The organism is Superficieibacter electus (assembly GCF_002915575.1).
Classification (GTDB): domain Bacteria; phylum Pseudomonadota; class Gammaproteobacteria; order Enterobacterales; family Enterobacteriaceae; genus Superficieibacter; species Superficieibacter electus.
Window position 1 is genome coordinate 173,015 of record NZ_PQGD01000011.1, and the last position, 46,185, is coordinate 219,199.

The window sequence follows — 46,185 nt, forward strand, 5'->3', positions numbered from 1 at the left end:
GCGTGATCGGAGACTTTACAGCCGTGGGCGGCGAAGTGATCCAGACGTTTGGTCAGCGCAGTTTGCAGATCGGTAAAGCGACGGATGTCGGTGTCGGAGACTTCACCCAGCTTCGCCATGTAGTCGTTAAAGGTCGCCTGTTCAATGTTAAAGGCTTTATCAGGACGCCAGCTCGGCAGCACTTTAATGGTAAAGCTGGTGTCTTTGGCAACACTGGCATGGTGCTCAAGCGAGTCAATCGGATCGTCCGTGGTGCCAACCATCTTCACATTCATCTGCTGCATGATGCCACGCGCGGTGAATTTATCCTGCGCCAGCAGTTCATTGCCGCGCTCCCAGATTTCATCGGCGGTAGACGGCGACAACAGCTTACCTGTAATACCAAACGGGCGACGAAGCTCCAGATGGGTCCAGTGGTATAACGGGTTGCCAATGGTTTGCGGCACTGTAGCAGCCCACGCGTCAAACTTCTCGCGGTCGCTGGCATCGCCGGTACACAGGCGTTCAGCCACACCGTTGGTGCGCATGGCGCGCCATTTGTAGTGATCGCCTTTCAGCCAGATATCATACAGGTTTTTAAAGCGGTAGTTATCGGCAATCTGCTGCGGCGGCAGGTGGCAGTGAAAATCAAAAATCGGCTGGTCTTTAGCGTAGTCGTGGTAGAGACGGCGGGCAAATTCGGTATCCAGCAGGAAATCTTCAGTCATAAACGGGGTCATTTCATCTTCCTCTCAGAGAGTGCGTCTGATGTCTATGTTCAATGCTGACAAAGTTATCACACCAATTTCTACAGTCCGAGCATATTTTCGTGAGTTAGATCAATAAAAGAGGATAAAAAAACTACCTCCTGATGAGTAAATCAATGTCAACTCATTGTTATTAAACACCTTTATCGCGCATATCTATATCCTTACAAAGATTCACACATTTGTGACGGCACTCACCTTTTAAAGTTGTATGACAAGTTATCTTTCTGCCGTCGCAATACATAGATTTACACAATACATCGATGACCAATTATTCATCAGATTTACCGGTATGGACGCCGATGACTTACGAAGTCTTTGCATAGCAAGGGGCTGGTCGCAGCGGTAGATGACGCCGTTACGATCCTCCGTTACTAGCGCATCCCATGACAATGACTGAGAGGTGACCGCGTCAAACGCGGACATACCATAACGAAGAGGTTTTAAATGCGTAAAATTAAAGGTTTACGTTGGTATATGATCGCCCTGGTAACGCTGGGTACCGTCCTGGGCTACCTGACGCGTAATACCGTGGCGGCGGCCGCACCGACCCTGATGGAAGAGCTGCATATTTCCACCCAGCAATACTCTTACATTATCGCGGCGTATTCAGCAGCGTATACCGTCATGCAACCGGTAGCAGGTTATGTACTGGATATCCTGGGCACCAAAATTGGTTACGCTTTCTTTGCTATTGCCTGGGCGATATTCTGCGGCGCAACCGCGCTGGCAGGTAGCTGGGGTGGGCTGGCGCTGGCGCGTGGCGCAGTAGGCGCGGCCGAAGCGGCGATGATCCCGGCCGGTCTGAAAGCCAGCTCCGAATGGTTCCCGGCAAAAGAACGTTCCATCGCCGTGGGCTACTTTAACGTTGGCTCCTCTATCGGCGCGATGATTGCTCCGCCGCTGGTGGTGTGGGCTATCGTGATGCATAGCTGGCAGATGGCGTTTATTATTTCTGGCGTCCTGAGCTTTGTCTGGGCAATGGCCTGGCTCATTTTCTACAAACATCCGCGCGATCAGAAAAAATTAACCGAAGAAGAACGTGACTACATCATTGGCGGTCAGGAAGCGCAGCACCAGACTAACAACGGTAAAAAAATGTCCGTCTGGCAGATCCTCGGCACCCGTCAGTTCTGGGGGATTGCCCTGCCACGTTTTCTGGCTGAACCGGCATGGGGTACGTTTAACGCGTGGATTCCGCTGTTCATGTTTAAAGTTTATGGCTTTAACCTGAAAGAAATCGCCATGTTTGCCTGGATGCCGATGCTGTTTGCTGACCTCGGGTGTATCGTCGGCGGCTACCTGCCACCGCTGTTCCAGCGCTGGTTTGGCGTGAACCTGATTGTGTCACGTAAAATGGTCGTCACTATGGGGGCACTGTTAATGATTGGCCCTGGCATGATCGGCCTGTTTACCAGCCCGTATGTGGCGATTGGTCTGCTGTGTATCGGTGGTTTTGCTCACCAGTCACTGTCCGGCGCGCTGATTACGCTTTCTTCCGATGTCTTTGGCCGTAATGAAGTGGCAACGGCCAACGGGCTGACCGGAATGGCAGCATGGATGGCAAGTACCATGTTTGCTCTGGTGGTTGGTGCACTGGCGGATACTATCGGCTTCAGCCCGCTGTTCGCAGTACTGGCGGTATTTGACCTGCTGGGCGCGCTGGTTATCTGGACGGTACTGAAAAATAAACCGGCCGCAGAGATTGTGCAGTCACCGCCGAGGAACGATCCGGCGACGCAGAACTGATTCTTTTTACTTCTGCTGTAAACCAAAAAAGCCGCCTGATGAGGGCGGCTTTTTTGTCGCGCAGTGGTGCCAGACTCGTAAAAGTGGTATAACAAATAAAGGTGCCTTATTCCGTCCGGAGCACAAATGGAAATTACCGAAACCCGTCGTTTATACCAGCAGCTTGCCGCCGACCTTAAGCAGCGCATCGAGCAAGGTGTCTATCTGGTGGGCGATAAACTGCCCGCTGAGCGTTTTATTGCCGATGAAAAAAATGTCAGCCGCACGGTGGTGCGTGAAGCCATCATTATGCTGGAGGTAGAGGGCTACGTTGAGGTCCGTAAAGGTTCCGGTATTCATGTTATATCCAATCAGGCCAGACATTATCATATTCCGGATGAAACCCAGGAGTTTGCCAACTACGGTCCTTTCGAATTGTTGCAGGCGCGCCAGCTGATTGAAAGCAATATTGCTGAATTTGCCGCCACGCAGGTGACGAAGCAGGACATCATGAAGTTGATGGAAATTCAGGAAATGGCGCGTAAAGAGAAATGCTTCCGCGATTCAGAATGGGATCTCCAGTTTCACGTTCAGGTAGCGCTTGCCACACAGAACTCAGCGCTCGCGGCCATTGTTGAAAAAATGTGGACTCAGCGCGTGCATAATCCGTACTGGAAAAAACTGCACGATCATATTGATCTGCGCACCGTCGATAACTGGTGTGACGATCACGACCAGATCCTCAAAGCGCTGATCCGTAAAGATCCGCACGCCGCCAAACTGGCAATGTGGCAGCACCTTGAGAACACCAAGCAGATGTTGTTCAACGAAACCAGCGATGACTTTGAATTTAACGCCGACCGCTATCTCTTTGCCGAAAATCCGGTGGTTCATCTCGATACTGCCGTCGCCAGCGCCAAATAACACCTGTTTTCTGTGGCAGCTCGCTACGAACTGCCATCCTCTTTCCGGTAAGCAAAATACATATTGTGTCAGCGAGTGTAAAACTCCTCGCCTGATTCCCTTTCAGGCAGCAAAATCACACTTCAATGTGCCGTAATTACTGTGACGAATTTCCATACCTTTGTTACAATTAGATGCATTTTGCACTTTAGTGAGTGAGTCATAGCTCACCTCGCTCTACGACAAGGAGTTGTCTGAACGGGTTTATCGCGGCCACGCTTACGATAAATAAAAGGTCGCCCTGTCGTTAAACCGCGTTCCGTCGCGACGTTAACCGATGTACCAGGAATATTGAATGGAACTTTTTACTCAGTTGATGCATGCCCTCTGGAGCCAGGATTATGACACGCTGGCAAATCCTTCTATGATTGGTATGCTCTATTTCGTCTTATTTATGATCCTTTTTCTTGAGAATGGGTTACTGCCAGCGGCGTTTCTGCCGGGCGATAGTTTGCTGGTGCTGGTTGGCGTTTTGATCGCCAAAGGGGCCATGGGTTATCCCCATACCATTATATTGCTTACCATGGCGGCCAGCCTTGGATGCTGGTTGAGTTACATTCAGGGACGGTGGCTGGGCAATACCCGGCTGGTACAAAAATGGCTGTCGCATCTGCCTGCGCATTATCACCAGCGGGCGCACCACCTCTTTCATAAACACGGGCTGTCTGCATTGCTGATTGGTCGGTTTATCGCTTTTGTCCGTACGTTGTTGCCGACTATCGCCGGTATTTCCGGTCTGAGCAGTGCACGCTTTCAGTTCTTTAATTGGATCAGCGGCCTGCTGTGGGTGCTGATTCTGACAACGCTGGGTTATCTGCTGGGTAAGACACCGGTCTTTCTTAAGTATGAAGATCAGCTCATGTCCTGCCTGATGCTGCTGCCGGTAGTATTGCTGGTGTTCGGCCTGATTGGCTCACTGGTAGTACTGTGGAAGAAGAAGCGTCAGGAAGTCGGGGATAAATGATGGCAACCAGGTACAGATTACTGCGCCGTATTAGCTGGGGGTTCGCTGCGTTAATGCTGTTTACCGGTCTGTTTTATGCCGGTGTGACACTACAACGCCATGAATCGACGCTCGCTATTCGCCCGTTAAGCCAGGGCGTTAGCGTCCCTGACGGGTTTTCTGTCTGGCATCAGCTTGATGCCAATGGAATTCGCTTCAAAAGTATTACACCGCATGATGACACCCTACTTATTAAATTCGACTCCAGCGCACAAAGCGCGGCAGCGAAAGAGGTGCTCGATCGCTCGCTTCCTCACGGTTACATCATCGCGCAGCAGGATGAAGACGATCCGGCTACCTTGTGGCTGACTCGTCTGCGCGATACGCCCCGCCGATTAGGCTGATTTCTTCCAGCATTCTGAATCTTTTAACTTATTTTTGTGATTTCCGGTTTACTTACTATTCTTAAGTATGCGCAAGGCAATCACATCATTTATTAGCCTGGACGCGCAGGCACAGTCCCTATGCGCCGCAACATAATGGAATCTATAACCTATGAAATATCGCATCGCTACCGCTTTAGCTCTTTTCTCTCTCAGTGCGGGTGCCTGGGCACAGTCTCCCTGTCAGGAAAAAGAGCAGGACATACAGCGTGAAATTAGCTACGCCGAAAAGCATAACAATCAGAGCCGCATTAACGGCCTGAAGAAAGCCCTGAGCGAAGTTAAAGAAAACTGTAGCGATAGCAAACTGCGTGCCGATCATCAGAAAAAAATTGCCGAGCAGAAAGAAGAAGTGGCTGAACGGCAGGACGATCTGAAAGAAGCGAAGCAGAAAGGCGATGTGGAAAAAGTGACAAAACGCGAGCATAAACTCAAGGAAGCGCAGGACGAGCTGAAGGCGCTGGAATCGCGGGATTATTGAGTTTACGGAACGATAACTTACTCACCTGGAGAGAATATTTATGGCTAAAGACACGAATACAGACCATCTGCGCGCTGAGTTAAAATCCCTCACGGATACGCTGGAAGAAGTGCTGAGTTCTTCAGGCGATAAATCAAAAGAAGAAATTAGCAAACTGCGCAGCAAAGCAGAGCGAGCGCTGAAAGACAGCCGTAAGAGTCTGGGCGAAACGGGCGACGCGCTGGCAAAACAGACGCGTGTAGCGGCTGAGCGTACTGATGAATACGTCCGCGAAAATCCGTGGGCCAGTGTAGGTATCGGTGCCGCTATTGGTGTGGTACTGGGTGTACTACTGGCGCGTCGATAATTATGGCTGATTATCGTCAAGCACAGGGGCCCGGAAAAAGCGTGCTGGGAATCGGGCAGCGGATCATCTCCATTATCATTGAGATGGCAGAAACGCGGCTGAGGCTGGCGGTAGTAGAGCTGGAAGAAGAGAAAGCTAACCTCTTCCAGATGCTGCTAATGCTGGGACTGACTATGCTTTTCGCCGCCTTTGGCCTGATGAGCCTGATGGTACTAATCATCTGGGCGGTCGATCCGCAATATCGGTTGAATGTGATGATAGGTACAACGGCAGTCCTGCTGCTGCTGGCCATCGCAGGCGGTATCTGGACGTTAGTGAAGGCTCGCCGAACCACATTCTTACGCCATACTCGACAGGAACTGGCTAACGACCGTTCTTTGCTGGAGGAGGATAAGTCTTGAGTAGTAAGCAGGAACGCCAACAGCGTAAAGCCTGGCTGCTCAGTCAGATCCAACAGCAGCGGCTGGATTTATCTGCCAGCCGCCGCGACTGGCTGGACGTCACCGGGGGATACGATCGTGGCTGGAATACGCTATTGAACCTTCGCGCCTGGGCGCTGGTAGGCAGTAGCGTAATGGCCATCTGGAGCGTGCGCAATCCCAGCTTCTTAGTTCGCTGGGGCAAACGCGGCTTCGGTATCTGGAGCGCATGGCGTCTGGTGCAGACCACCATACGCAATCAGCGCCTGCGGTAGTCCATACTTCCCGCTAGTAAGCCCGTGCGCAGCAATGCTAACGGGCTTTTTTATTGCCCTGGTTTTTATCATATTTTTTGAAGAAGATTGACAGTTTTCCTTGCTAACAATTGTTATCACTCCCGCTTATGATTCTCTCCATCGACAGCATAACAGCGTTAACCGCCTGTAATGCTGGCCAATAACACTGTTGAGAAATTAAGGTTTCCGGGAGAGCACAATGAAAAAATTAGAAGATGTTGGCATGTTGGTAGCAAGGATTCTGATGCCTGTCCTGTTTATCACCGCGGGATGGGGAAAAATTACCGGTTATGCCGGTACGCAACAATACATGGAAGCGATGGGCGTACCGGGGTTCCTGTTGCCGTTGACCATCCTGCTGGAATTCGGTGGCGGTCTGGCGATTCTGTTTGGTTTCCTGACCCGTACTACAGCGCTGTTTACTGCTGGTTTTACCCTGCTGACGGCGTTTATTTTCCACAGCAACTTTGCTGAAGGCGTGAACTCGCTAATGTTTATGAAAAATCTGACCATCGCGGGCGGCTATTTGCTGCTGGGCATCACGGGTCCGGGCGCATTCAGCATTGACCGTCTGCTGAATAAAAAGTGGTAAGCGCTCTATACTGAAATAAATATCGCAGGGCTGAGAATACGTTAAGCCTGGCGCGTAATTATGCCGGGTGGCGGCTTCGCCTGACCCGGCCTACGTTTTTTACGCGTTGTGCGTCAGAGTAGCAGGTTGCGTGTAGGCCCGTGCAAGCGAAGCGCCGCCGGGAATGATGACGCATCCAGCGCCAGGTTGATGGCCGTATGAACGTTTATCAGCCTGCGCAAACCGGCTTTATAACGGAGGAGAAGATGGGACAACTTGTAGACGGTGTCTGGCACGATACCTGGTACGATACCAAATCCACAGGCGGTAAATTCAAACGCTCCGCGTCCGCTTACCGAAACTGGCTCACCGCCGACGGCGCGGCTGGCCCTTCCGGAGAAGGCGGTTTCGCCGCTGAAAAAGACCGCTACCATCTGTATGTTTCTCTCGCCTGCCCGTGGGCGCACCGTACGTTGATTGTTCGCAAGCTGAAAGGACTGGAGCCTTTTCTTCCCGTCTCCGTCGTACATCCGTTGATGCTGGAAAACGGCTGGACCTTTGGCGATGATTTCCCAAATGCCACTGGCGACACTCTCTATCACCACGATTTTCTTTACCAGCTCTATTTACATGCCGATCCGCAGTATTCCGGGCGGGTCACTGTTCCGGTGTTGTGGGATAAGAAAAACCAGACCATTGTCAGCAATGAGTCTTCAGAAATTATTCGCATGTTCAATACCGCGTTCGATGCGCTGGGGGCTAAAGCGGGCGATTACTACCCTGCCGACCTTCGCGAGCGAATCGACGAACTGAACGGCTGGATCTATGACGATCTGAACAATGGCGTTTATAAGGCGGGTTTTGCCACCAGCCAGCAGGCTTATGATGAGGCGGTGGAAAAGGTATTCTCCGCCCTGAGACGCGTGGAGCAGATCCTCGGACAGCACCGTTATCTGACCGGAGATCGGCTTACCGAAGCAGACATCCGTTTGTGGACCACGCTGATCCGCTTTGATCCGGTGTATGTCACTCATTTTAAATGCGACAAGCATCGGATTAGCGATTATCTGAACCTTTATGGCTTCCTGCGCGATATTTACCAGATGCCAGGTATTGCAGAGACGGTAAACATTGCCCATATCCGCAACCATTATTACCGCAGCCATAAAACGGTTAACCCGACGGGCATTATCTCCATCGGGCCATGGCAGGATCTGGATGAACCACACGGGCGCGACACCCGCTTTGCATAGTCCATCCCGTCGCGCGGCGAATAACGCTCGCCGCGCTTAACGTTGCGCCAGCGCCTGAACTTCAGCCCACACGCCATCATCAGCCGGTATACCTTCTGCACGGTGGCGGGCACGACGGCTCACTTCCCTTTCACCCGGATAAAAGACCTCACCGTTCCCTTCCGCCGGTTCGGAGGATTTAACGTAGTCAGCGATGCTGGCCGCCATGTTTTCACTGAACGCTTTACCACCGAAGTGCTCAGGATCAAAGACCATAAACACCTGGCTGGCCCCGGTGCAGCTTCCCTGCTGAATGTTATCAATTTCATTGGTGGGCGCGCCTGCGGTCAAAAACGCCGCCATCGCATCCAGTAAGATGGACATGCCGGAGCCTTTCCAGTAGCCGGTCGGCAGGATGCGCATGGATTCCTCAATCGGGCCGGGTTCATCGGTCAGGTTTCCGTCTTTATCGAACCCGCCCGGATACGGCAATTTTTCGCCCTTCAGGCGCGTGACCTGAAGCTTGCCGTAAGCGTATTGCGACATCGCCATATCAAGAATAAGCGCCCCCTCTTTCATCGGCACGGCCATGACATAAGGGTTATTTCCCAGCCGGGTATTTTTAGCGCCCCATGCGGGCATGCAGGATTCGGTATTGGTCCAGCACAGCGCGGCAAAGCCTTTGTTTGCTGCGCGCCAGCCGTAAGTGCCGCCGCGCATCCAGTGGGTGGTATTGCGCAATCCTACCAGCCCAATACCATATTCTTTCGCCAGTGCCATCGCCCGATCCACGGCAAATAGCGCGTTGGTAATGCCAATACCGCGCTGACCATCATAGATTTCAAAGCTTGCCGTCGATTTCACCAGCGCGGGCCCGGCGTGAATATTGATCCAGCCTTTTTGCACGTAATCCACAAACCGGGCGACCCGATTTAGCCCGTGGGAAAAAATTCCGTCGCAGCTGGTTTCAGTGTGAATTTGCGCACAGGTGTCAGCCTGTGCTTCACTCAAACCCGCGTTCAAAAAGGCCTGTTTAACCGTCTGTTTCATCTCGTCGAAAGGAACTAATGGCATGGCGAATCCTTGTATAACGTAGTGAAATTTTCGTTTCAGTAAAAAACGATTTATAACAACCGTGTTTGTCTGATGGCATAAAACTACCTTTACGAGATCTACCATACAAGTATGTATAGATAAAAATACGTTTCACTTCACAAAATTAACGCTGCATAAACCATCAATATGCCGAAAAGTTGAACCCTTCAATTGTTACTGAAGCAGGCGAGTAGCGAGGCCAGGCCTTATGGCGTCAACGCTGAACCCTTTATTCTTCAGGCTGAGTAGCGTACTCTGCGACAACATTTGCGAAAAGGATGTCATGATGAAATGGTTTTGGTACTGCCTTAAAAACTATGCCACCTGGGACTGCCGCGGACATCGCCGGGAATATGCCTGTTTTAATGTGACCCTGCTCGCTATTCCCCTTCTCGTGGAGCTGTTTTTGCCTCTGGAATACGCTGTTAGACTGATACCTGTATGGCTGATTCTGGGCGTTTTATTCCTTGTTCCTGTTGTCTGTTCTCATATTCGCAGGCTGCACGATCTTAACTGGTCCGGCTGGTGGGTTATTCTGATTTTATTGCTGGCGCAGGTTCCGCTCGGCAACCTTCTTTTCACGCTGACGCTGTCGCTTCTGCCGGGGACATCAGGGCTAAACCGCTTTGGCGCACCACCTCGTTAACGCCTTCCACTGATACATCAATCGGCTAAATATTTCACCATTTTCATAAAAGCGATTAATATTATATTAATGCTTATAAAACAAATGATTGATAGCTGATTGAGGACTGAAATGGACTGGTATCTGAAGGCTCTGAAGAACTACATTGGTTTTGGCGGCCGGGCGCGACGTAAAGAGTACTGGATGTTCGTACTGGTCAATATCATTCTTACCTTTGTACTGGGCGTGGTGGATAAATTATTGGGCTGGCAACACTCCAGCGGAGAAGGCGTTCTGACCACCATTTACGGCGTGCTGATATTTATCCCCGGATGGGCACTCCAGTTTCGCCGTCTGCACGATACCGATCGCTCTGCATGGTGGCTGCTGTTACTGCTGATCCCGATCGTCGGCTGGATCGTGATGCTGATTTTCAACTGTCAGGACGGCACCAAAGGCGATAACCGCTTCGGCCCCGATCCTAAACTCAATTCCTGGTAATTATGTGGCTCCTCCTCAAGGAGGAGCCACACTGCTGACAAACGCCACGCCGTGGAGCGCTGCCTGGCGGCGCTTCGCTTGCGCAGGCCTACGGTTACGCATAACCTATTGATGTTGATGTTTTTCGTAGGCCGGGTAAGGCGAAGCCGCCACCCGGCAAAATGGCGAACACAGTAGCAAAACAGGTCTGTCATCAACCTCACATCTGACAACCATAATGCAGCAGAATGCTGCCTGACGGCGCTTCGCCTGCACACGCCTGGGTTGCCAATAATCTGTGATGTTGTGCATTTCAGGCCGGGTGATTTAACACCTTTTCAATAGCGTGCGTTAATTAATTGCATATCTAATATTTATTAAATTTATCAAATTCTTTATATTGTCCTAAAAATATTTTTTAGCGCTGCCAATCACAGAAAAAAAGCATATACTCCGAACCACTTTCATTAAACAGGGTAGTTGATATGAACTGGTATATTAGCGTTTTAAAGAACTATGTCGGTTTTTCTGGCCGGGCACGACGCCAGGAATTTTGGATGTTCGCATTGATTAGCGGTATTATAAGTACAATTCTCAATGTCATTCAAATTATGATGGGAATGGAAATTATGTGGCTTAGTTTCATCTATTCCCTGGCTATACTTCTGCCCAATATTGCCGTAACAGTACGCCGACTGCACGACACCGACCGCTCTGGTTTTTGGGCGTTACTTATGCTTCTCCCTGTTATTGGCTGGATAATACTCTTTGTATTTACATGCCAGAATGGCACCTCCGGCACTAACCGCTTCGGTAACGATCCAAAATACAGCGTAAATAAATAACAGTAAAAAGGCATCGTTTAACGATGCCTTTTTATTTCGCTTTAAATTATATTGTTATTAACGCAACGCTAACGCCCCATAAATAATTTCGGGATTTCACGCAGGCACCAGGCTTTGGCTTCACCCATGCTGTCACGTCGCCAGGCCATAATAATGTCAATCTCGCTGGTATATTCCGGGCTAACTACCCGCAGACGCCCTTCGGCAATATCCTGTTCCACCAGCGCATATGGCATAGTGGCCACGCCGAGACCAGCCAGCAGCGCCTGGCGCTTGTCTTCAATGGAGCTGACGGTCAGGCGTGGCTGTTTATCAAGCAACTGGACGGTGAGTACCGGACGCTCGCGGGCGGTATCCGCCACGGCGACACCACGGTACTTCACGCGGGTAACTTCGGAAAGCGGCTCGGGTTCGCGGTGGATAGGATGATCCGGCGCGGCAACGTAAACATTCAGCACTTTATACAGTTTGCGGGAATTAATTTCAGATGATGAGCGAAAATGCATGTCCGGCGCGATAACAATATCTGCCCGCCCCTGCTCCAGCCGTTCCCAGGCCCCGGCGAGCACCTCAGTAATAATCGAAAGCTGAGTACTGGATTTGGTTGCCAGTTTCTCCACCAGCGGAAACAGTTCCTGAGTCGGTACCAGCGCCTCGGTCACTAGTGTCAGATGCGTTTCCCAGCCGCGGGCCAACGCTTCAGCATCGGTGGTCAGCTTGTCGGCGGCTTCCAGCAGGACGCGTCCCCGTTCAAGGAGCATTCGCCCGACGTTGGTAAATTTGGTACGGTGGCCGGAGCGATCGAAGAGGATCACATCCAGTTCTTCTTCCAGCTTTTGCATGGTGTAGCTCAGGGCAGAAGGCACGCGTCCCAGCTCATCGGCAGCGGCGGCGAAGCTACCGCGACGGTCGATGGCGTCCATAACGCGCAGGGCTTCCAGCGTGAGTGCTCTATCTTTAGCCATTTCGCTCTCGTTCAGGAAATTTGAACATACCAGGCAGAATATCTGGCTTACATTGCAGCGTCCATCGCTTTAACATGAGTTTAGTGTAAAGAGAGGTCAAGAATTATGATTACTACCCGAACCGCTAAACAGTGTGGGCAAGCAGATTTCGGATGGCTACAGGCCCGCTACACCTTTTCCTTTGGACACTACTTCGACCCGAAACTGCTGGGCTACGCCTCCCTGCGTGTGCTGAATCAGGAGGTGCTCGCCCCCGGCGCGTCTTTCCAGCCACGTACCTATCCCAAAGTGGATATTCTTAATCTGATCCTCGAAGGCACTGCAGAATACCGCGACAGCGAAGGCAATCATATCCAGGCGAAAGCCGGTGAAGCGCTGCTGATTGCCACCCAGCCCGGTGTCAGTTACAGCGAGCATAACCTCAGTAAAGAGAAATCCCTGACCCGCATGCAGCTATGGCTGGACGCCTGCCCGGAGCGGGAAAACCCACCGCTACAAAAAATCACCCTCACCGACACTGCGCAACAACTGCTGGCGTCGCCGGAAGGCAGCGATGAAAGCCTGCAACTGCGCCAGCAGGTGTGGGTGCATCACATCGAACTGGAAAAAGGTGAACAGCTCAGTTTTCAGATCCACGGACCGCGTGCCTACCTGCAATCCATTCATGGATCGTTCCATGCACGAACCCAGCAGGAGGAGAACCAGACGCTGACCTGCGGCGACGGCGCATTTATTCGTGATGAAGCTAACATAACGCTGGTTGCCGGTACGCCGCTGCGCGCTTTACTGATAGATTTACCGGTGTAGTTCCTGTTAAGTAAGTGAGTAATCCTATGAGCAAAAAAACGACAAAAAAACGGCCTGCGGTGAGTCCTGCTCCCGCCACGCCAGTGGCAGTGGTGCCCCCGGCCTTTGGCTATGAAGATATGCTGAGCGAACTGGAGGCCATCGTTGTCGATGCCGAAGTCAGGCTTGCAGACGAAGAAGTGATAGCAGACGGTGTGGCGCTAAGCCGAACGGGACTATAACCCAGGGCTGCGCCTTGCCGTAAAATATCACGCGCAAACCACCTTGATAGCCAGCCCACCACGCGAGGTTTCCCGGTATTTTGCATTCATATCTTTACCGGTTTCGTACATGGTCTCTATCACCTTATCAAGCGAGACGCGCGGTTCGCTGGTGCGTCGCAGGGCCATGCGCGCGGCGTTGACGGCTTTTACCGCATTAATTGCGTTACGTTCAATGCAGGGAATTTGCACCTGTCCGGCCACCGGATCGCAGGTCAGCCCCAGGTTATGTTCCATGGCAATTTCCGCTGCCACGCACACCTGAGCCGGGCTACCTCCCAGCAGTTCAGCCAGTCCTGCTGCTGCCATTGAGCAGGCGACGCCGACTTCGCCCTGACAGCCCACTTCAGCGCCTGAAATCGAGGCATTCATTTTATACAATGCGCCGACGGCTCCGGCTGCCAGCAGGTAACGGGCAATTGATCCCGCATTGACCGGGCGTCTGAATTTATCGTAGTAAGCCAGCACCGCAGGGATAATGCCACAGGCACCGTTGGTTGGCGCGGTGACAACCCGCCCACCCGCGGCGTTCTCTTCGCTAACGGCAAGCGCAAACATATTGATCCAGTCAATAACGTTCATTGGATCGCTGGACAAGCTATCGGATGAAACCAGCATCCGGCGTAGCGCCACCGCACGGCGCGGAACTTTCAGCGGGCCGGGAAGCACGCCTTCGGTATTCATACCGCGCTGGATGCCGGCAGACATAATCTCCCACAGACTGGTGCACTGCGCGTCAATCTCTTGCTTACTGCGCAATGCTAATTCGTTTTGCATCATCAGACCCGAAATGGACAGACCGTGCGCTTCACACTGAGTAAGCAATTCGCTGGCAGAACGGAAGGCAAAAGGAACCGGAACCGTAACGTCATGATCCTGACCAAAATCCGCCTCTTCGACAATAAAACCGCCGCCGATAGAATAATAGGTTTTACTCAGCAGGCATTCAGCGCCATGCCAGGCACTGATACGCATACCGTTTTCATGTCGGGGCAGCGTTTCAGGATGAAAGAGCATGTCCATGGCGGGAGAAAAAGCCACGCTGGCTTTACCTTGCGCGATCGGTAAATGTCCGCTGCGCATTACCTGCTGAATAAACCCGTCAATGGCATCAATATCGACGCTTTGCGGGCGATTACCTGCCAGCCCCATAATAATCGCCGTATCCGTGGCATGCCCTTTACCGGTCAGGGACAGGGAACCGTACAAATCCACCGTTAACCGCGTCGTTTGCGTAAGCAAATCGTGTGCTTCAAGCAGGTCAATAAAACAGTGACCGGCATTCATCGGGCCTACCGTATGAGAACTGGACGGGCCAATACCCACTTTAAAAATATCGAATACGCTAATCATTTCCGCACCTCAGAGAGATACCCGGGAAAGCAATATCGGTTTTAAAGGGCGGGCTGACGGAATGCGCAGACCGCCACAGGTTTCGCGTTACAGTGCGTCACCGCGCAGGGCGATAGCTTCAATTTCCAGCTTCACGTCCTTTGGCAAACAGGCGACCTGCACACAACTGCGCGCCGGGTACGTCGCCTGGTGCTCATCAAAAAACTGCTGGTAAACCAGGTTGATGGCCGCAAAGTCATTCATATCGCTGATGAAAACGGTGGTTTTGATGATATCGCCCACGGTTAAACCGCCTGCGGTAATAATCGCCTTCACGTTTTCCAGACCCAGCCGCGCCTGATCTGCGACGCTTTCAGGGATCGCCCCGTTCGCAGGATCAACCGGGATCTGCCCGGAGGTGATCACCAGCTTGCCGAGATCGACGCCCTGCACATAGGGGCCGATCGCCCCGGGCGCACGTGGTGTGGTAATACTCTTTTTCATCGTTAAATCGCCTGTGTAAACGTACGGGAGATGACGTCCTGCTGCTGCTCACGGGTCAGGGCGTTGAAGCGCACGGCATAGCCGGACACGCGTATCGTCAGGTTCGGGTACTCCTCGGGGTGCTCAATTGCCGCCAGCAGCATGTCGCGGTTCATGACATTGACGTTCAGATGCTGCCCACCTTCCACCTCCGCTTCATGATGGAAGTATCCGTCGAGCAGTCCGACCAGATTGGTTTTACGTACCGTGTCATCTTTGCCCAGCGCCGCCGGAACAATGGAGAAGGTGTAAGAAATACCGTCTTTGGCATAGGTGAACGGCAGTTTCGCCACCGAGGTCAGCGAGGCGACCGCCCCTTTGCGATCGCGACCGTGCATCGGATTTGCGCCCGGCGCAAACGGCGTACCGCCGCGACGGCCATCCGGGGTATTTCCGGTTTTCTGCCCGTAAACCACATTTGAGGTAATAGTCAGGATTGACTGCGTAGGCACTGCATTACGATACGTCGGCAGCACTTTAATTTTCTTCATAAAGCGCTCGACCAGATCGCAGGCAATGCTGTCCACACGCTCGTCGTTATTGCCATACTGCGGATATTCGCCTTCAATCACGAAATCCACCGCCAGACCAGTGTGGTCGCGCACCGGTTTTACCGTGGCGTATTTAATGGCTGACAACGAGTCAGTGGCCACCGACAGTCCGGCAATACCGCAGGCCATCGTGCGGTATACATCGCGATCGTGCAGCGCCATCAGCGAAGCTTCGTAGCTGTATTTATCGTGCATGAAGTGGATGATGTTCAGCGCACTGATGTACTGCACCGCCAGCCAGTCCATAAAGTGATCCAGACTCTGCATTACGGTGTCGTAATCCAGCACGTCGTCCAGCAGCGGCGCAGTTTTCGGTCCGACCTGAATTTTCAGCTTCTCATCGACACCGCCGTTGATCGCGTACAGCAGCGTTTTAGCGAGGTTGGCACGTGCACCAAAGAACTGCATCTGTTTACCGATAACCATCGGGCTAACGCAGCAGGCAATGGCATAGTCATCGCTGGCGAAATCCGTGCGCATCAGATCGTCGTTTTCATATTGCAGCGAGGAGGTCACAATGGACACCTGCGCTGCATATTTCTTAAAGGCGACAGGCAGCGCTTCAGACCAGAGGATCGTCAGATTGGGTTCTGGCGCAGGTCCCATCGTGTGCAGCGTGTGCAGATAGCGGAAGGCATTTTTGGTTACCAGCGTGCGGCCATCCAGCCCCATTCCGCCGATCACCTCCGTCGCCCAGATAGGATCGCCGGAGAACAGCGAATCAAATTCCGGCGTACGCAGGAAACGCACCATGCGGATCTTCATAATGAAGTGGTCGATCAGTTCCTGCGCCTGCTGCTCCGTCAGCCGTCCGGCACGTAGATCGCGCTCAATATAGATATCAAGGAATGTCGCGGTACGTCCCAGCGACATCGCGCCGCCGTTTTGTGATTTTACAGCCGCCAGATAGGCAAAATAGAGCCACTGCACCGCTTCCTGAGCGTTGCAGGCCGGACGGGAAATATCGCAGCCGTACTTCGCGGCCATTTCCTGAATCTGCAATAGCGCGCGACGATGTTCCGCCAGTTCCTCGCGCTGGCGCAGGGTTGCTTCGAGATCTTCCCCCCACTCCAGTTTTGACTGTAAATCGGCAAACTGGAGTTCACGTTCCCGGACCAGATAACGGATGCCGTACAGCGCCACGCGACGATAGTCACCAATAATACGTCCACGCCCGTAACCGTCCGGCAGACCGGTAAGCACCCCGGATTTACGGCAGCGCAGCATATCCGGCGAGTAAACATCAAAAACGCCCTGGTTATGGGTTTTACGCAGCGCGGTGTACTGATACTCAAAATCAGGGTCCATTTCACGCCCGTAAGCGTCAAACGAACTCTTGATCATGTTGATGCCACCAAACGGATGCAGTGCGCGCTTGAGCGGCTTGTCGGTTTGCAGGCCAACAATTTTTTCCAGTGCCTGGTCAATATACCCGGCGTCGTGCGCGGTAATGGTGGTGGCGACATTGGTATCAAAATCGACGGGGGCATGGGTGGCGTTCTCAATACGAATGCCTGCCATGACTTTTTCCCACAGCGCTAACGTCGCTGACGTAGCTTCTGAGAGGAACGATTCATCGCCCTCATAAGGCGTATAGTTCTGCTGAATAAAATCGCGAACGTTAATTTCATTTTTCCAGTCAGCGCCGTGAAAATCTCGCCATGCATCGGCATAATGCATATCGTTAATATCGATATTTACCTTCATGAAAACATCTCTCTATAAAAATAATAAATCAGGCATATTCTATAGCGGCATTAATATCCGCTAAGCTCAGCGCATCCTGAGCAATCATTTTCTCTTCATTGGTAGGAATAACCGCACAACGGACAGACGAATCTTTAAGCGAAATAACTCTTTCCCCGATCGTATTCGGTAGATTATTTTTACTTTGATCCAGCTCAATATTAAATACGCTGAGATGCTCTATCACCAGCCGGCGAATAAGCACAGAGTTCTCGCCAATACCGCCGGTAAAAATAATACCGTCGAGGCGATGAAGCGCGGCTGCATGGCCGGCAATATGACGGGCGATACGATGAACAAAAGTTTTTATCGCCAGTTGCGCACGCGCATTTCCGTCGTGCCAGGCTTTTTCCAGCGTCCGTAAATCAGAGGAAACCCCGGAGATTCCCAGCAGGCCGGATTCACTATTCACTACCCGTTCCAGGTCACTCAGCGTTTGCCCGGTTTGCCCGGCAATCCATACCATTGCGCCAAAATCGACATCGCCGCTGCGGGTACCCATCATCAGACCTTCCAGCGGCGTCATCCCCATTGAGGTATCCGCACTTTGCCCGTTACGCACCGCGCAAACAGAGGCTCCGTTGCCTAAGTGAGCAATCACTAACCCTGAATCCTGCGGACTAAGATCGAGTAATGCGTGTGCCTGCTGAGTGACATAGCGATGGGAGGTGCCGTGGAAACCGTAACGACGGACCCCCAGCTCTGCGTAATATTTCCACGGCAGGCCGTAAAGATACGCCTCGGGCGACAGCGTCTGATGGAAGCTGGTATCAAATACCGCCACCTGTGGGATGCCGGGAAACAGGGTCTGTGCAGATGCCACGCCACTCAAATTGGCATAATTATGAAGCGGTGCCAGAGAAGAGACCTGACGAATTTGATTTATAACCTCATCGGTAATAATGACTGAAGACTTAAATACATCTCCGCCGTGTGCAACCCGGTGGCCAATTAAGGCCACGCTGGTCATTAAATTACGCGTTTCCAGCTCACTGGCAATCGCTTTTAACGCGCCGTCATAAGTATAGTGGGTCAGTTTTTTTCCCTCACCACCATTCACCGATATAAATGCCTGCTCAGAATTCACGCCGTCAGCGATACCTGCTAATAATACGTCGCAGGTCGCTGCGTCAAGAACCGAAAACTTCACCGATGATGATCCACAATTAATCACCAGTACTACCGGAAATTCATTCATTTCAGACTCCGTTAATCCTGAATTAGCGGATTAAAAAAGTTTATAAACAATATTCAGGATGGTCAGCAGGCCAATCGCTGTCACAAAGATGTTATCCAGTTTGCCTTTATATTTTGCCAGTGACGGTGCTTTGCGGATGGCATACATCGGCAGCAGGCAGAGCAGCGAGGCAATAATCGGCGCACCCATCGCTTCAATTAAATCGAGGATGTTCGGGTTAGCATAAGCAACAACCCAGGTGGACCCCATAATGAAGACCATGCTGATCAGATTCAGCTTACCGGTGGAGACTTTGGTTTTGTCGCCTTTATAGCCGAACTTGAGGATCAGGCCGTTTAAACCTTCCAGGGTGCCGAGATAGTGGCCGAAGAAAGATTTGAAAATAGCCACCAGTGCAATTATTGACGCGCCATATTCCAGAACGGTGGCAAACGTTGATTTAGTGCCGGAAAGCGAAGCGAAATGGTTTGCCAGATAGGAGAGCACCGGAATGTTCTGCGCTTTTGCTTCAGCCATATTTTGTGGAGAAAGGGTAAACAGGCAGCTAAAGGCGAAGAACATCACCACTGCGACCATCAGCATGCTGGCGCGGGAAATGATTTTAGAACATTTACGTTCGGTAAAGTCTCTGCCGAATTCCTTTTCATACTCTTCACGTTTTGACACGACGAACGATGACACAATCGGTGAGAAGTTAAAGGAAAACACCATAATGGAGATCCCAAGCCACACCGTTACCAGAATACCGTCGTGCCCGACAAGAGAAATGTCGCTAAGGTTAACCTGATCGACCACCGCGGAGTTCCAGTATGGGATCAGCGACAGTGAAATAAGCACCAGGCTGGCGATAAACGGGAATACCAGGAAGCTCATGACTTTAACCATCAGATCTTTACCGAAGTAAATCACGAATGCCATCAGCAACAGCAGGAACAACGCCACCACACCGCGGTTCAGCGGCATCATTTGCAACTGGTTTTCCCAGAAGGTCATAAAGGTGTTGGTAATAGTTACACCGTAGATCCACAGCAGTGGGCAGATAGCGAAGAAATAAAGAAACGTAATCACCACGCCGCCGGTTTTCCCAAAATGCTCTTCTACCGTCTCGGTAATATTCCCGGACGGATTGCTGCCTGACAGACACAGCCGCGCCAGAGCACGATGGCAGAAGAAGGCGATGGGATAAGCCAGCACCAGCATCAACAGGATCGGGATCAAGCCGCCGTAGCCGGCACGAATCGGGAAGAAAAGGACCCCGGCACCGATGGCGGTGCCGAATAATCCAAGGGTCCAGGTGGTGTCAGATTTACGCCATGACGAGGGTGTTGTCTGACCAGTAACAAGACTATCAGTGGTACTCATGTGATATCCTCAGCAAAAGTAATTAAGCATCAGCTAAACCGGTGATTTGTGAAACGCGTGACAGATCGATATTACCGCCAGAAATAATACTGACCGTTTTTCTGTTCTGAATATAACTGTCAAGTTTGCCACTCAATAATGCGGCACAGGCCAGTGCACCTGCACCTTCTGTAATCACTTTATTACGTTGAATTAATGCAACCATACTGTTGCGAATGTCATCTTCACTGACTAAAACAATATCATCGACCAGTTCACGAACTATTTCATAAGTGATAGATCCGGGGCGGGAAACATCACAGCCATCGGCTAACGTTCCACTGGTTCGATGGGTGGTAATTTCATTCGCATAATAAGAAGCGGCCATGCCATGTACGTTTTCAGATTGCACACCGATAATTTTAATTGTCGGGTTAATGGATTTAATGGCAATGGCAATACCGGCAATTAATCCACCGCCGCCGATAGGAACGATGACATTATCGACGTCATATAAATCTTCCATAATTTCAAGGCCAATGGTGCCCTGTCCGGCAATCACTTTAGGATCGTCATAAGGAGGAATAAATATCCGCCCTTCCAGCTCGACAATCTCACTGACTTTAGCAATGGTGTCGTTGAAGTTATCGCCGTGCAGCACGACCTCCGCCGAGTAATCGCAGGTGGCAGCCACTTTCGATTTAGGTGCGCCTTTCGGCATGACCACTTTACCATCAATACCCAGCATCGCGCAGGAGAGCGAAACGCCCTGCGCATGGTTGCCCGCCGAGCAGGCCACGACACCTTTACGTCGTTCGGCATCGCTGAGCGAGCTAAGTTTGTTAAATGCGCCGCGAATTTTAAAGGAGCCGGTACGTTGCATATTCTCAAATTTTAAAAATATTTCGCCCTTGCACCGCTCGCTAAAATAGTTAGAACGCGGCATTCCGGTTTTATAAATTTTCCCGGCGAGTCTTTTTTTCGCTTCAAGAACGTCTTCAATAGAGACGGGGAGTTCATAGGTAATGTGCATAATAACCTCTTAAGATAAATTCAGGTATAATTTGGCCGTCAATCTGATTAGTCAGATCTAAAATAGTTAAATGTATTAAATAAAACGTTAGTCTTCTAAAGCATCCGCCTGTCGTCGCCTTGAGTAATTAAAAGATGAGTGTTCTTTTGCTAATTCAACGAGGAAAGAAGCTGATTTTTTTAGTCTATAATTTTTCGACCAGACAGCCGCATAGCGCGCGACGGGTAGTGTGTCTTCAATCGTTAGCGTAATAAATTGATTCGATCCGAAGGGTGCAATCATGTCGCAGGGTATAACGGTCAGGAAGCCAGCATTAAGAACAAGGTTGTAAATGGTCACGACAGAATCGGTTTTAATGATGTTTTCGTTTTCAATGCCGTTATTTTGTAAGGTAGTAAGAAGCTCGCTGTAATATCCCATGTCGGTGTGCGGTAAGATCCAGCGTTCATTTTTCAATGACCCCAGGGTAGTGGGGCCGGTGCACGTTCGCGATTTACTGGCCACCAGCCGGAACTCTGATTCAAAAAGCGGCTCAATGTGGAGATCCTGGAGTTTCATTTCGTCACTCAGCGTGCCGATGGCAAAATCCAGCCGCCCGTCACGCAACGCCGGCAAGAAAGAGGAGAGCTGCGCTTCATACATGCAGACCTGCGCGTTGGGGAAGGTTTCCTGAAAGGTCTGGATCATACTGGCCATAATGGTAAAACCAATCAGCGACGGGAAGCCGAACGAGACATCAGCAACACCGCTACTGCTCATGCTGTTCATCTCGCTCACCATGTTTTTCATTTCCCTGGTGATGGATTCAGAATAGTTCAGTACCACCTGCCCGGCGCTGGTTAATGTTACGCCAGTGTTTTTACGCACAATTAATTCAATACCAAAGTAGGTTTCTATCTCGCTGATAATTTTACTTACTGCCGGTTGAGTTAATCCTAACTGTTTTGCCGCAGAGCCAATTGAACCACTGCGAATAACCTCCTGAAATACGACGAGGTGCTGTGTTTTCGGTAGGGTAAATGTTTCCATCATGCTTAACTCATCTCGTAACATCTTGCGGCTAAGTGTACGTAATTATGTTGATGATGGTATGTGCTGTTACTCACAAATCAGGAGTGGATTATTATTTCTAATGCGCGATTTTATTTTAAAAACATTAAAAATCAATAAGTTAAATAAATAAAATCTGACTTTTTGCTGATTTTCATCAATAAAAAAAGCTAAGATGAAAATATGTTATGGGGATAACTATTTTATGGTAGAGCGCCAATAAATGAGTCTATCGGATTATATTTCAATCAATTAATTAGCCGCTTAAAAAACCTGTTAAAATAAAATTTAAATAATCAAAAAATACTAATTAAATTCGGTTAATTGGCGGTGATAATGTAATAGCTCACATTTTTAGACGTGAGAGCATTCACCTCTGCAATAATAATCATTATTATATTTAATAAAAATTAAACATTTTATTTACATTATAAGCAGCGCTTTACCCTTCTTGCCGGGTGGCGGCTTCGCCTTACCCAGCCTACAAACCATCACTATCAATACGTTGTTCACGCTCCGTAGGCCTGTGCAAGCGAAGCGCCGCCAGGCATCATTCCGCGGTATACCGTTTGTCAGCAGCCTGACACTCATGAGATCGAACGATAAGTCGCGTTCTTTTCATAGAAAGCGGAGTGGACAGTCATTCATCTTCCTGCGAACACATAATGCAAAACGCCCGCCGGATTGCTCCTGCGGGCGTTTTTGAATGGTTGAAGCTGACCGATAAGCCGCGTTCTTTTCATAGAGAGTGGAGTGGACAGTCATTCATCTCTGAGGCCACGCAATGCAAAACGCCCGCCGGATTGCTCCTGCGGGCGTTTTTGAATGGTTGAAGCTGACCGATAAGCCGGGTTCTGTCGTGGACAGTCATTCATCTAGGCCAGCAATCGCTCACTGGCTCAAGCAGCCTACCCGGGTTCAGTACGGGCCGTACCTTGTGAACCCCTATTTGGCCTTGCTCCGGGTGGAGTTTACCGTGCCGCGAACTGTTACCAGCCGCGCGGTGCGCTCTTACCGCACCCTTTCACCCTTACCTGATCCCGCTTGCGCGGGCCATCGGCGGTTTGCTCTCTGTTGCACTGGTCGTGGGTTTCCCCCCCAGGCGTTACCTGGCACCCTGCCCTATGGAGCCCGGACTTTCCTCCCCTCCGCCCGTCTCCCCCGAAGGAGGACGACGACGAAGCGGCGACTGTCTGGTCAGCTTCGGCGCGCAGTATAGAGTGTTTCCACTCTGCTGTCACCTTTCGGTCAACATTCCCACCTGTAGCGTCGCGGCAATGTTGCGGGATGCGCGGTAGATATTATCAAACGCGCCCCTGAATGCTTCCTCAAGCGTGCTGATACTGGTCAGCACGCTGAACACGGCATCAATGCCATACTGGTGCACAACCCCGACATCTTTCGTCAGACTACCGGCAATGCCAATCACCGGCTTATGGTATTTTTTAGCGACCTGCGCCACGCCCACCGGCACTTTGCCGTTGATGCTCTGGCTGTCGATTCGACCTTCCCCCGTCACCACCCACGTACAATCATGGATGTGCTCTTCGAGGTTAAGCGCCTGAGTAACGATCTCAATACCGCTGCGCAACTCCGCGCCGAGAAACGCCATCAGCGCCGCGCCCATACCGCCCGCCGCACCTGCGCCGGGCACCTGTTTAACATCAATACGCAGGGATTTTTTAATGACATCGGCGTAATGGTCGAGATTGCGATCCAGTTCGACAATCAGTTCTTCGGTCGCGCCTTTTTGCGGACCAAACACGCGAGACGCACCTTTTTCGCCGGTCAGCGGATTGGTCACATCGCAAGCCACGCGGATCGTGCATTCGCGCAGGCGTGGGTCCAGGTCAGTAACATCAATCGTATTCAGGCTTATCAGGCTGCCACCACCGTTGCCGATGTCGTTGCCGTCAGCATCGCTGAGTTTTGCCCCCAGCGCCTGCACCATACCTGCGCCGCCGTCATTGGTGGCGCTACCGCCAATGCCGATAATAATATTTCTCGCACCGTGCTCCAGGGCCTGCAAAATCAGCTCGCCGGTACCACGGGACGTCGTAATTAATGGATTGCGCTGTGCGGGAGGCACCAGCGCCAGCCCACTGGCCGCCGCCATTTCAATAAACGCGGTCTTGCCATCACCGGAGATCCCCCAGCTGGCCTCAACCGGTTCGCCTAACGGCCCTGTGACCTGAGCGGTATATTCCGTCCCCTGCGTTGCGGCGATCATCGCTTCAACCGTCCCTTCCCCTCCATCAGCGACCGGAACAGAGACATATTGCGCATCAGGAAAAATTTCCCGAAATCCTTTTTCTATCGCCTGAGCTACCTCGCTGGCAGAAAGGCTTTCTTTATAAGAGTCTGGGGCGATTACGATTTTCATAGTGAGTAGCCTGTTACCACGCAACACCGAAGGATTTGCCTCTCCGGCCCACAAAGGCGTATTGCATCAGGCCCGGCAGCATGCGCCGCCGGGCAATACGTTGTTAGCGAGAGACTTCGACTTTCGCCAGTTTTTCGTAGTAGCACGCGATGGCGCTATGGTCATCGTTACCGTGACCGTCAGCACGCAGCGCCTGCATCATTTCCATTACCGCCGCGGTCAGCGGAAGCTGCGCGCCCACGCCGTGAGAGGTATCCAGCGCATTAGCCAGATCTTTAATGTGCAGATCAATACGGAAGCCCGGCTTGAAGTTACGATCCATCACCATCGGCGCTTTGGCATCCAGCACGGTGCTGCCCGCCAGACCACCACGAATCGCCTGATATACCAGATCCGGGTTAACACCTGCTTTGGTGGCCAGCGTCAGCGCTTCGGACATGGCGGCAATATTCAGCGCCACGATCACCTGGTTTGCCAGTTTGGTCACGTTACCTGCGCCAATGTCGCCAGTGTGCACCACCGAGCCAGCCATCGCTTTCATCAGATCGTAGTATTTATCGAAGATCGCTTTGTCACCGCCGACCATGACGGACAGCGTGCCATCGATGGCTTTCGGTTCGCCGCCGCTGACCGGCGCGTCCAGCATCTCAACGCCTTTTGCTTTTAAGGCTTCGCTAATTTCACGGCTTGCCAGCGGAGCGATCGAACTCATGTCGATAACCACAGTACCGGCTTTCGCGCCTTCAATAATACCGCCTTCACCCAGCGCCACTTCTTTAACGTGCGGGGAGTTCGGCAGCATAGTAATGATCACGTCACACTGCTCGGCAATTGCCTTAGCCGTCGTCGCGGTTTCTGCGCCTGCGGCCACCACGTCAGCGACGGCTTCAGGATTACGGTCAGAAACCACCAGCGAGTAACCGGCTTTAATGAGGTTTTTGCTCATTGGTTTGCCCATGATGCCCAGGCCAATGAAACCTACTTTAATGGTCATAATCGTTCTCTCTCTTCTTTCGGTGGTGGTTATTTCTTAAAGGAATCGGCGAGTTTTTGCGTCGCGCCACGGAACACGCCTAAATCGCTGCCAACGGCCACAAAGGTGGCACCCATTTCCAGGTAGCGACGCGCATCGGCATCAACCGGTGCCAGGATGCCGCACGGTTTACCGTGGGCTTTGGCGCTGGCAAAAATCTGCTTAATGCACTGCTGAACGTCCGGATGCGAAGCATTGCCAAGATGCCCCAGCGCGGCGGCTAAATCGCTTGGTCCGACAAAGATACCGTCCACGCCGTCGGTCGCCGCAATAGCATCGACGTTATCCACGCCCTGCTGGCTCTCGATCTGCACGATGATGGTGATGTTTTTGTTGGACTGCGCGAAGTAATCCGGCACGGTGCCAAACATATTGGCGCGGTGAGATACGGAAACACCGCGGATGCCTTCCGGCGGATAACGGGTAGACGCGACTGCCAGTGCGGCTTCTTCCTGAGACTCGACGAACGGGATCAGAAAGTTATAGAAGCCGATGTCCAGCAGACGTTTGATGATCACCGGCTCGTTGGTCGGTACGCGAACCACTGGCGCACTGGTACTGCCCTTCAGGGCCATCAGTTGCGGAATAAAGGTAGAAATATCGTTCGGCGCGTGTTCGCCATCCAGAACCAGCCAGTCAAATCCTGCCAGGCCCAGCACCTCGGTGCTGATCGGGCTTGCCAGCGCAGACCAGCAGCCAATCTGTACCTGCTGCGCGGCCAGCGCAGCTTTGAATTTGTTCGGGAAAATATCGTTATTCATCGTGTATACCTTGTAACTTAACCGTGAATTATTTTTGCAGTTCCATACGCTTGATGTCGCCAACGATAAACAGGTAGCAGACCATCGCCATCAGTGCTGAACAGCCTACGAAGATCAGCGCAGCGTTGAAGGAGTGCAATTCGCTCACCAGATAACCAATGACCAGCGGAGTGACGATAGAAGCAACGTTACCAAACACGTTAAACACGCCACCGCACAGGCCGACAATTTCTTTTGGCGCGGTATCGGAGATCACCGGCCAGCCCAGCGCACCAAAACCTTTACCGAAGAACGCCAGCGCCATCAGCGTCACCACCAGGGTGGTATTATTGGTGTAATTACAGAGAATAATCGTTGATGCCAGCAGCATTCCCAGCACAATCGGTAATTTACGTGCCAGCGTAATGGTTGCACCGCGTTTAATCAGGTGATCAGAGAACACCCCGCCCAACACGCCACCGGCGAAGCCGCACAGTGCCGGAATGGATGCCACCAGGCCCACTTTCAGAATCGACATGCCTTTGTCCTGCACCAGGTAAATCGGGAACCAGGTGAGGAAGAACCAGGTAATGGTATTGATGAAATACTGACCAAAAAATACGCCAAGCATCATGCGGTTGGTCAGTAGTTGCTTGATGTAATGCAGTTTCGGACCCGTGGTGGTTACGCCAGGCTTTTTGTGATCCATATCAACCACCGCACCGCCTTTAGTAATGTAGTCCAGCTCCTGAGCAGACATACGCGGATGATCGGTCGGGTTATGAATAAACTTCACCCACAGACCGGTCAGCATAAAGCCAATCACGCCCATTACGGTAAAGACATGTTCCCAGCCCCAGGCAAAGGTCAGCCAGCCGAGCAACGGCGAGAAAATGGCCAGCGAGAAGTACTGGGCCGCGTTAAACAGCGCTGAGGCCGTACCACGCTCTTTGGTCGGGAACCATGCCGCCACGATACGGGCGTTAGCCGGGAAGGATGGCGCTTCCGAGAAGCCCAGCATAAAACGCATGATAAACATGGAAATTCCCGCCCAGGCCAGCGGGAACATGTCCACAAAGCCCTGCAGGAACGTAAACAGTGACCAGAAGAACAGGCTATACGTGTAGACTTTCTTCGAGCCGAATTTGTCCAGCAGCCAGCCGCCGGGGATTTGCATCAGCAGGTACGCCCAGCCGAATGCAGAAAAGATGTAGCCCATCGAGATGGCGCTAAGATGCAATTCTTTAGCGACTTCGGTCCCGGCAATTGATAGCGTAGCGCGATCCGCATAGTTTACTGCCGTCACAATAAAGATAATCAGCAGTATTATATAGCGGGTGGGAATACCCTTTTTAGATGCAACAGCAGTATCCAGCGACATTAATTTATCCTCAGGTACGGAGTCATCTGTTTAATAATTTTTTTCAGATGAGATTACTGATTATTTATTGATGCAGGCATCTCAATAAACAGACCAGACACAATGTAATTGGCAATTAGTATAATCAGCCTGAAGCGAATACACATTGTGTATATGACCAATTAACAGGTGCTTATTTATTAATAGTTATGGCATATGCACATACTTATGGGCGCTAATCCACAGATCTTATCATTGCCCGCCTTACGCCATGCCCTACCGCGAAAATGAGTGATCTGGATCACATTCTTATTTCTTAAGTCAGTGCATTCTTAATCTCATAATATTGAGGTTTTAATCTTTTATACTTTTCTAAAACGCTCAGATTACCGTTTTTTATTATCTACTTTTGCTGGAGAATACTGGACAATGGCCGACATCGAAATTAGACAGCAGTCGCCTGCGGCGTTCTATATTAAAGTGCACGATACCGATAACGTGGCAATTATTGTCAACGATAACGGTTTAAAAGCGGGCACGCGTTTTCCTGATGGGCTGGAGCTGATTGAGCATATTCCACAAGGGCATAAAGTGGCGCTGGTGGATATTCCCATCCACGGCGAAATCATTCGCTACGGTGAAGTGATTGGTTATGCCGTGCGCGATATCGCACAGGGTAGCTGGATCGACGAATCCACCGTTGAGCTGCCAAAAGCGCCGCCGCTGAATACCCTGCCGCTGGCGACCAAAGTGCCGGAACCGCTGCCGCCGCTGGAAGGTTATACTTTCGAAGGCTACCGTAATCCGGACGGTAGCGTCGGCACTAAAAATCTGCTCGGTATTACGACCAGCGTGCATTGCGTGGCGGGCGTGGTGGATTATGTGGTGAAAATCATTGAGCGCGATCTGCTGCCAAAATATCCGAATGTCGATGGTGTAGTTGGACTTAATCACCTTTACGGCTGCGGCGTGGCAATCAACGCTCCGGCGGCGATTATACCTATTCGCACCATTCACAATATCTCGCTGAACCCAAACTTTGGCGGCGAAGTGATGGTCGTCGGCCTCGGCTGTGAAAAACTGCAGCCGGAACGCCTGTTGCAGGGGACGGAAGATGTCAAAGCCATCCCGGTTGATGACGCCAGCATTGTCCGTTTGCAGGATGAACATCACGTCGGTTTTAAATCCATGGTCGACGATATTCTGGTCGTGGCCGAGCGTCATCTGCAAAAACTGAACCAGCGCCAGCGTGAGACCTGCCCGGCATCTGAACTGGTGGTGGGTATGCAGTGCGGCGGCAGCGACGCCTTCTCCGGCGTCACCGCCAACCCGGCGGTGGGTTATGCCTCCGATCTGCTGATCCGCTGCGGCGGCACGGTGATGTTCTCTGAGGTCACCGAGGTACGTGATGCAATCCACCTGCTCACGCCGCGCGCCATCAACGAAGAAGTAGGTAAACGCCTGCTGGAAGAGATGGCCTGGTACGATAACTATCTCGACGTGGGGAAAACCGACCGCAGCGCCAACCCCTCTCCGGGCAACAAAAAAGGCGGCCTGGCGAACGTGGTGGAAAAAGCGCTCGGCTCCATCGCCAAGTCCGGTAAAAGCGCGATTTCCGAAGTGCTGTCCCCCGGCCAGCGCCCGACCAAACGCGGCCTGATTTATGCGGCGACGCCCGCCAGCGATTTTGTCTGTGGTACGCAGCAGGTAGCTTCCGGCATCACCGTTCAGGTCTTTACCACCGGCCGTGGTACGCCTTATGGCCTGATGGCGGTGCCCGTCATCAAAATGGCAACCCGTACCGAACTGGCAAACCGTTGGTATGACCTGATGGATATCAATGCGGGCACCATCGCCACCGGGGAAGAAACTATTGAGGATGTGGGCTGGAAACTGTTCCACTTTATTCTTGACGTGGCAAGCGGGCGGAAAAAAACCTTCTCGGATCAATGGGGTTTACATAACCAACTGGCGGTGTTTAACCCGGCACCGGTGACCTGATTCAGAAAGTGCGTTAACCCTGGCGGGGAGACCTGCCGGGGTTAAGGCGGATAGTTAATAAAGATCTTATTAATTAACAAGTAGGCGCAGAGTAGAACGCGTTGCCTGACGGCGCTTCGCTTGCACAGGCCTACATCTTCAAAGGCTCCCGCCAGGGAGCCTTTGTTATGAACACAGAAAAACATGCGGCGTATCGCTGCCTGGATGGGAACGCACCTCAACCTCTGCGCCATACCATTGCGTAATAACATCGGTTTGAATCACCTGCCGGGGCGTCCCCTGCGCGACCAGTTTTCCGTTATTCAATAGCAGCACGCGGTCGGCCCATAAGGCCGCGAGGTTAAGATCGTGTAATACGATACAAACGTGCAGTTTCCCGCTGACGATGAGTTTTTTCAGTAAGCGTAACAGTTGCTGTTGATGATAAAGATCCAGCGCCGAAGTGGGTTCATCAAGAAACAGCCAGCCTTCAGGCGCACCGTTGTTCCACAATTGCGCCAGGCTGCGCGCCAGTTGAACCCGCTGCTGCTCACCGCCGGACAAGGTGGCATAGTGGCGACGCGCCAGATCGTCACAGCCGGTTAACGCCATTACCTCGCGGACAATCTCTGCTTCATGCAGTGCTCCCCACGGCGCACGTCCCATGGCGACGATAGCCTCCACCGGCCAGTCAAAACGCAACTGCGTCTGCTGCAACATCACCGCACGGCGGCGGGAAAGCGCACGGGCGGGCCATTGTGTGAGCGATTGTCCCGCCAGCCAGCATTCCCCCTGCTCTGCCGACAAATACCCGGTCAGCAAACGCAGCAGCGTGGATTTCCCCGCACCATTAGGGCCAATCAATGCCACCAGCTCACCGCAGGCAAGCATTAACGAGACGTCGTCGATCAGCCAGCGCTGTCCACGTTGCAAACGTAAGTGGCTTGCGATTAGCGAATTATCCATCCGTAGTTCTCCTTTGGCGGAAAATTAACCACAGAAACCACGGCGCGCCGAGCAGGCTGGTAATCAGCCCCACCGGCATCTCCGCGGGCACCACCACGGTGCGGGCGGCGGTGTCGGCAATCAGTAAGAGTATCGCCCCTGCCAGCAGCGAGCCCGGCACCAGCGCCCGATGATCTGCGCCGAGCCACATGCGCATCAGGTGCGGCACCACCAGGCCAAGAAAGCCGATAATGCCGCTGATGGCCACCGCCGCCGCCACCAGCAGGGCGCTGCAAAGCAGCATTACGCGCTGGATCTGCGGCACATTCACCCCAAGGTAATGCGCTTCTTCGTCACCCAGTTGCAGCAGGTTGAGCTGGCGGGCAACGCACCACACCGCCACTGCCGAGGGCAAAATCAGCGTGGTCGCCACCGCCAGCGTGGACCACTGCGCCTGACCGAGGCTGCCCATGCCCCACTGCGAGAGCTGACGAAGCTGGGCGTCGTTGCTGATCCATGACAGCAGCCCGCCCGCCGCGCCGCACAGCGCGTTAATGGCAATACCCACCAGTAACAGCCGCGACAGCGAGTTATCGCGGGCCTTGCTGAGCAGGAAAATGACCGCCATCACCGCCAGACTGCCGATAAATGCCGCCAGCATTGGTGCATACAGCGCCACGATGGCAGGCACTGGCAAGGGTAAAATCAGCCAGCAGGCCACCGCCAGCGCACTACCGCTGCTGATCCCCAGCAAGCCCGGATCGGCAAGCGGATTGCGAAACAGCCCCTGCATCACGCAGCCAGAGAGCGCCAGCGCCGCGCCGACCACCAGCGCCAACAACACGCGCGGCAGGCGAATGGTCAGCCAGATCTGGCGTAGCGCGTCGTCACTGCTATGCCACAGGCGGCTTAACGGCAGCGACATCGCGCCCTGGGTCGTCGCCGCCAGAGTCAGGGCGATCAGGACCAGCAACATTCCCCACAGCGAGTATGTCACCGTGCGGCGCATCAGGGCAGTTGCTCCGCTTTTTTCCGCAGATCCAGCAGTGCCTGCGGCGTGCGCACGCTAAAGCCGAGCAGCGCCATATCATCAATGATCATCACCTGCTTATTGCGCCCGGCAGGCGTCTGCGCCAGACCCGGCAGCTTCCACAGGTTTTCCTCACCGCCCATGCTTTTGACCCCGTCGGCGGAGATCACGATCAGGTCCGGCTGGCTGGCGATAATCCCTTCCTGCGATAACCCGCGATAATGCGCAAAGCCCTGCATGGCATTCTGCAAACCTGCCGCGCGGATCGCGGCGTCGGCGGCAGTCTGCTGGCCAGCAACCATCGTTCCCATCCCGCCGTGACTTAACAGAAACAGTAACCGTTTGTTCACCGGAGAGGTCGGCAGGGCGGCGATTTGCGCCTTCAGCGTTTGTCGTAGCTGCTCGCCCTCGGCATTTTTACCGAGCGCATCGGCGACAACGGCAACTTTTTTATCGATCGCCGCCAGCGAGTTATCGCCGGGTACGTTCACCACCCTGACGTGATTTTCTGCCACTTTTTGTAATACCACCGACGGCTGCGCCTGGCTGCCTGCCAGCACCAGATCCGGGCGCAGCGACAAGATGCCTTCGGTATTAAGCTGCCGTACGTAGCCGACATCCGGCAGTGTGCTGACCTCAGCAGGCCAGGTACTGGTTGTATCACGGCCGACAAGCTGCGACTGAGCGCCCAGCCGGTACACAATTTCGGTAATGTCGCCGCCCAGCGTCACGACTTTTTGCGTGGCAGCACTGGCCACCAGCGGCAGCGCCGCCAGCAGCATCAGGAGCTTTTTCATGCGGCTTTTCCTTCATTGCATAACGCATCAATCTGTTCGCGCCAGCGGGTTTGTTCCGGCTGGCCTTCGCTGCGCTGACCGTAAAGCTGGGCAATCTGGGTGCCGTCAGCCGCGAACAGTTCAAGGCTGGTGACATGCCCGTCGGCGGTTGGCTTGCGGGTGATCCAGCTCTCTGCAATGCCCGCGTCACGCAGGTGCAACGTAAAGTGTTCATTGAAAATATTGATCCAGCCTTTCATCGGCGTCAGCTTTTCCAGCGCGCCGGTGAAGATTTGTACGCAGCCACGGTTTCCGACGAAGATCATGATCTCGTTGCCCTGATGTAAGACGGTATCCAGCAGGCGCGGCAAGGTATCGTTATCGACCTGACAGGCCAGATCGTCGCCCACCAGACGAAAAGCCTGCTGGCGTGAAAGGTTGTGCGTTTTCAGCAGGCCAAAGAACTGGTGAACATCGGTCATCGCGCGCCATTCCCGATCCAGCGCAGCCGCATCGGGGCGTTGCGCATACTGTTCGGCATCGGAGGCGGTGATAGTAAGGGGCTGATTATCTGACGTGGTAAAACGCGCGATCACTTCATCCCATGCGGCTTTGTCGGTCTGCGCGGTGAGGTAAACTTTCAGCACCGCGTCGCCCTGATGATCGAAAAACTGAATGCTCTGGCGTTCACCGCGCGGGCTGTGTTCGCGCAGGCTGAACGCGCTGGCCCACTGAGTGATAAACAGGCGCAGATCGAGCGCGCGCGGATTAAGCACGATCCCGGCGCGTTCGCCAATATGCTGGTTGGTAAAGCTGCCGGTGTGCTCATGCACGGCATAGTCGTTACGGCAGATGCATTTTGTCTCTCCCACCAGCTCCAGCGCGGCGAGAATGTCGCGCATCTCACCCGTTAAACGTACAGCATCGTGACCGACGCGGGCGTGAGCTAATTGCGCTTCACTGACGCCGAGGTCGGTGGCGATATCACGCGCGTATTTGGCGGGTTCCTGAACTTTAACCGACTGATATTGCTGCCAGAGTGTAGATACACCTTGAGATGATACTGACATTATGTTTGCTTCCTTATCAGGTTAAAAACCCCCGGCAGCGATACCGGGGGAGTAAGCACTAAAACTAACGTTTCACTTAAAAGTCGACGTTGACGCCTAACTGCCAGGTACGGCCCGGCATGACCGCCAGCGCTTTGTCATATGCGTCCTGACGGGTGGATTCTTTAATGGTCCGGCTGCTCAGATAGTCCCAGTATTTACGGTCAGTAATGTTATAAACACCGCCGTTAAACCTGACGTTTTTCGCCACCTGCCAGTACGCGGTCCAGTCGAGCAGGCCGTAGCCCGGCACCCGCATATACTCATTGCTGGAGTCCGCGATCGTCGACCCGGTATTGGTGTAAGACTCACGGCTGGTCGCCGTCGCGCGTTTCCCCTTCACAAAGGTGGCGGTCAGCGCTGTCCCGTAGCGTTTCGCCGGATCGTCCCACGCGACGCCCGCAATGGCTTTCATCGGTGCGACGCTGTCGAGATCGATGTACTTGTCACCCATATAGCTGGATTTTGATTTCCCTTCACTATAGCCATACGCCAGGGTCGCGCTCAGGCCATTCACTTCTTCAAACCAGGTGCCGAAATTAAATTTCGCGCTAATTTCACCGCCCCAGATAAAGGCTTTATCACGGTTTTCCGCCTGATAGGTGGTGTAGATATTGGACGGCACGTTGGTGAACCTGTCCGGGTTCCCGGCGCGGGAGTAGCGGGTATAGGCGATAAAGTTTTTATAGGTGTTGTAGAACAACGCGGTGCGCAACGTGATGCCGTCGGTCACCTCACCCTTCATGCCCCACTCCAGGTTATCGCTGGTTTCGGTTTTCAAATCGGTATTGCCGATCAGCGCATATTGCTGTCTGCCCGCATAGCTGGAGCCAAGGTTCCACGAGCCGTACAACTGGCTGGCGTTGGGGAACTGCGCGCCGCGTTTATATTGCAGATAGGTCATCAGGCGCGGGGTAAGGTCATACTGGAAGGTCAGCGAGGGTAACAGTTGAGTATCGCTATTTTTCCCGTACAGCGTCGAAACATCAGATTCGTCCAGCACGCTACTGTTGGTCGTCAGGCTGGAGAGATTATCCGGCTTCGTTGACTGGTGAACCACGCGTGCGCCGGGAATGATGGCGAAATGGTGGCCATCGGCATCGAAATTAATCTGATCCTGGAGGAATGCGCCGAGCGTGTAGCTTTTGCTGTCTGCTTCTGGCTGCATGATTTCGCTGTAGGCCGTGGGCGCGGGCGACTGCCTGAACGGACGTTCGGTTTTGGTGGCGCTGGCGTTAAAACCGGCGCTGAGATCGTGACGGCCCAGCGTTTTCGCCAGCGCATTCTGAATGCCCCAGGTATCGGTATCATAGTCCGAGTAGACCGTCTGCATGGCGGTAGTGATGCTGTCCGGCATATACGTGCGGTCATGCGCCTCAGTGTGCTGGTAGTAAACTTTGGTCGACATGCTGTCCAGCCAGTCATTCATCGGCGTCCAGTCATCTTTCAGGCTGGCTCCCCAACGCCGGGTCTGGCTGGTCTGCTGCGCGTCGCCGAGGATCTGGCTGCCACTGCTGTTCCACGCGTCATAATGGGTATGATTGGTCTTGTGGTAGTAATCCAGCGTGCCGGTGAATTTGTGCTCATCGTTGGGCTGCCAGATGCCGGAGGCCAGCATTGCATCCGAGTGCCAGTTGGCCGGGTAGGCGTCAACAGTATCGCTGTTATTCCGGGTTTGCTGACCGTCACGGCGGCTGTAGACAAATACGCCGCGCAGGGTTTCATCCCCTGCCGCGCCGGTCACACCGTTATGCCAGCTGCGATCGGCAGAGTCATAATCACTCTGATAGCCAAACCCGGTTTCTTTCCCGGGATGCAGATAATCATCAGCGGATTTCGGGCGGAAGGAGACATTGCCGCCGATAGACGTGTTCGCCTGTTCGGTCGAGGTTGCGCCGGATTCAATATCGACATTGCCATACATGTACGGGTCGATATAGTCACGGCCAATTCCAAAGGTGTTCAGCCCTGCCCGGCTCACATAGCTGCGCCCGGTGGCATCCGGCTGCGGTATGCCATCAACATCAATGCCGACCCGGTTACTTTCCAGGCCGCGAATGTTGTAACCAGTATAGCCACCACGGTCAAAACCGCTTTTGCCATTACCGGAGCCACCGCTGGCTCCGGTTGCGCTGATTAACGGTTCGTAACGCATTACTGAGCCAAAATTGTTTGCGCCTTTGTTTTGCAGCTCCCGGGCGCTGACAGCATGCGTGCTTCCGGCCTTCAGTTCAGGCGCAGGTGCGGTAACGATCATCTCGTCAGCCGTATCCTGAAGGTTATTTTTTGCTGTGGTCGTCGAAGCCGCTGTCTCAGCCGCGAAAGCAGGCGTCTGATACAGCGCGGCGAGTAATGACGTCACCAGAACGCTTTTCCCGAAGCGATGTGAAGAAATGTGCGATGTATACATAATGTCTTGTAAGCCTTAGATTTATTAGTATGAGGCTCACATCTCACTTCCACTGAGTGGTTGAAAACGCGCAAACCAAAAAGAGATCACGTACTGTTATAAATTATTCATTGAATACTAATGATAAGTATTATCACTTGCAACAACTTCACAAAGTCTTCACATTTATTACCAATAATGCGTAAATTCTGTGCTATGTCCTGCCGTTAAGATGAGAGAAAAAATGAGCAAAAATGCAGTTACCGTGCAGTACTGTTCCCAATGCAACTGGATGTTGCGCGCCAGCTGGATGGCGCAGGAATTATTACAAACCTTCAGTACCGACCTGCATTCTGTGCGCCTGATCCCCGGCACCGGCGGGATTTTTGTCATCGATATTGACGGTCATGTTATTTGGGATCGTAAGCAGGATGGCGGCTTTCCTGATGCGGCGGAGTTGAAACGCCGCGTGCGGGATTACTGTTTTCCGGAAAAAGCGCTTGGGCATCTCGAAAAGAAAGACGATCGGGCTTAACGCAGACTCATCACCTTCAGCGCGGACCGACAGTTGTCCTGTTTGAATAACAGGTTGTCGTGTTCTGATAAGTTTTCCACCTGATTTGGCATGACACTGGGTTTTCTTTACTAACAGGAAACCCGCCATGCTGAAGACGCCCTCACTCAAATACAAACCACATCCGCCAGTCAGCCTCAAGGACAGGCAATGGCCCAACAATACGTTGACCCGTTCCCCGCGCTGGCTGTCTACCGATTTACGCGATGGCAATCAGGCGCTGGCTGAGCCAATGGACGGGGCCAGAAAACGTAAGTTTTGGGATCTGCTGGTTGCCTGCGGCTTTAAGGAAATTGAGGTCGCGTTTCCTTCGGCCTCGCAAACCGATTTTGATTTTGTGCGATCGTTGATTGAAGAAAAGCGTATTCCACAGGAGGTGAATATTCAGGTACTGACCCAGGCAAGGGAGGATTTGATTACGCGAACGTTTGAATCACTGCGCGGCGTTCATCAGGCGACCATCCATTTATATAATGCGACAGCACCGCTGTTCAGGGACATCGTGTTCCGTCAAACCCGCGATGAAATCGTACAGCTTGCCGTCAACGCCGCCCGGCAAATCCGCCAGTTATGCGATGAGTCACCGGAAAGCGTATGGACTTTCCAGTATTCTCCTGAAACATTCTGTTTTACCGAACCTGAGTTTGCCCTGCAAATTTGCGAGGCTGTCGCAGATGTGTGGGAACCCAATGGCTCCCGCCCGATGATCATCAATCTTCCCGCAACGGTTGAAGTCAGTATGCCTAACGTTTACGCCGATCAAATCGAGTATTTCTGCCGTCATTTCTCGCGCCGCCAGCAGGTGTGTATCAGTGTTCATCCACATAACGATCGGGGGACAGGCATTGCCTGTGCCGAGCTTGCGCTGCTGGCGGGCGCGGAGCGGGTTGAGGGCTGTCTGTTCGGGAACGGCGAACGGACGGGGAACGCCGATCTGGTGACGCTGGCGCTGAATCTTTATACGCAGGGAATTTCACCCGGCCTCGACTTTAGCCAGATGAAAAAAGTGGTTGAAGTGGTCGAAGAATGTAATCAGTTACCGGTCGCGCCCCGCCACCCTTATGCCGGCGAGCTGGTGTTTACGGCATTTTCCGGCTCTCATCAGGATGCAATCAAAAAAGGCTTTGCGGCAAGGCAGAATGCTCCGGATACGTTCTGGCAGATGCCCTATCTGCCGCTCGATCCGGCAGATATCGGATGCAGCTATGAAGCCGTCATCCGGGTCAACAGCCAGTCAGGGAAAAGCGGTGCAGCCTGGCTGCTGGAGCAAAATCACAATCTTATTCTGCCTCGCCAGTTGCAACAGGATTTTAGTCTTCGCGTGCAGCAGGAGGCGGAGCGTGGGGAAAAAGAGATGTCACAAATGGCGGTGTGGACGCTTTTTCGCCAGTCATACGGGCTTGTCGACGCGCCTGCGCTGCGGCTGGAGGACTATGTCTGTAACAACCATGCCGATCAGCGTACCACCCTTTCTGCCGGGATTATCTGCCGGGGTAAACGGTTGAGTTTACAAGGTGAAGGCAATGGTTTCCTGTCTGCGGCCCTGACGGCGCTTTGCAGAGAAGCTAAAGCGGAGCTTGAGATTGTTAGTTATCAGGAGCATACGCTGGGTAAACGCAGCGACAGCCGCTCTGTCGCCTATGTGTGTTGTCAGGATCGGGCGGGGAAATGCGCGTGGGGCGTCAGTATCGACAGTGATGTCAGCCGGGCCTCGCTACAGGCCATGCTGAATGCGGCGGCGGGTTTCATCACTGGCTGAAGTAATCGCTGGGCGGGACGCCCATCACCCGCCGAAACATGACGCTGAACGCGCCGGGGCTGGCATAACCGGAATCCAGCGCCACCCGGGTGATCTGCTCGCCCTGGGCCAGGCGCGTCAGGGCATGCAGGAGACGCGCTCGCCTCACCCATTCACTGAACTGCATGCCGGTTTGCTGATAAAAATGGCGGTTAAGCGTGCGCCCGCTGGCGCTGATCTTCACAGCCGCTTTGGCAATAGACCACGTTTCCTGCGGCGCGGCGCGCACGGCCTGACACAGTAGCCTCAGCCGTTCAGAAACCGGCTCCGGCAGGTGAAACGGCAGCGTGTCCATCAGTCGCAGCTCATCAAGCATCAGTTCATGGATGCGTTCAGCACGGCTGGCGGGGGAATAGTCGGCAGGAAGACGCAGCGCGGAGACGATAAGCTCCCGCAACAAATCGCTTACGCTTACCACCTGGCAGATAACCGGAAGATCGGCCCTCGCCAGCGGCTCAACAAACAGCACTCTGGCTTTCACCTCACCGGTAATATGCAGGGCATGCGGGATATGTGCCGGGATCCAGACGCCCCGCGACGGCGGAACCACCCAAAATCCGTGTCGGGTCTCAATGCGGATGACGCCGCTCAGGGTATGAATAAGCTGAGCACAACTGTGCGTGTGCCAGCTTTCATAATCGCCGTGTTGATAGTCATGCGCATAAGGGATCACTGAGCGGCATGTAAAATCAAAATCGCGTTGTCGGGTCATTACGTCAGCCTCACTGATTTTTTAACGGGCTGCTGTAGAGTATCACTTATACGATGCTTATCATGACGGCTCCGGTATCAGAAGCCGCCGCCGTCGCGCTTTTTCTGCTTTCGGGTAATGCCGCTTATATTACAGGCAGCCAGTATGCCATTCATAACTAACGTGAACGCCGCACGGTGATAACGATGGTATTATTGACGTCAGGCGTGTCGCCAACATCCCTCAGGAGATCCTGTATGAGCAATGAAATTCCACTGAAATATTATGATATCGCCGATGAGTATGCGACCGAATGCGCAGAACCGGTGCAAGACGCTGAACGCGATCCGCTGGCGCACTATTTTCAATTGCTGATCACCCGTTTAATGAATAACGAAGAGATCAGTGAAGAATCACAGAGCGAAATGGCCGCCGAGGCGGGTATTAACGCGCAACGCATTGATGAGATAGCCAACTTCCTCAATCAATGGGGCAATGAATAATTCCGGTCATCCCTTTAAAAGGCGGGAACCCCGCCTCTTTCCGTTGTTTTTACCACGGCGTAATCGTGTCAGGCGGCTCCACGAAAAGCCCCGATTTTTCACTCTGCAACGCATAGTGGACCGGCAGGCGGGCACCTTCCTGCGTGGAAATGACGCCTGTATGGTTATTGAGATCGGATTTAACGAATCCCGGGCTTACCGACGTCACCACGATCCCGCTCTCTTTTAGCTCCTCCGCAAGCTGCACCGTTAACATATTCAGCGCGGCCTTTGAGGCGTTATAGCCGATATATTGCGCGGAATAATAAGGCGAATCAGGGTCGCCATTCAGCGTGAGCGAACCCAGCGAGCTGGACAAATTCACAATGCGGCCTTTTTCTGCGAGCCGGATGAGGGGAAGCATCGCCTGGGTGATAGCCAGCGTGCCGATAAAATTGGTTTCCATCACCCGGCGTACCGCGTCCAGCGAGGCTGTTGCTGGCGGGGCGTCGGCCGAATCGAATATACCTGCGTTATTGACCAGAATATCCAGTCTGCCGTATTTTTGGCGAATATGTTCTGCTGCGGCGGTAATACTGCTTACGTCCGTAATATCAAGTTGAATAGCATCTACTCTGCCCTCAGCACGAAGCGTATCCAATGCGCCCTGCCCGCGCGCGTTATCACGCGCGCCAATAATCACCTGTACACCAGCCTGCATAAGCTGGCGCGCAATCTCCAGTCCAATACCTTTGTTAGCACCAGTTACAAGCGCAATACGTTGAGCAGCCATAAATTATCTTCTCCTGTTGCATGAACGCCTTTAGTATATGAAGGATCATTCAGTTTGAGGATTCGCATTCCGGTATGGCTAAACCACGCTCACTCATCCCCCGAAAAAGGCCGCGTCAGGCACGGGCAACGGCCACGCTGGATGCCATTTTTGAGGCCGCTATTCAGCTTTTGGTCACTGACGGACCGCAGCGTCTGACCACCACGCGTGTCGCAGAACGGGCGGGCGTCTCGGTCGGCACGATGTATCAGTATTTTCCACATAAAGAGTCATTGATATACGTGCTCAATGAGCGCTACCTGGACGCGCTGGCCGAAAAAGTGGAAGCGGCCTGCCTCACCTTCTACGGTTTGCCCGCCTCGCCAATGGTGGAAGGGCTGATTGAAACCTACTGGCGGGCAAAAACGGAACGACCGGAAGTTACACGGGCGTTATATCTTTCTATTGCAGAACTGGATAATGGCCCGCTGGTGGATGCCTTTCGCCGTCGGGTAAATACCGCCGTATCGGCGATGCTGCTTAGCGCATCGGATATCAATCTGTTTAATATTGAGAGTGTCAGTCTGATACTGATCACCGTGATTTTTGGCGCGGTACGCAATACGTTTGAAATGAATCTACCTGAGGCAAAAGTGGCGATGTTACAACGGCAACTGATACAGATGTGCCAGGCGTATTTGATGTCGTTGAATGGTATCGAGGTCGAAGTAACAGATGCCACCGATTATTAAGCAACACCAGAATCTAATAAACGCCCAGTGTTAACACATCCCCTGACGAAGGCAGTCAATATACTTCTCACCTGAACGCCGCACGATGTCATCGGCGTTTTGCACAATGTCCTGACCTTCAAATGCGCCGTAAAGCCGGGAAAATGTCACGCCGCTTAGTCGTCGCATCATGTCGCTGACCGTGGCTGCTGATAGCGGCAGCATATTGGGGTAGCTCCACATAAAAGAGACGGCATCTGCACCGGGCGTCACCTGAAGGATATCGCCTGCCAGCAGCATTCCGCCGTCCTGCGCCCGGTGAAGCACGCTACCGCCGGGGAAATGTCCGCCGAGACGCATGACGGTAACGCCCGTTGCCAGCGCAAGGGTGTCGCCTTCCCATAGCGTGATCCAGCGACTGTCGCGCATAATCCAGTCGCTGTCGCGGGCATGCAGGTAGATCGGCGCGTTAAAGGCGGCAGCCCAGTCCTGCATGGTGGTGTAATAATGCGGATGCGATATGGCGATCGCCTTAAGTCCGCCGAGGGCCGAAATAAGCGTTTTCGTGGCGTCGTCAAGGTTGGCAATACAGTCCCAGAGAATATTGCCCTCCGGTGTCATCAGGATAAATGCGCGCTGATTGATGGCAAAATTCGGTACGGTTTTGAGGCTAAGAAGAAAAGACTCGTGCTGTTGCCATTTATTTGTATGCGACGCCATAAAATGGTCAACCCCGATCCATTCCTGTCCTGTCGCCGGCACAAACTGGCGCTCATCCTCACAGATGTCGCACCGTTCGGGAGAGGAGCCGGAGGTCTCGTAAGCTGTACCGCAAGCCTTACATAACGTGATCATGTCGTTGTCCTCGGGTCCGGTGATATGGCATTGGCAGTGAAAGCGGCGGTGCAGAGCATGTATCAATATCAGGACGTTTGTCCCCGCTACCCTCAGTCCAGTTTATTTACCGTAACTGAACCATAGACCATAAATACGCGCGTGGAACCTGACGCCCCGTTATATCCTCCCTGCCCGCCCCCCAGATGACAGGCAAGCGCGGTGAATTCCCAGGCCTCTTCCATTGATGCGGCAATTTGACGTGTGGTGAGTTTCTCCCTGCCGTATTGCTCGCCAAAGTCACGTACCCGACGGGCAAACTCCCCGAGTGATTCACTGACAGAGGGATGATCCCATCCCCATAACCAGGTGCCGTCGTCAGTATTGTAAGTGCCGATGACCTGAACCGGCGCGGTGATCACCATGCCCTTTTCGTCACTGGTGAAAGTGATGATCCCTTCATCAAGATCCACGGCCCATGACGCGGTATCGATGCCCCACATCTCCACCGCCGCCTGAGTGCGCAATTGCATTTCATTATTCGCACGTGCAATCGTCAGGTCCGGTTCTGACAACACCACCGTCTCTTCACTGCTGTTTTTCCCTTTATGACCAAACAATGTCTTCAAGAAACCAGCCATCTGTACCTTCCTGTTTTGAGTGAATTGATCTCACATCAGCTTAACAACGTACTCGTGAGTTTGCTTAATAACGATATAGCAAAATAAAAATTAATTGAATCATCATTATAACGCTTAAATAACCCAATTTAAGGAGGCGCTTTAACCAGAGAAAAAGTGCGGTAAAAAACAGACAGCCACTACCAAATATGATAATGATTATCATTATTTAATTGAAAATGAAAACCATTCACAATAGATTGTTTGGCGAAAATTTTAATGGCAAGTGGCGACTAAGATGATTAGAAAAACATGTACATTATCGTTTCTGGGTGCCGTTATTGCAGGTAATGCGGCAATAGCTGATGTAAACGCTAATGACGCAAACACCGCAGTAACGCAGGAAATTCCCCTCAACAATGTCAGTCATCCGAACGAAAAAAAAGGTCCCGACGAGCAGGCAGAAAACAGTAGCGAAACCATGGTGGTAACGGCTAAAGAACAGACGTTACAAGCACCTGGCGTCTCGATTATCGACAGCGAAGCCATCAAAAAAAAACCCATCCAGCGTGATGTCTCCGAAATTATCCGTACCATGCCGGGCGTGAATCTTACCGGCAACTCCAATAGCGGCCAGCGCGGTAATAATCGTCAGATTGATATTCGCGGGATGGGACCGGAGAATACCTTGATCCTGATTGATGGTATGCCGGTCTCCAGCCGTAACTCGGTGCGTTATGGCTGGAGCGATGAACGTGATACCCGGGGAGATACGAACTGGGTGCCACCGGAAATGATTGACCGTATTGAGGTCATTCGCGGCCCGGCGGCGGCGATGTACGGTAGTGGCGCTATGGGTGGCGTCGTCAATATTATTACCAAACCGGCGACAGATGAATGGCACGGCAACCTGAACACCTATTACAACGTGCCGCAGCATAAATCCGAGGGCAGCACCAAACGCTATAATGGCAGTTTAAGCGGCGCGCTGGCGGATAATTTGACTCTGCGTCTCTATGGCAACTGGAATAAAACCCAGGCAGACGCTCAGGATATTAACGAAAGCCATACCACGCCGCGTATTGGCACCTATGCGGGTACTTATCCTTCGGGCCGGGAAGGCTTTATAAATAAAGACATTAATTCAGCGCTGCGCTGGGAATTTATGCCGATGCAGGCGCTGGAATTGGGCGCTGGTTACAGTCGCCAGGGCAATCTGTATGCCGGCGATACGCAAAATACCAACAGTAATGCGCTGGTCAAAAAATATTACGGAAAAGAAACCAATGTGCTTTACCGCCAGACGCTCAGTCTGAAATATACCGGCGCGTGGGATAGCGGCGTCACCACCAATAACTATATTCAGTTTGAAAAAACCCGAAATTCCCGTCTTAATGAAGGGCTTTCCGGCGGCATCGCGGGAATTTTCAGCCCCGGTAATGAAGGGTTCTCAACGATTTCGCTGTATGACACTAACCTGCATTCGGAGGTCAACATTCCGGTTGACCTGTGGGTTAACCAGACCCTGACGTTTGGCGGAGAATTTAATCATCAGGCGATGAAAGATCCGGCCTCCAATACCGAATCCACCAGCGGGGGAGGCTCGGTTAATGGCATCGCGGATACTGGGCGAAGCCAATATAGCTCGGCGGATATTTACGGTATTTTTGCGGAAGATAATATTGAATTAACGGACAGCACCCGGTTAACGCCCGCTATCCGTTTTAACCACCAGGATGTGAGCGGTAGTAACTGGAGTCCATCACTCAATCTGTCTCAGGAACTGAATAGCGACTTCACGCTGAAACTGGGTATTGCCCGCGCATGGAAAGCGCCAAATCTCTACCAGACTAACCCCAACTATCTATTATTCAGTAAAGGCCAGGGCTGCTATGGCGGTGGTGCCTGTTATCTGCAGGGCAACAGCGATCTGAAAGCAGAAACCAGCGTCAATAAAGAAATCGGCATTGAATATAACCATGATGATATTCAGGCCGGACTCACCTGGTACCGCAATGACTACCATGACAAAATTGAAGCAGGTTATACGCCGGAATATAGCAACGGTGCGGCAAATATTTTTAAATGGGAAAACGTGCCCAATGCTGTTGTTCAGGGGCTGGAGGGCACGCTCAATTTCCCGATTACCGATACGCTGAAGATGAATAACAACTTCACGTATATCATCGAAAACAAAAATAAAAGGAACAATGATTACCTGTCGGTCATTCCGCAATATACGATCAACTCGACGCTGAACTGGCAGGCCAGCAATGCCCTGTCGGTACAGGGAACACTGACATGGTACGGCCGACAGAAACCGAAGAAGTACAATTATCAGGGGATCCGCACGTCGGGCAGCGAAACCCGTCAGGTATCACCGTATGCGTTAGTGGGAACAAGCGCGACCTGGGCGGTGACAAAATTCGTGGATGTGACGGCCGGAATCGACAACCTGTTCGATAAGCGTCACTTCCGCGAGGGTAATGCCCAGAGCACCGGCAACGCCGCTACGGGAGCCTATTTGTGGGGGGCCGGAGCGAATACCTATAACGAGCCGGGCCGTACGTACTATATGCAGGTAGGGCTGCACTTCTGATAGCCAGGGCGGCCCTCTGTGGGCCGCCATTTTCATTTCTGACAGGCCGAGCGGTCCGCCTCCCGGATACTCATATCCCGTAACGCGCTGTTAAAAGAGGCGTCAAACATCGGTCCGTGGGTCAATCCCGGATAATCCCAATACTCCACCGCTATTCCGTCACCTTGCAGAACAGACACGACGTCGTGAATGCGAGGAAGAATATCAGGTGCCTGAGTCTGTACGTTTTTCCCTGGAGAGGCGGTGCCTTCCATCAAAAACAGATGCTTATCGCAATAGCGCGTTTTATCGACTGCCGTAAGCCGATTTAACAAAGGCAAATAGCCTTGTCCCAGCGACGGGCTGGCGCTGTAGTAACTGCGAAAGAACGAGGATGATAACCACGAGTCGAGAACAAATAAACCGCCGTAAGAATGTCCCCACAGGCCGCGCCGGTCAGGATTAATGTTAATGCCCTGCTCTGCTTTCGCCGCGATCTGCTGCTCCAGCAACTGACGAAAGCCGGTGCTGCCGCCCATCTCACGCCGGTTGCGGCCATTTTCCGCCGCTTTTTCGTCCTTCGCTTCCCGCACGGGCGTGTAATCCCAGGCCCTGCTGTTGGCATCGAACGGTAAATCAGTCTGGTAACCAATGGCGATGATAACGGGAGGCGTTTTTTCGGCCAGTTGCTGAAGCAGCATTTCCGACAGGCGTCCCATCACCGCATTACCATCCAGCATATAAAGAACGGGATAACCTGATGGCGCGGGTTTTTTATTCGGGATAGCGGTCCAGACTTTGTAATGTCTTTTTCCGTCGGCGGAATCGAACTGTTCAACCCGGAAGTGATAAAACGCCGATCCTTTGTCGGCGATATTCGGCCCCAGCGGCTTCATATCCGGTCGGGCATACCCTTTCGCGCCATACAGGAGAACGATGCAAGAGAACGTCGACAACAGCGCCCTGCGCAGGCGGTCGTGTTGACGCGTGCGGCTGTCCATCACTGTGATCTTCCTTTTTAACAGGTGAATTATAATTTTTACAACGGTATACACAGTTACCTGAAAACGCCGACGGATCAAGTCAATCTCTCCGGCTGATGAAGCAGGGTTATTCCATCGTTCAGGCCATAGCTCAGCAGCCCGTTCGCAAGGCAGGCCGAAGAGTTTGTCTACGGCACAATGTGGAGCTGGCGTTTTTGGGGGGGGTTTGGGAGCCCCAAACCCGGGGGGGGGGGGGGGTTTTATAGAGCCGATGGGGGTTTTTTAAGAGCCCCCGCCCCGCGGGTAATTATTGGCGGGGGGGTATAGGGATTAATTTT

General features: G+C 52.7%; 45 protein-coding genes and 1 other RNA gene (1 of these 46 running past the window's edge). 21 read left to right on the plus strand and 25 right to left on the minus strand.

The features are described 5' to 3' along the window. Nucleotides 1-719, minus strand: the 5' portion of a protein-coding gene (gene uxaC, locus CHU32_RS15155) for a glucuronate isomerase (protein WP_103676600.1). Its footprint begins 694 nt before the window's first position; 719 of the gene's 1,413 nt are visible here — the first part of the coding sequence; the start codon lies at nucleotides 717-719; the stop codon falls past the left edge of the window. 474 nt (nucleotides 720-1,193) lie between these two features. Between uxaC and CHU32_RS15160 the strand changes: the two genes are divergently transcribed. The 10 genes from CHU32_RS15160 to CHU32_RS15205 all read left to right on the plus strand — a co-directional run bounded on the left by CHU32_RS15160 (nucleotide 1,194) and on the right by CHU32_RS15205 (nucleotide 8,189). Beyond that, on the plus strand, nucleotides 1,194-2,495 hold the full coding sequence (locus tag CHU32_RS15160) for an MFS transporter (RefSeq protein WP_103676601.1): 1,302 nt from the start codon (nucleotides 1,194-1,196) through the stop codon (nucleotides 2,493-2,495). A 126-nt stretch (nucleotides 2,496-2,621) separates the two neighbouring features. Further along, nucleotides 2,622-3,398 carry a transcriptional regulator ExuR gene (gene exuR / locus CHU32_RS15165; RefSeq protein ID WP_103676602.1) on the plus strand — a complete coding sequence of 259 codons (777 nt, stop codon included), beginning with the start codon at nucleotides 2,622-2,624 and terminating at the stop codon, nucleotides 3,396-3,398. Between the two features lie 334 nt (nucleotides 3,399-3,732). Continuing rightward, nucleotides 3,733-4,401: a DedA family general envelope maintenance protein YqjA gene (yqjA, locus tag CHU32_RS15170; protein WP_103676603.1), complete on the plus strand. Its 669-nt coding sequence runs from the start codon at nucleotides 3,733-3,735 to the stop codon at nucleotides 4,399-4,401. Then, complete coding sequence (mzrA, locus tag CHU32_RS15175; protein ID WP_103676754.1) at nucleotides 4,401-4,784, plus strand: EnvZ/OmpR regulon moderator MzrA; 384 nt, start codon at nucleotides 4,401-4,403, stop codon at nucleotides 4,782-4,784. Before yqjA ends, mzrA begins: the two co-directional genes overlap by 1 nt. A 151-nt stretch (nucleotides 4,785-4,935) precedes the next feature. Then, nucleotides 4,936-5,304: a DUF1090 domain-containing protein gene (locus tag CHU32_RS15180; protein ID WP_103676604.1), complete on the plus strand. Its 369-nt coding sequence runs from the start codon at nucleotides 4,936-4,938 to the stop codon at nucleotides 5,302-5,304. A gap of 40 nt (nucleotides 5,305-5,344) precedes the next feature. Next, a complete protein-coding gene (locus CHU32_RS15185; RefSeq protein ID WP_103676605.1) occupies nucleotides 5,345-5,650 on the plus strand; it encodes an ElaB/YgaM/YqjD family protein in 306 nt (101 codons plus the stop codon). 2 nt (nucleotides 5,651-5,652) lie between these two features. Further along, nucleotides 5,653-6,051 (plus strand): phage holin family protein, encoded by a 399-nt coding sequence (locus CHU32_RS15190; RefSeq protein WP_103676606.1) that lies wholly within the window; start codon nucleotides 5,653-5,655, stop codon nucleotides 6,049-6,051. Then, the gene (locus CHU32_RS15195; RefSeq protein WP_103676607.1) at nucleotides 6,048-6,344 is read left to right on the plus strand and encodes a YqjK-like family protein; all 297 of its coding nucleotides are present in this window, start codon (nucleotides 6,048-6,050) and stop codon (nucleotides 6,342-6,344) included. The genes CHU32_RS15190 and CHU32_RS15195 overlap by 4 nt, the downstream gene beginning before the upstream one ends. A 220-nt stretch (nucleotides 6,345-6,564) precedes the next feature. Next, a complete protein-coding gene (locus CHU32_RS15200) occupies nucleotides 6,565-6,957 on the plus strand; it encodes a DoxX family protein (protein ID WP_103676608.1) in 393 nt (130 codons plus the stop codon). Between the two features lie 245 nt (nucleotides 6,958-7,202). Beyond that, a complete protein-coding gene (locus CHU32_RS15205; protein ID WP_103676755.1) occupies nucleotides 7,203-8,189 on the plus strand; it encodes a glutathione S-transferase family protein in 987 nt (328 codons plus the stop codon). Between the two features lie 36 nt (nucleotides 8,190-8,225). Here CHU32_RS15205 and yiaK read toward each other — a convergent pair whose 3' ends face one another. After that, on the minus strand, nucleotides 8,226-9,242 hold the full coding sequence (gene yiaK / locus CHU32_RS15210) for a 3-dehydro-L-gulonate 2-dehydrogenase (RefSeq protein WP_103676609.1): 1,017 nt from the start codon (nucleotides 9,240-9,242) through the stop codon (nucleotides 8,226-8,228). A gap of 304 nt (nucleotides 9,243-9,546) precedes the next feature. On the opposite strand from yiaK, the gene CHU32_RS15215 reads away from it, so the two are divergent. The 3 genes from CHU32_RS15215 to CHU32_RS15225 all read left to right on the plus strand — a co-directional run bounded on the left by CHU32_RS15215 (nucleotide 9,547) and on the right by CHU32_RS15225 (nucleotide 11,213). Further along, nucleotides 9,547-9,909: a DUF805 domain-containing protein gene (locus CHU32_RS15215; protein WP_176691666.1), complete on the plus strand. Its 363-nt coding sequence runs from the start codon at nucleotides 9,547-9,549 to the stop codon at nucleotides 9,907-9,909. A gap of 111 nt (nucleotides 9,910-10,020) precedes the next feature. Then, complete coding sequence (locus tag CHU32_RS15220) at nucleotides 10,021-10,389, plus strand: DUF805 domain-containing protein (protein ID WP_103676611.1); 369 nt, start codon at nucleotides 10,021-10,023, stop codon at nucleotides 10,387-10,389. 464 nt (nucleotides 10,390-10,853) lie between these two features. Beyond that, entirely contained in the window at nucleotides 10,854-11,213 is a 360-nt protein-coding gene (locus CHU32_RS15225; RefSeq protein ID WP_103676612.1) for a DUF805 domain-containing protein, read from the plus strand. Between the two features lie 68 nt (nucleotides 11,214-11,281). On the opposite strand, the gene CHU32_RS15230 is transcribed toward CHU32_RS15225, so the two are convergent. Continuing rightward, nucleotides 11,282-12,178: a LysR family transcriptional regulator gene (locus tag CHU32_RS15230; protein ID WP_103676613.1), complete on the minus strand. Its 897-nt coding sequence runs from the start codon at nucleotides 12,176-12,178 to the stop codon at nucleotides 11,282-11,284. A 105-nt stretch (nucleotides 12,179-12,283) separates the two neighbouring features. Between CHU32_RS15230 and CHU32_RS15235 the strand changes: the two genes are divergently transcribed. After that, entirely contained in the window at nucleotides 12,284-12,985 is a 702-nt protein-coding gene (locus CHU32_RS15235) for a pirin family protein (protein WP_103676614.1), read from the plus strand. Between the two features lie 26 nt (nucleotides 12,986-13,011). Next, on the plus strand, nucleotides 13,012-13,206 hold the full coding sequence (locus CHU32_RS15240) for a hypothetical protein (RefSeq protein WP_103676615.1): 195 nt from the start codon (nucleotides 13,012-13,014) through the stop codon (nucleotides 13,204-13,206). 27 nt (nucleotides 13,207-13,233) lie between these two features. Here CHU32_RS15240 and tdcG read toward each other — a convergent pair whose 3' ends face one another. The 12 genes from tdcG to CHU32_RS15300 form a co-directional block, all read right to left on the minus strand. After that, nucleotides 13,234-14,598 carry an L-serine ammonia-lyase gene (gene tdcG, locus CHU32_RS15245; RefSeq protein WP_103676616.1) on the minus strand — a complete coding sequence of 455 codons (1,365 nt, stop codon included), beginning with the start codon at nucleotides 14,596-14,598 and terminating at the stop codon, nucleotides 13,234-13,236. An 87-nt stretch (nucleotides 14,599-14,685) separates the two neighbouring features. After that, nucleotides 14,686-15,081 (minus strand): enamine/imine deaminase, encoded by a 396-nt coding sequence (locus tag CHU32_RS15250; RefSeq protein ID WP_103676617.1) that lies wholly within the window; start codon nucleotides 15,079-15,081, stop codon nucleotides 14,686-14,688. A 2-nt stretch (nucleotides 15,082-15,083) separates the two neighbouring features. Continuing rightward, a complete protein-coding gene (gene pflB, locus CHU32_RS15255; protein WP_103676618.1) occupies nucleotides 15,084-17,378 on the minus strand; it encodes a formate C-acetyltransferase in 2,295 nt (764 codons plus the stop codon). 28 nt (nucleotides 17,379-17,406) lie between these two features. Beyond that, a complete protein-coding gene (tdcD, locus tag CHU32_RS15260; RefSeq protein WP_103676619.1) occupies nucleotides 17,407-18,615 on the minus strand; it encodes a propionate kinase in 1,209 nt (402 codons plus the stop codon). A 30-nt stretch (nucleotides 18,616-18,645) separates the two neighbouring features. Then, on the minus strand, nucleotides 18,646-19,977 hold the full coding sequence (tdcC, locus tag CHU32_RS15265) for a threonine/serine transporter TdcC (RefSeq protein ID WP_103676620.1): 1,332 nt from the start codon (nucleotides 19,975-19,977) through the stop codon (nucleotides 18,646-18,648). Nucleotides 19,978-19,999: 22 nt separating this feature from the next. Next, nucleotides 20,000-20,989: a bifunctional threonine ammonia-lyase/L-serine ammonia-lyase TdcB gene (tdcB, locus tag CHU32_RS15270; RefSeq protein WP_103676621.1), complete on the minus strand. Its 990-nt coding sequence runs from the start codon at nucleotides 20,987-20,989 to the stop codon at nucleotides 20,000-20,002. A gap of 87 nt (nucleotides 20,990-21,076) precedes the next feature. Continuing rightward, nucleotides 21,077-22,018, minus strand: coding sequence for a transcriptional regulator TdcA (gene tdcA / locus CHU32_RS15275; RefSeq protein WP_103676756.1), 942 nt, complete (start codon nucleotides 22,016-22,018; stop codon nucleotides 21,077-21,079). Nucleotides 22,019-22,866: 848 nt separating this feature from the next. After that, an RNA gene (rnpB, locus tag CHU32_RS15280) (RNase P RNA component class A) lies at nucleotides 22,867-23,244 on the minus strand. 32 nt (nucleotides 23,245-23,276) lie between these two features. Beyond that, entirely contained in the window at nucleotides 23,277-24,422 is a 1,146-nt protein-coding gene (gene garK, locus CHU32_RS15285) for a glycerate 2-kinase (protein WP_103676622.1), read from the minus strand. 103 nt (nucleotides 24,423-24,525) lie between these two features. Continuing rightward, nucleotides 24,526-25,416: a 2-hydroxy-3-oxopropionate reductase gene (gene garR / locus CHU32_RS15290; RefSeq protein WP_103676623.1), complete on the minus strand. Its 891-nt coding sequence runs from the start codon at nucleotides 25,414-25,416 to the stop codon at nucleotides 24,526-24,528. A 29-nt stretch (nucleotides 25,417-25,445) separates the two neighbouring features. Continuing rightward, entirely contained in the window at nucleotides 25,446-26,216 is a 771-nt protein-coding gene (garL, locus tag CHU32_RS15295; RefSeq protein ID WP_103676624.1) for a 2-dehydro-3-deoxyglucarate aldolase, read from the minus strand. A gap of 28 nt (nucleotides 26,217-26,244) precedes the next feature. Beyond that, nucleotides 26,245-27,576 (minus strand): MFS transporter, encoded by a 1,332-nt coding sequence (locus CHU32_RS15300; protein ID WP_103676625.1) that lies wholly within the window; start codon nucleotides 27,574-27,576, stop codon nucleotides 26,245-26,247. 408 nt (nucleotides 27,577-27,984) lie between these two features. Between CHU32_RS15300 and garD the strand changes: the two genes are divergently transcribed. Beyond that, a complete protein-coding gene (gene garD, locus CHU32_RS15305; RefSeq protein ID WP_103676626.1) occupies nucleotides 27,985-29,556 on the plus strand; it encodes a galactarate dehydratase in 1,572 nt (523 codons plus the stop codon). Nucleotides 29,557-29,721: 165 nt separating this feature from the next. Here the strand turns inward: garD and CHU32_RS15310 are convergent, their stop codons facing one another. The 5 genes from CHU32_RS15310 to CHU32_RS15330 form a co-directional block, all read right to left on the minus strand. Continuing rightward, on the minus strand, nucleotides 29,722-30,501 hold the full coding sequence (locus tag CHU32_RS15310; RefSeq protein WP_103676627.1) for a heme ABC transporter ATP-binding protein: 780 nt from the start codon (nucleotides 30,499-30,501) through the stop codon (nucleotides 29,722-29,724). Continuing rightward, nucleotides 30,494-31,489 carry a FecCD family ABC transporter permease gene (locus CHU32_RS15315; RefSeq protein ID WP_103750881.1) on the minus strand — a complete coding sequence of 332 codons (996 nt, stop codon included), beginning with the start codon at nucleotides 31,487-31,489 and terminating at the stop codon, nucleotides 30,494-30,496. Before CHU32_RS15315 ends, CHU32_RS15310 begins: the two co-directional genes overlap by 8 nt. Then, on the minus strand, nucleotides 31,489-32,307 hold the full coding sequence (locus CHU32_RS15320; RefSeq protein ID WP_103676629.1) for a heme/hemin ABC transporter substrate-binding protein: 819 nt from the start codon (nucleotides 32,305-32,307) through the stop codon (nucleotides 31,489-31,491). The genes CHU32_RS15315 and CHU32_RS15320 overlap by 1 nt, the downstream gene beginning before the upstream one ends. Further along, nucleotides 32,304-33,356 carry a hemin-degrading factor gene (locus CHU32_RS15325; RefSeq protein ID WP_103676630.1) on the minus strand — a complete coding sequence of 351 codons (1,053 nt, stop codon included), beginning with the start codon at nucleotides 33,354-33,356 and terminating at the stop codon, nucleotides 32,304-32,306. The genes CHU32_RS15320 and CHU32_RS15325 overlap by 4 nt, the downstream gene beginning before the upstream one ends. 76 nt (nucleotides 33,357-33,432) lie before the next feature. Next, complete coding sequence (locus CHU32_RS15330; protein WP_103676631.1) at nucleotides 33,433-35,805, minus strand: TonB-dependent receptor domain-containing protein; 2,373 nt, start codon at nucleotides 35,803-35,805, stop codon at nucleotides 33,433-33,435. Between the two features lie 223 nt (nucleotides 35,806-36,028). Between CHU32_RS15330 and CHU32_RS15335 the strand changes: the two genes are divergently transcribed. Beyond that, complete coding sequence (locus tag CHU32_RS15335; RefSeq protein ID WP_103676632.1) at nucleotides 36,029-36,319, plus strand: Rdx family protein; 291 nt, start codon at nucleotides 36,029-36,031, stop codon at nucleotides 36,317-36,319. Nucleotides 36,320-36,446: 127 nt separating this feature from the next. Beyond that, nucleotides 36,447-38,117 carry a 2-isopropylmalate synthase gene (gene leuA, locus CHU32_RS15340; RefSeq protein WP_103676633.1) on the plus strand — a complete coding sequence of 557 codons (1,671 nt, stop codon included), beginning with the start codon at nucleotides 36,447-36,449 and terminating at the stop codon, nucleotides 38,115-38,117. Here the strand turns inward: leuA and CHU32_RS15345 are convergent. Next, a complete protein-coding gene (locus CHU32_RS15345; RefSeq protein WP_103676634.1) occupies nucleotides 38,107-38,868 on the minus strand; it encodes an AraC family transcriptional regulator in 762 nt (253 codons plus the stop codon). The two genes, leuA and CHU32_RS15345, sit on opposite strands and share 11 nt — an antisense overlap. Nucleotides 38,869-39,104: 236 nt before the next feature. Here CHU32_RS15345 and CHU32_RS15355 point away from each other — a divergent pair, with 236 nt between their 5' ends. After that, nucleotides 39,105-39,350 (plus strand): DUF2543 family protein, encoded by a 246-nt coding sequence (locus CHU32_RS15355; RefSeq protein ID WP_103676635.1) that lies wholly within the window; start codon nucleotides 39,105-39,107, stop codon nucleotides 39,348-39,350. A gap of 49 nt (nucleotides 39,351-39,399) precedes the next feature. Here CHU32_RS15355 and CHU32_RS15360 read toward each other — a convergent pair whose 3' ends face one another. Continuing rightward, complete coding sequence (locus tag CHU32_RS15360) at nucleotides 39,400-40,122, minus strand: SDR family NAD(P)-dependent oxidoreductase (protein WP_103676636.1); 723 nt, start codon at nucleotides 40,120-40,122, stop codon at nucleotides 39,400-39,402. A 74-nt stretch (nucleotides 40,123-40,196) separates the two neighbouring features. On the opposite strand from CHU32_RS15360, the gene CHU32_RS15365 reads away from it, so the two are divergent. Further along, nucleotides 40,197-40,853, plus strand: a complete 657-nt coding sequence (locus CHU32_RS15365; RefSeq protein ID WP_103676637.1) for a TetR/AcrR family transcriptional regulator — start codon at nucleotides 40,197-40,199, stop codon at nucleotides 40,851-40,853. Nucleotides 40,854-40,883: 30 nt separating this feature from the next. On the opposite strand, the gene CHU32_RS15370 is transcribed toward CHU32_RS15365, so the two are convergent. Both CHU32_RS15370 and CHU32_RS15375 read right to left on the minus strand, forming a co-directional pair. Further along, nucleotides 40,884-41,687, minus strand: coding sequence for an MBL fold metallo-hydrolase (locus tag CHU32_RS15370; protein ID WP_103676638.1), 804 nt, complete (start codon nucleotides 41,685-41,687; stop codon nucleotides 40,884-40,886). Between the two features lie 92 nt (nucleotides 41,688-41,779). Next, the gene (locus CHU32_RS15375; protein ID WP_103676639.1) at nucleotides 41,780-42,307 is read right to left on the minus strand and encodes a DUF6882 domain-containing protein; all 528 of its coding nucleotides are present in this window, start codon (nucleotides 42,305-42,307) and stop codon (nucleotides 41,780-41,782) included. 277 nt (nucleotides 42,308-42,584) lie between these two features. On the opposite strand from CHU32_RS15375, the gene CHU32_RS15380 reads away from it, so the two are divergent. After that, entirely contained in the window at nucleotides 42,585-44,885 is a 2,301-nt protein-coding gene (locus tag CHU32_RS15380; protein ID WP_103676640.1) for a TonB-dependent siderophore receptor, read from the plus strand. A 32-nt stretch (nucleotides 44,886-44,917) separates the two neighbouring features. Here the strand turns inward: CHU32_RS15380 and CHU32_RS15385 are convergent, their stop codons facing one another. Continuing rightward, the gene (locus tag CHU32_RS15385) at nucleotides 44,918-45,865 is read right to left on the minus strand and encodes an alpha/beta hydrolase (RefSeq protein WP_103676641.1); all 948 of its coding nucleotides are present in this window, start codon (nucleotides 45,863-45,865) and stop codon (nucleotides 44,918-44,920) included. Between the last annotated feature and the right edge of the window lie 320 nt (nucleotides 45,866-46,185).

What these genes read in the sequence shown, in the direction of transcription:
- CHU32_RS15360 (WP_103676636.1), bottom strand. Translation starts at nt 40,122, where the DNA reads ATGGCTGCTCAACGTATTGCGCTTGTAACTGGTGCTAACAAAGGTATT.
- CHU32_RS15205 (WP_103676755.1), top strand. Translation starts at nt 7,203, where the DNA reads ATGGGACAACTTGTAGACGGTGTCTGGCACGATACCTGGTACGATACC.
- CHU32_RS15345 (WP_103676634.1), bottom strand. Translation starts at nt 38,868, where the DNA reads ATGACCCGACAACGCGATTTTGATTTTACATGCCGCTCAGTGATCCCT.
- CHU32_RS15310 (WP_103676627.1), bottom strand. Translation starts at nt 30,501, where the DNA reads ATGGATAATTCGCTAATCGCAAGCCACTTACGTTTGCAACGTGGACAG.
- pflB (WP_103676618.1), bottom strand. Translation starts at nt 17,378, where the DNA reads ATGAAGGTAAATATCGATATTAACGATATGCATTATGCCGATGCATGG.
- tdcG (WP_103676616.1), bottom strand. Translation starts at nt 14,598, where the DNA reads ATGATTAGCGTATTCGATATTTTTAAAGTGGGTATTGGCCCGTCCAGT.
- CHU32_RS15370 (WP_103676638.1), bottom strand. Translation starts at nt 41,687, where the DNA reads ATGATCACGTTATGTAAGGCTTGCGGTACAGCTTACGAGACCTCCGGC.
- tdcB (WP_103676621.1), bottom strand. Translation starts at nt 20,989, where the DNA reads ATGCACATTACCTATGAACTCCCCGTCTCTATTGAAGACGTTCTTGAA.
- CHU32_RS15300 (WP_103676625.1), bottom strand. Translation starts at nt 27,576, where the DNA reads ATGTCGCTGGATACTGCTGTTGCATCTAAAAAGGGTATTCCCACCCGC.
- CHU32_RS15315 (WP_103750881.1), bottom strand. Translation starts at nt 31,489, where the DNA reads ATGCGCCGCACGGTGACATACTCGCTGTGGGGAATGTTGCTGGTCCTG.
- garL (WP_103676624.1), bottom strand. Translation starts at nt 26,216, where the DNA reads ATGAATAACGATATTTTCCCGAACAAATTCAAAGCTGCGCTGGCCGCG.
- CHU32_RS15200 (WP_103676608.1), top strand. Translation starts at nt 6,565, where the DNA reads ATGAAAAAATTAGAAGATGTTGGCATGTTGGTAGCAAGGATTCTGATG.
- CHU32_RS15180 (WP_103676604.1), top strand. Translation starts at nt 4,936, where the DNA reads ATGAAATATCGCATCGCTACCGCTTTAGCTCTTTTCTCTCTCAGTGCG.
- CHU32_RS15375 (WP_103676639.1), bottom strand. Translation starts at nt 42,307, where the DNA reads ATGGCTGGTTTCTTGAAGACATTGTTTGGTCATAAAGGGAAAAACAGC.
- CHU32_RS15380 (WP_103676640.1), top strand. Translation starts at nt 42,585, where the DNA reads ATGATTAGAAAAACATGTACATTATCGTTTCTGGGTGCCGTTATTGCA.
- CHU32_RS15185 (WP_103676605.1), top strand. Translation starts at nt 5,345, where the DNA reads ATGGCTAAAGACACGAATACAGACCATCTGCGCGCTGAGTTAAAATCC.
- CHU32_RS15215 (WP_176691666.1), top strand. Translation starts at nt 9,547, where the DNA reads ATGATGAAATGGTTTTGGTACTGCCTTAAAAACTATGCCACCTGGGAC.
- CHU32_RS15220 (WP_103676611.1), top strand. Translation starts at nt 10,021, where the DNA reads ATGGACTGGTATCTGAAGGCTCTGAAGAACTACATTGGTTTTGGCGGC.
- CHU32_RS15235 (WP_103676614.1), top strand. Translation starts at nt 12,284, where the DNA reads ATGATTACTACCCGAACCGCTAAACAGTGTGGGCAAGCAGATTTCGGA.
- CHU32_RS15190 (WP_103676606.1), top strand. Translation starts at nt 5,653, where the DNA reads ATGGCTGATTATCGTCAAGCACAGGGGCCCGGAAAAAGCGTGCTGGGA.
- CHU32_RS15385 (WP_103676641.1), bottom strand. Translation starts at nt 45,865, where the DNA reads ATGGACAGCCGCACGCGTCAACACGACCGCCTGCGCAGGGCGCTGTTG.
- tdcA (WP_103676756.1), bottom strand. Translation starts at nt 22,018, where the DNA reads ATGGAAACATTTACCCTACCGAAAACACAGCACCTCGTCGTATTTCAG.
- garR (WP_103676623.1), bottom strand. Translation starts at nt 25,416, where the DNA reads ATGACCATTAAAGTAGGTTTCATTGGCCTGGGCATCATGGGCAAACCA.
- CHU32_RS15325 (WP_103676630.1), bottom strand. Translation starts at nt 33,356, where the DNA reads ATGTCAGTATCATCTCAAGGTGTATCTACACTCTGGCAGCAATATCAG.
- tdcC (WP_103676620.1), bottom strand. Translation starts at nt 19,977, where the DNA reads ATGAGTACCACTGATAGTCTTGTTACTGGTCAGACAACACCCTCGTCA.
- garK (WP_103676622.1), bottom strand. Translation starts at nt 24,422, where the DNA reads ATGAAAATCGTAATCGCCCCAGACTCTTATAAAGAAAGCCTTTCTGCC.
- tdcD (WP_103676619.1), bottom strand. Translation starts at nt 18,615, where the DNA reads ATGAATGAATTTCCGGTAGTACTGGTGATTAATTGTGGATCATCATCG.
- garD (WP_103676626.1), top strand. Translation starts at nt 27,985, where the DNA reads ATGGCCGACATCGAAATTAGACAGCAGTCGCCTGCGGCGTTCTATATT.
- CHU32_RS15240 (WP_103676615.1), top strand. Translation starts at nt 13,012, where the DNA reads ATGAGCAAAAAAACGACAAAAAAACGGCCTGCGGTGAGTCCTGCTCCC.
- CHU32_RS15160 (WP_103676601.1), top strand. Translation starts at nt 1,194, where the DNA reads ATGCGTAAAATTAAAGGTTTACGTTGGTATATGATCGCCCTGGTAACG.
- CHU32_RS15335 (WP_103676632.1), top strand. Translation starts at nt 36,029, where the DNA reads ATGAGCAAAAATGCAGTTACCGTGCAGTACTGTTCCCAATGCAACTGG.
- CHU32_RS15225 (WP_103676612.1), top strand. Translation starts at nt 10,854, where the DNA reads ATGAACTGGTATATTAGCGTTTTAAAGAACTATGTCGGTTTTTCTGGC.
- leuA (WP_103676633.1), top strand. Translation starts at nt 36,447, where the DNA reads ATGCTGAAGACGCCCTCACTCAAATACAAACCACATCCGCCAGTCAGC.
- CHU32_RS15365 (WP_103676637.1), top strand. Translation starts at nt 40,197, where the DNA reads ATGGCTAAACCACGCTCACTCATCCCCCGAAAAAGGCCGCGTCAGGCA.
- CHU32_RS15230 (WP_103676613.1), bottom strand. Translation starts at nt 12,178, where the DNA reads ATGGCTAAAGATAGAGCACTCACGCTGGAAGCCCTGCGCGTTATGGAC.
- CHU32_RS15250 (WP_103676617.1), bottom strand. Translation starts at nt 15,081, where the DNA reads ATGAAAAAGAGTATTACCACACCACGTGCGCCCGGGGCGATCGGCCCC.
- CHU32_RS15355 (WP_103676635.1), top strand. Translation starts at nt 39,105, where the DNA reads ATGAGCAATGAAATTCCACTGAAATATTATGATATCGCCGATGAGTAT.
- CHU32_RS15330 (WP_103676631.1), bottom strand. Translation starts at nt 35,805, where the DNA reads ATGTATACATCGCACATTTCTTCACATCGCTTCGGGAAAAGCGTTCTG.
- mzrA (WP_103676754.1), top strand. Translation starts at nt 4,401, where the DNA reads ATGGCAACCAGGTACAGATTACTGCGCCGTATTAGCTGGGGGTTCGCT.
- yiaK (WP_103676609.1), bottom strand. Translation starts at nt 9,242, where the DNA reads ATGCCATTAGTTCCTTTCGACGAGATGAAACAGACGGTTAAACAGGCC.
- CHU32_RS15320 (WP_103676629.1), bottom strand. Translation starts at nt 32,307, where the DNA reads ATGAAAAAGCTCCTGATGCTGCTGGCGGCGCTGCCGCTGGTGGCCAGT.
- yqjA (WP_103676603.1), top strand. Translation starts at nt 3,733, where the DNA reads ATGGAACTTTTTACTCAGTTGATGCATGCCCTCTGGAGCCAGGATTAT.
- exuR (WP_103676602.1), top strand. Translation starts at nt 2,622, where the DNA reads ATGGAAATTACCGAAACCCGTCGTTTATACCAGCAGCTTGCCGCCGAC.